The sequence below is a fragment of the Paenibacillus sp. GYB006 genome (assembly GCF_036577645.1).
In the GTDB taxonomy this organism is placed as follows: Bacteria; Bacillota; Bacilli; order Paenibacillales; family Paenibacillaceae; genus Paenibacillus.
Genome location: NZ_JARBDA010000005.1, coordinates 1 through 57,671 on the forward strand (window position 1 = coordinate 1; position 57,671 = coordinate 57,671).

Sequence of the window (57,671 nt, forward strand, 5' to 3'; positions counted from 1 at the left end):
ATACTTCGGGGTGAATACAATGTGGTATTTGCACATCCACTTTGTGTGAGCTAGGCTGTAGCTCTTGTTTGCCATCTAAGACCATTCCTTTCTTTGAGCCTGAACATCTCAATTCTATCGGAATGGTATTAGTGGTCAAACCTTTGATTGTTCCACCCGCATAGCGGGTGGTTTTTTGTTTCGCGCGTTTCACGCACTCAACTGGCTAAAGCCATAAACAAAAAAACTCACCGTTTGCAGCCGGCGAGTTTTTCGTATATACCGTATTTAAAGGGGGGATACGGTTACTATTATAAAAATCCATCCTTAAAATAAAATGATAACAACCTAAAAATAACATTAAAAGTGCACTTTTACCGATGACCACGACGGGATCGAACGACGAAGGTATATAGATCTTTTTCTAATTTCTGTCCATTTTCCAGCTCTACATAAGTTTGATCATGGGATTTAACGACTGCCCGATAAGCAATCAATTTAGGGCCTTTCCAAATGGTAACTGCGGATCGGAAATAAATGGCATTATCAAATTGGAGCGGCTGTCTCATAATATAACCTACCGAATGTAATGAAGAACGTGCTTTCCGTTTCCCACGTCCATGTGCGTCCTCAGGAAGAGCGTGAATTCTTGCAATCTGAGCAAAAGGAATCTTGATTCGTTTGGCACCCACAACCACTAATTGAGCTTCGTCATCCCATTTGAGCAGTATTCCTTGTACAGGGTCTTTATGGCCATCCATTCGATCTACAATAACCCTGCGACCAATCCAGTGTTGCATCATTCACCCTCCTTTCTAACTTTCTGGAATCACCCAATCGATGGGCTTCATTCCTTTTGATTCCAGAAATTGATTCGCTTTTGAAAAAGGTCTGCTTCCTATAAAACCATGCCGAGCGGCAAGCGGGCTAGGATGCGAAGATTCAATCACCAAATGACGAGAACGATCAATAAAGGCTCCTTTTTTCTGAGCGTGATTTCCCCAGAGCATAAACACAGCCGGCTGATTGCGCTCATTTATTTTTTCTATGACAGCATCTGTAAATCGTTCCCATCCAAGACCCTTGTGTGAATTAGGCTGACCTTCTCGTACAGTTAATACATTATTTAATAATAATACCCCTTCTTCTGCCCAATGTGTAAGTGAACCATGAGAAGGAATAGGTATTCCTAGATCTGCATGCAGCTCTTTATATATGTTCCGTAAAGAAGGAGGAATCCTAACCCCTTTTTTGACCGAAAAGCTCAGTCCTTCCGCTTGACCCTGTCCATGATAAGGATCTTGTCCAAGGATAACCACTCGGGTATCCGAATAAGAAGTTAACTTTAATGCATTAAAAATTTCCTCTTTCGGTGGAAATACATGCTCCGTTTTATATTCTACAGTAAGTGCTTTGCGAAGCTCTTGTATATATTCCTTGTTCATCTCATCATGTAAAATAGAATCCCAATCATTATTGAACATGGAGTATCTTCCTTTCGCAGTAAGAATAAATTGCAACTTGTAAAAAAATAAGCTGGTCTCCGCTAAGGAGCCAGCTTATTCATATAAGATGCCGAGGACCGGGATCGAACCGGTACGGTAGTCACCTACCGCAGGATTTTAAGTCCTGTGCGTCTGCCAATTCCGCCACCCCGGCATATATAGCGCTTATCTTGCGCATATACACCGATCTTTTGAGTTATCTAAGTGCTAATGAACTTCAAAAAATCCTGCGAAATTGATTATAACATGCTTATAAATAATATACAACACTTTTTTAAAAAATAATATTAATCGTACTAAACCTACGAATTCGCAGACCTAAAATGATTAGATTAAACGAAAAAAACTTCCTACCGTCAATAGAATCAGAAAGAGAAATGCTATTAGAGGCTGAGCCGCCATAAACAAGTATATTACTTTCCGTTTATCCTTTGTCCGATATATAAAAACATTAATAAGATAGAAGAAAAAGACCACAATAGGCAGCATGACAAGGAATATTGCCAGCAAACCGGCACCAGGACTCTGCACCACCGTATCGAGCCCGCTTATCATGGTAAGAACGGGGTCTAACAGAATAATTGCCATGATATATAAAAGTAAGGTTCCGAATATAAATCGTATCATCGATATTTGTTCATGCGTTCTTTTCAATATAACGTGAAGGAGCAGCATAGTGACAACGGCGTAGTATATGAAAATGAGGCCAAACATCTTCATATCATCACTATTGCCGTTGCCCGAAAAATATAATTCAATGAAAATTCCCATACCACTCTCTCTTTTTATCAGATTTTTAGCTTATCTCTTACGGATTGATCAACCAAACCGTTCTGTTTTATACCATTTGGATTTTCGCTTAAACACTTTATCCAGCAAAATGGAGAAGAATGCTTTAAGGGAAATAATAAGAAATAGCTGTGCATACGTAAAGTAAGAAATACAAGCAAGCACAAAATTCCGTGTGTTACTTTGCCCATAGTCTGTAGCGAGCGCCAAGTTAATTTGAAGGACATACAAATAATACATCAGTGCCCATGCAATCATTAAAAAGATATACACATCAGAGGAGAACTGAAACGGCATGACGACATCCATCCCAAACAAAAATAAGACCTGATACACCACATTAATAACAAAAAGAACATCCGATACAAGGATCGCAAGTAAAAACCAAAAGTAACTGGTTCCATAATATAGTACCTGAACTTTAACCCTCCAGCTGGACGACGGTTTAAAAAGTTCGAGAATATGATCCATCACAACACTGTAATTTCCTTTAGCCCATCGTTCGCGCTGTTTCATGTAAACTCGTAAATCTTCAGGCTCTTGCTGATACGCTTCTGCCTGAGGTGCTAGCGCTATGAGCTGACCTCGTGACAAAATATCAAAAGATATAGCTGTGTCTTCGGTAATTGCGTCTTCATCCCAACCACCGATTTCACGAATCAATTCTGTTTTTATAATAAAATTGGTTCCTGGAATGGTACCGAGCTTAAATAACTCCCACATTCCTGTGTGATAAATTCGCTGCGCAGTGACAAGTTCAAGATTTATACATCTGGACAAAAAATTCTGAGCTCTGTTCCGAGCCTTATTACGACCAAATACTGCTCCATAGGTTTCCGGATCCTCTAACGCTTTATCGACCAAAAAAAGGAGTGCATTGCGCTCTGGAGCCGCATCGGCATCATAGATACAAATCCACTCCCCTGTAGCATGCGAAAGTGCATCGTTTAGAGCTCCCGATTTACCTCCCGTACCCTTTCTCTCCATAATCATAAAGTCCCTTGACTGATAGTCAGGGTTATTTTTAAGCGCATAGAGCTTCTTAGCTGTATTATCTGTACAGTTGTCCGCTATTACAATAAGTTGTATTTTATCTTGCGGATAGTTCATCCTTAAAATATGTTCAACCGTCATGGTGATGACACGCTCCTCATTATGGGCGGGAACCATGACCGTAACTTTTGGAGCCTGTTCTGATATGGAAGGTATGATGAGCTCTTTTTTACTTTGCCTAATTATAAAACGCTGTGCGCCAATCATCATAAGAATCGATATAAAGACCGAAATCCAGATACTAATGATCGCTGGAATGAGCAAAAAGTCACCCACTGATTTTCCTCCGGTTATATTTATTCGTCGTTTTTCTGCGCAAGATCAGCGTATTAATCGTAATAAAGAAAATAGCAACTCCGAAAACGATACTTATAAATATGCACAATGGGACAAACCAACTGTTATAAGACATTTTCATCACCATTCTTTCTTAAAAATTAACAATCAGATATACTCACCTATCAAATCAGTTTCCGCATTCCGTTCCAAAGCAGCGAGTACTGCTTCATAATCTTCATAATCGTTAAATTGATCTTTTGAGAAAACCAGTGCTCCCGAGCGAATAATGAGATTAAGCTCCTTATCTCTTCGGCTGAGAAGTTTAACATCCATGAGCGCATTTTTAATTCGTTCGGTTAGCGATCTTAAGTGCTCTTTCTTTGTAAGAGGGAAGATAACAATAAACCTTCCTTTATCCACATAGAACTTATAATCTTCATATCTTATATGTGTTTGAATTGTATCTGATAGTTCTAAGAGCAGTTCTGCATATCCCCCTGAACCAAGGGTTTCACGAACTAAAGGCAGGAATTCAATCTTAAAGATCGCAATACAAAAATGATATTGATCTGAATATCGATTCGCTAGATTTGTCTGTTTTATGAGCGTATCCCTGAAAGCCTCTGTATTTCCGAGCGATGTATCAAAATCCACCTCTGGATTTCGCAAACGCAGGTCTTCCATTCGCTGGGCTAAGCGTTTCTGCTGTATTAAACCCTCTCGAATAACGGATGCTACTACCATGCTTCCTGGAATCCATAGAAAAGACTGCAAGGTGATCCAATTCATATCTGCTAGAGTCACAAGCCATACAAAATAAGCTACCATAAAGACGAAGACACATACCGCCGTAATGCCTCCCGAAACCAAAAAACCAAGTAACAAAGCAACCAACGACAGACTGCTAATAAGAAGTTCTATTGTTGTAAAACCTTGTTCCTGAGAAACATGCATAAAAATCCCGGCCTGCTGTAATATCAAAAGAAGTGTCAGCAAGGTATATCCAAATGCTGCTTTGTAACGCACGAATAGATTCATCATTTTCCTCAACACCATTTAATATATTTTCATATTAATGCAATTATTACAGACATAAATTTATAAAACAACAAATTTCTACAAGATTATATCATTGCATTTCGCATTTATACAATAAAAGATATTTGGAAACAACATAAAAACGCCCACTACGATCGTGGGCGTTACATAATTTATCGTTTATGCACTTTTACTATTTAAGGAGTTAATTACCAATCCGGACCGCCTTATAGAGTGATCCGTTATGTTCCACAAGGACTACTTCACTTGCGTCCGCTTTTTTAAGTTGGTAAATAGCCGAACCTTTCTTCAAATAATTGCTCTCTCCATCCGCACGATCCAGCTTTTCATACGTTTGGCCTTGTTCTAAATTCCCTACTTCTTCATCTGTGAGTGTGGAAGACACTTCACCAAGTTTTTTTCCTTTTAACTTATCAGGAAGGTTTCCTTCTGTAATAATCTTGAATGTACCTCCATCAGCCCATACAAGAAAAGGGTATGCAGAGATTTGCTCACTCGCTTCATTCTCGGATTCCACACTAGCTAAATCTTCTTTTACAACTTCTTGTTCTACAACTTCTTCTTCTACAACCTCATCTTCTACTTCTTCTGTTTCAGCTGCTTCTTCTACGGCCTTATCGTTCGTTTCTTCCACTTGATTTTTCTGAGGATTTGTCTTATCAGAACTTGAAGTATCCTGCACCTCGTTTGTTCCACAAGCAGCAATCATCAGCATAACACTCAAAACAGCAGTCATTTTAAATAATTTAAAAATATTCATTCTATCTTCCCTTCATGTTGTTCGTTAGTTTAGTTTGTATTACTCGAAATTAAGGGTTCCTACCATTTCATAAGTTATGTAGTTTGGACCCTTGTACTTAAGAAGATTACATTTTGGTTATTATTCCTCTCTGTAACTTTTCTTCTTACTTATTAAATGAATCCACCAAGCCATCCCGCCAACACCAAGAGCTATTATAACCGCCAAGAAAATAATATACCACCCGTGTATATTCATCTTACCTTACCTCCTCTTCATTTCTTATAACCATCTATGTCCTATTCTTAAACTTTCTGCTCTTTTGTAAACTATACGTAAAACATTTATGTTGCATTTTGTTTAGAAACCATAAAAGCCGTTTAATTTAATTTTAAGATTCTTTTTGGATATTTGTAGAAATATTGAACTAGTTCTGTTAGACTATTTGTAGAGACGAAAATAAACTGCATGTGTACAAAGTATCTTTTTTCTGATGCACGAAGACCTGTATTATGTACTTATTACGATCTGCATAGGAGAATAGGCTTATGAACAAAGAAGCGGCGATTGCCATCAAACGAAATCAAGAAATTATAGTGAAAAGTAAAAATGGGGAAACGATCTCGGGCTTTCCGGTTGAAACCGACCACCCTTCTCGTCTTATCCTTCGTACGACATTCGGACCTGTGTGGATCCCATATGAGGAAGTAGAACAGGTCACGAGAATTCTAAGCATAAAAAGGTCTAAAAAATCCTTTCAAACTTGTACTCGCTAATCTAAATGCAATGATTTGAACGAAATTATAGGATAAAGTCGGGAGGTTACTCTTCCGGCTTTATTTATTTATATATCTTAATTTAGATAAATGACTAGGATATCTCTGCATATCCTATAGGTGCTGATGGATATGTTAAGGAGAGGACAGGCAGCAAATAAGGAAAAATTAAGGGAGGGTACGCTCGAAATGACTAATATCCCGAAACTGCTTATCATAGCAGGCATCGCACTCATTGCAGCAGGCGTCATTTGGATGTTTGTAGGTAAATTTATTTCGATTGGACGTCTACCAGGAGATATTCATGTGGAGAAAGGGATTTTCAGCTTCTATTTTCCAGTGGTTACATGTATCGTCATCAGCGTACTTCTTAGTGTTATATCCTGGATTGTTCGTTATTTTATGAAATAATAAATATTCACCTCTAGTATAGTGTCCAGTAGTCGAGCCCATTTCCACGTGTAATCGGCCGAATACTCGGCGCTAGATAGCTGTTTTCCCCTAAGGGTTCCCAACCCTCAATAATAAGAATTCCACGAGCACTCGACTTATCTTTCCATACAATAAACTGTTTTCGTTCCAGTTCCGCAAGTGCCTTACGAATTTGAGACCATGATTTCCCCGTCTTTATTTCTAATTCAGCGACCTCTGGCATTCGGCCACGCTGCCCACTAAAATTAACTAAAATCCGCAATAGTTTACGCTCAAAATCAGGTAACATCCTCTTCAACTCCTTAGGCTGTTCTTGTTGCCGTTCGTACAGGCCGATAAGCCAGCACGTTCTCTTCATTAAAGGTACGAGGTCCACCCGTAAAAAGACATGTCGAATAAATATTCCCATTACGAATTTGATGAATCCCAATATTCCGCTGGGTTACCTTCCCATGGCGATCTAAATATACAATTTCCACTTGTCTGCCAATATATTTACGCGGCATATGTTTCACCTCACCAGAACACTTGTTTGCATTTATTATATAGGAACAAACGTTCCTTTTCAATCTCCTTATTTTCACAAAAAAACACCAGCCCACTCTTCCATTACTGAAGATTAGGCTGGCGTTATTTATTCCTTATGCTTCGGGACTGATTCGTAATAGCTAGTAAATACTAAAGTAGCAGTTAATATAGGATCTGCTATACTACCTGACTCACTTCGGTGCTGAAATGCAAATGAATCCACCTTCATAAGTCTCGGAAGTGATTCTAATTCTTTCATAAAGCTTTCAATCTGTGACAGGGTTCCCTCCAGATCTGCATTCATCTTTATTTCGTGAACACGAGGATACATTGTCTCTTGTTCATTAAGCATAAGATGGAGTTCATTTCCTCCAGTAAGATTGAAATCTATCGCTTTGAGCGTAGCTTCCGACCGTGCAGTAACAGCACGAATATCTAATATTAACTGATCTGCCATGTCATTTTGCGGTAATGCATCCCATTCTGGATCTATGGAATTCTGTCCCTCCACATTTCCTTTCATCTCGTCCAGCTTGTTTTGCAGCAACTGCTTCTCTCCTTCGAGCTGAACCAGTTCCTGACCCTGTTCTTCCAACTTGTCGATGGTCGGTGAAAGACCTAACCAATAAAAAGCAAACACGAGGACAAAACCAAGAAGCAAACCAAGTACGATGACAGATCTATACTTATTTATCCGCTCCATCACCGATCATCTCCTCCTGATTTTCCGACATCGATCCACTTGCTACTGACTCTTCTGATGGTTGTACTTCTCTGTCTAAAGAAACTTGGTATACGGCAGTGTACTGTCCGTTTTCTTGAGCTACATCTGTAAGGTTCGTTTGACGTCTAGCCAGGTTAGCAATCATTGCGTCCTTAATGAAAGACATCTCTCTTAGTGAACTCAGATATTCAGAAGCCTGTTCCATCTGTGGTGTATATAACGTAATTTCCATAGCTGAGCCATATGTATATCCAACATTTCTAAGTAACGCACCCTGCGGCAGATGATGCTCAAGTTCTTTTAGCATGGATACCGGACTATCTCGATACTCCCTTATCTCCTGTATCACTTCTTTACGATCTAATGGACTAAGACCCGATACATTTACTAACCGAAGTTCATCCTCTATACTTTGTCTCTGCTCTTGAAGTGCGGTGATCCGCTGCTCCTGATTGCTTATTTCCCCTTTATTCACGATATAAAAACTTCCTGTAGCTGCTACCCCTATAATCCAGACCCCGACTAAAATCATAGCGATGTAAGGAAAGTAAAGGGCTTCTTTATCTTCTCGCGGAAAGAGGTCAATGTTATAACTTCCAACCGATTTAAGGGCAGCTCCTGCTGCTAATCGATACTCATTATAATCTGCATCCGCAGGCAACTGTGTATCCGTCCGAAGGAATGCTTCTTCTGTAACAAGAATCTCTGGAAGAGAAGTACTCAACTCAAAAGTTAATGTTTGTCTTAATTGATCCTGCCCTGTTACGATAATTTCCTCAATACGCGCTTCGCCATCATGAAGACTGTATTGATAAAAATTAAGCATACGAGCAATTTCAGCGGAAATCTCATCTAGTTTTAAGGAGGATATCTCTCCCCCGTCTCTAGCCAGATCATATAGACTCAAAGTACGCATGAATACCAAGTGACCTTTACGAAACATGTATACATCTAAATAGGAAGCCTCTAGCTGAATGAGCATTGTCTCCCCAAACTCTCTAGTCGTGCCGAACGTAATCAGCCGGGAGAGTGCTGTCCCCGAAATTTCTACGCCAGCCACTTTTAAACCTGCTTCTTCCACCACATCAACATACGTTTGAATCACTTCACGCGGGGTTGCAAAAATAAGAATTTCCGTCTCTTCATCTCCGGTACTCGTTACCATAGAATCATAGACCGGATGTTCAAAAGGCAGATGCAACCCCGTTTCTACTTCTAACTGAATAAATTGTTCTAACTGTTTTCCATTCGTGGTTGGCACAGAGAGTTTACGAATCACCATCTGTGAAGGTGGAACAGACAAGAAAACTTCCGTCCCTTTTAGCTTCTCATTTGTGACTGCTGTTTTTAATTGTGTATATAGGGCGTCACGATCCCGAATTTGATTCTCTTCCATGACACCCGGCTCTAAAGGAAGGAAAAAATGTTTCTCAATGTCCTTTGTTTTCTTCGCAAGACGGACATAGCGAATTCCGGACTGTTCAATGGAAAGACCGGTTAATTTCTGCGTTCTGCCCAGCATAGTTATATCCTCCTAAAAGATAAGTGAAAGGTATCCCTGAATGATCTCGGAACCATAGCCGTAAGAGATTAAGGTCCCAATCATCAGCCATGGACCAAAGGGTATCGGCTGCTTGCGTGATACTCGTCCGATCAGCATCATCCCTCCTCCAATGACCGTTCCTAGTAAACAGGCAATCAGAAAAGCAAGGATCATCTCGGGAACCCCGAGGACGAATCCACATATCGCAAATAATTTTACATCCCCCATCCCCATTCCGCCCCATAGAGCGAATAGCAGGATGATGCCCCCTCCAAGCAAACCGCCAAGTACATGCTCCCACCAAGGCTGAGTAGGAAAAAGTAAAACCCCCAGTAATAGTAACGGCGCAAAGAAAAGTAAAACTTTGTTCGGAATTCTCATATATTTGAGGTCAGATAGACTAACAATGACAGTCAGACTAACAAGCATAAGGCCGATTATCCCCTCAGGTGTAACCCCAAAGCGCAAGACGATCCACAGATAGAGTAAGCCCGTAAGCGCTTCGCCCACTGGATATAAAAGAGATAAGGAATCACCGCAATACCTGCATTTTCCGCGCGAAATGAGAAAACTGAAGACAGGAATAAGATCAACTGCCTGTAGCCTTGTTCCACAATGACCGCAACAAGAAGGCGGTTTGATAATTGATTTTCCGACAGGTACTCGGAGTGCAACTACATTAAAAAAAGAGCCTAATACGAGACCAAGAACTGATACGTATATCGCAATAAAAAGGGTCATGGGAATCGGTTCACTTTCCACATTAAATTTGAAACAGGAACCAGGGATGTTGCCCGTGGTTCCTGTAAGGGTGTTGAGGTTGGTGTTGAGGTTGGTGTTAATTTTTCTATTACTTTTTTTGGTAATAAAAAAGACTTACGACATTTATTTTCATTATGGTGTTGTTTTAACTCCAAGAATTTCAGATGCGCTATAACCATCCGTCTTCCCTTTACCAGGTGGATCTAATTTCACTCCAGTTAAATTACCATGTTCATCAAAGGAAACAACAGTGGAATCTTCTTTCAACTTCGTCTTGCTGCTAGGCAGAACAATATTTTTTTCTATGTAATTTTTACCCTGTAATTCGCTAAGCTTCACTGTTGTTGCTGTTGAAAAATCTCCATTTTTCTCACCAATAACGTACAATCTAGCTGCATCGTAAACTTGTCTAGCCGTTGCAAGATCCCCTTCTTTCTTCGAATTATCAATAACGTTACCGATCAGCGGAATAGCAATAACAGCGATAATAGCCAAAATAACGATAACAGCGAGCAACTCAATCAATGTAAAACCTTTCTCGTCTGCGAGTCTTGCTTTTCTTGCTTTCAATGCTTGTGTTAACATATAAATCCCCTTCCACACTCTTATTATTTGTTATATAAAATCTACATATTTCCGTAGATGCTGAACATCGGCAGCATAATTGACGCTACGATAATACCAACCACACCCGCTAGAAAAGCGATAAGCAAGGGTTCTAGCAAAGACTTCATCCGATCGACTGTATTCTCTACATCCATCTCGTAAAAATCAGCTACCTTCTCCAGCATCTGATCCAGTGACCCTGTCTCTTCCCCAATCGCAATCATCTGCGTAACGAGCGGAGGAAATACCCAAGCTCTCTTTAACGGCTCGGATAAAGGCTTCCCTTGGCGAAGTGAATCTCCTGCGCTGTGAATATATTTTCCGATGACTTTATTCCCTGAGATATCTTCAACGATAGCCAAAGCCTGCAATACAGGCACGGAACTTGCATACAAGGAAGCAAACGTCCTTGTGAACTGAGCAATGGAACCTTTTTGATTCAACTTACCGAATACAGGCACCTTCAGTTTGAGGTAATCCAGTAGATAAGCCCCTCGCTCGGTACGTTTACATACCTGGTAAAGTATAATCATCAGCAGAACGCCCAGTAACCAGAAGTACCACTGACGCTGTATGCTGTTACTGAGCATAAGAACCATCTGTGTAATCACCGGAAGCTCCGCATCCATGGACTCGAACATCGTGACAAACTGAGGAACAATCGCCCACAGTAAATATACAACGGCTGCAATCGCCATAATCCCCACAGTAAGTGGATAGGTGAGCGCAGATTTGATCTTCTCGGTTGTACTGTGCTGTTTCTCGTAATAGAGTGCAAGCCGATCAAGCGTCCCTTCTAAATCACCTGCTTCTTCACCTGCCCGAATCATACTGACAAATAAAGGCGGGAATATGCGCTTATGATCCTGCACGGCTTGAGAAAACGATATCCCTCTCAGCAGACTCGAATTTACATCGAACAATGCTTTTTTCAGCGGTTTGCTCTCCGTCTGTTCTGTAAGAATCTGATTCGCATCAACAATAGATACACCCGCCCGAATCAGAGTGGCGAACTGTCTGCAATAGATAATAAAATGAATCGGTTTTACCGGATTTCCAATGTAGATATCCATTTGTAAAATGGTTTGCTTCGTTTCCTCTAGCGAGAACACCGTCACATCTCGTTTACGAAGTTCTTCCATGGCCGTCTTTTTGTCTGCAGCACCCAGTTTGCCGCGGATCTGTTTCCCACGATTTGTCTTAATTACATATTCAAATTGTTTCATCCAGAACTCACCTCAGCCATATATGACTTTGCACTCGAAGCAAGTACTTGTCCCTCTTTCACTAGATCACGTACAGCCATTTCCATCGTCTGCATGCCAAATGCTTTTGACGTTTGCATCACACTTTTAATCTGATGCGTTTTGTCACTGCGAATGAGATTGGCTACGGCAGGCGTATTAATCATCACTTCAGCAGCACATACTCGGCCTTTCCCCTCCGCTTTTGGAAACAGACGCTGTGATATGACAGCAACGAGAACAGAGGATAACTGGGCGCGAATCTGAGCTTGCTGGTGTCCTGGAAAAGCATCCATAATCCGATCAATCGTCTGCGGTGCATCTGTAGTATGAAGTGTAGAAAGAACCAAATGTCCTGTTTCTGCCGCGGTAACCGCTGCGGTTATTGTCTCTAAATCTCTCATTTCTCCTACTAAAATAACATCAGGATCTTGCCGAAGCGCTGCTCTTAGACCACTCGCAAAACTCATCGTATCCGTTCCTACTTCTCTCTGTTCCACAAGACTTGATCCTTTGGTATGTATGTACTCGATCGGATCTTCCAGCGTAATAATATGCTTGCGTTCATTGCGATTAATATGATCGATAATGGAAGCGAGCGTAGAAGATTTACCACTTCCAGCTCTCCCTGTTACTAGAATGAGACCTTGTGATTTCTCAGCCAACGTGCGCACCACCGAGGGTAAACCAAGTTCATCCAGCCCTTTTACTTGTGAAGAAATGAGACGAGCGGCAATACTAACTTCACCACGCTGTTTATAGACATTGATGCGAAACCGGTGTCCATCTTCGAGAGAATAAGCAAAATCCAGTTCTCCCCGTTCTTGAAATTCTTCATATCCTTTCGTGCCAAGAAGGAATTCTGCCATTCCCCATGCCTCTTCTGAAGAAATAAACTCACCTTCCAGTGGTTTCAGCAATCCATCAATACGCAGGATAGGTGGGGAATCAAGCGATATATGAAGATCAGAGGCACCCGATTCATAAGCAAGTCTGAGCAGATGGATGATACTATGATTGTGCATTTCCCTTGTTCCTCCTAGCTATGTGAAACAGACTCTCGCATAATCTCCTGAATCGTCGTAATTCCGCTTCCTACTTTCATAAGACCGTCCGTCATTAAGTGAACAAGCCCTTTCTGCTGAGCCATGTAGCGCACTTCTTCTACCGATGCGGAGGAAGCAATCAGGGAAGCAAGCGCATCATCAATTTTCAGAACTTCATGAATCGCCACACGCCCACGATAACCGGTGTTATTACAGTATCCACAACCTTTACCGGCATATAATTGATCTGTCTTAATCCCGTGTTTTTGTAAAATAATCGATTCTTGCACAGAAGGAACATACACTTCTCTACATTCCGTACAGATCTTTCGAACAAGGCGCTGAGCGACGACCCCTAGTAAGGAAGAAGCAATAAGATAAGGTTCAGTTCCCATATCTCGAAGCCGCATGATGGTACTTATCGCATCGTTTGTATGAAGCGTTGATAATACAAGATGCCCGGTTAACGAGGCCCTAACTGCAATTTCTGCTGTTTCCGTATCCCGAATTTCACCGACCATAACGACATTTGGATCTTGTCTCAGAATGGAACGAAGACCCGCAGCAAAAGTAAGTCCAACCCCTGAATTCACATTCACCTGATTAATCCCTTCAAGCTGATATTCCACGGGGTCCTCAATAGTAATGATGTTGACGTCTTCTTTGTTCAGATGATTCAAAGCGGAATAAAGAGTCGTTGTCTTCCCGCTGCCTGTCGGTCCCGTAATAAGAAGAATTCCGTATGGACGTTCAATCATCTGCCTGAATAACTCACTATTCATCTCACTAAACCCCAGTTGATCAAGGGATTCTACACCTGATGATTGGTCCAAAAGACGAAGCACAATCTTCTCGCCATGCATCGTCGGAAGTGTGGAAACCCGAATATCGATCATTCGATAATCCAGCTGTATTTTCATCCGCCCGTCTTGGGGTAATCTTCGCTCCGCTATATTAAGCTCTGCCATGATTTTAATTCTTGCCGTAATATATCCTTGCATCTGCTTTGGAACCTGACGTTCTGTTCGCAGTGTCCCATCAATACGGTATCGGATTGCTAAATAATCTTCACTCGGGTCCATATGAATATCCGAGGCTTTTAACTGCACAGCTTGCTGTATCATTTGATTGACGAGTCTGACAATGGGAGAAGCTTCGTCCGTTATCTCTGTTTCTTGAAACTCTTCCTGAGTGGGAAGTTCCACCATCATCTGAGTCATGGAGTCGCGAAGTCCATAATGCCTTGCAATCGCTCGCTGCAAATCATCCCGTGTTGAAATAGCGGGTTCAATTCGAAATCCCGTCGTCATCCGCAAATCTTCAATTGCGAAATAGTCTAGTGGATCGACCATAGCCACCATGAGCTTCCCGCCTTCTTTCATAAAAGGCAGCACTTGATGACGTTTGGCCATACTTTCCGGAATGATCTGAGTAATTGCAGGATCAATATGATATTTAAACAGACTGACATGAGGGATACCTAGCTGGAATTCCAACACTTCGATCAGCTGTTGTTCTGTAATGTAACCATGAGAGATAAGTAAATCCCCAAGTTTCATTTTTAGATCCCGCTGCTTTACAAGCGCTTCTTGTAATTGTTGCTGTGAGATAATTCCGTTCTCGACCAGCAAATCCCCCAGCCTTTTTTTAATAACGGTCATAACAGATCACCTCGAGTACCCTGGCTTTTATGCTGAATAACAATGAAAACAATCAATTTACTGTAGAAACCAAGTCTAATTACTCACTCTACTCCAAATACACTTCTCTATTACACCAAAATAATAATACTTTAAACCTACTAATATATTGATAAGATATGTATTTTGTCCTAGAATGATATATATCATAGTTTGGAAATTTTTACAATGTAGGAGTTCCTGAAACAATGAATTCAGAAACATCATATTTGAGTTTACAACGATTAAGAAATACACATGGGAATGAAGAAATAATGGATTATTCCTATGATGCATCAGTCTTTTTCCAATGAAGAAGGGGAGTTTATGATTATGAAGGAATATATTCAGAAGAATAAAATACTCGGACTATTTATAATAATATTATTTATCGCTTGTTTTTTTACCATGCAAATCAAGGACTTTTTTACTACAGCAGAAGCGAATTCATCCGCCTACAAAATCCGACTGCTCGAAATAACGGATTCTGGTACAACTGACCTATCTTCTCTTCAAAAAGAAAAAATAGGGATCATTGTGGAAACAATGAGCATGAAAAAATTCGTATCTTTACGAAATGAACTTGATGGTTTATACGATGCGATTTATATTGGCTCCGGGGTGTATAGCACCAAACCTGTGCAAGGGAATGACCATAATACAAAAACGGTGATGAACGATATAACCAAATTGAAGGCAAAGGAAATAATAGATAACTATATTAATAGAGGATTATATGTTTTTATACATACGCAGCCCTTTGATGAGCAACAAGGCGGAAAACCAGGGAATCTGTATAACTCTTTTAATACATATCGATCTACGTCCGCTCAGCCTAATGTTATATTTGTAGATAATACCTCCTCCGTACAGTTACTAACAGCACTTAATGATGGCAGTTCACCTTATTTATCAAAACTTAAACAGAGACCTCGGCTACATATCACGAATAAAGACTCCATTATTGATTACGCAGTGAACCCGGGTCACATTTATAACATTGGTGATGAACTGAGTTTTGAGTTTGAAGTGTCAAATCGGCAAGATTTTGCAAAGCGGCCCATAACTGCAAATCTATATGTAACGGTTGATAAGTCTTCAAAACTAAGCAAAGAACAGATCGTAGCAACCACCACATTAAAAACAGGTTCAACCGGGAAAATCACTTACAAACTTCCTAAGACTTATTCTGGTTTGCTCTACTGGAAACTCGAAATTATAGACCAGCTGAATCCCAATCAGCTCAAAGATTATGATACAGGTACCATCCGGTTTCGTGGTAAAAAGACCCAGGTATCCATTCTACAGGTCCTTCCTACCAAAGAATCCGTCCGGACGAGCAGTCTGTTATATACAGAAAATATGAATCAAAGCTTTTTGAAAAATGAAGATTATGAACTGGATATCCAAACGAAAACAATGCCCGAGTTCAACGAGTATATAAAAGCAAATTACAATTCCAAACAAGGGTATGGATTAAACGGAATATATGACATGCTGATCTTTGGATTTGCCGACATCTATAATACAAAAGCAAAAATCAGTTCTTTGGCAGCGGATGGCGTCGTAGAATTTGGTGAAAAGACGAAACAAAGCATTATGTTTACACACGACACGATCTATGCAAGTACAGCGGAGTGGGTAAGCAAATTTCAGAAGATGACGGGACAAATAGAGCCGGAGACAAATTTAGGTCTTAGAGGTCCAGAAAAATCCATTACCGTTGCTGGGGTAAACAGCGGGCTGCTAACAGATTATCCATTCCAACTGGATAAGACAAATAATATAGGTGAGTCATTATACCGCGTAGCTACTACGCATAATCAGTATTTTACACTTGATCTTGAAGATGACTCTGTTGTGCCTTGGTACAATATTTCAGGAGGCAGCCGAGATACAAGTGACAGTTGGAATCATTACTATACCTATTCCAAAGGAAATATCACCTACTCAGGTACAGGACATATTTTCCAGAGTAACCTCTCTGCTCAGTTTCCAGTCTGGGAACAAAAATTGTTTGTAAATACCATGTACCGTGCTTTCGCAGGGGCAAACCATGCTCCTGAAATCACAATTTTATCACCAGAAAATAATAGCAGCAGACCATCGTATCAAAAGGATTTTACAGTTAGTTATACGGTGGACGACTGGGACTTTAAAGATCGAAATATTTTGACCAGTATCCACTTTAAAGCCGATGGCGTTGCCTTACCTAATATGTCGGTTAACAATAAACCCGTTACCACCGGACAGACAATTACACAGACGTTCAAGAACCCGCTCCCCGAGGGAGGTACACTTGAGATCGAAATTACAGCCGTGGATAAACAAGGAGCAAAAGCTGTTCAATCCCTTGTATTAAACTTTGAGAAGAAATCAACTATGCTCGAAACGTCCCGCCATCTTTCTGATCATGTCATTAACAATGAACTTAAGAAAAATGAACCCGTGAGCATTACCTATCAAATTACACCCAAATCCATTCCATACAGTGAAGTGGATGAAGGCTTACAAGGCATAAAGAAGTTAGTTTTATCCAATCTGGAGTATTCAGAAAAGTTCCCTGCTCAGCTGGACATCGATAATACACCCGAAGGTACAATAACGGTTGGGGACATTTCTTCCGGTTACGAGCTTCGTTTACCGCTTGGCAGTGTGTTCTATCAACTCGAAGATCAGAACGGAGTTAAGATGTATGTTCCAAAGAATCAGGAACCCGTAACTTATACCATAACAGTCAGGCCTCTAAGTAAAGGGGTATATTTACTGGATCAGTCCCAGCTGGAATATGATGATCTTCGTGCTGCAGTACAGTTAGAAGAGGAAAATGGGCAACAAAAAAACAGAGAGATATCGGAGCTATTCCCAGACATGGGTCCATTATCTCCACTTGGACTTCCGTCTGATCTTTCCTTGTATGCATTAAATGATGTTCAAAACTCTGGATTTACTTTTCATGGAAGGGTTATTGCAGGCGGAAGCATCACCTTATACAGCTTTAATGTAGGTGAAAAGTTGGGGGCGGGAACGGATGCACCTTCCACCACCTATTCGATTGTTGCCGGAAAGGAATTAAAGTTGGGCGATGGAAAATTTCATGGGAAAGCAGCCTATGGTACTAAGCTGACTACACCTAAGTACCATCTTTCAAAAATTGCCCGCGAACCTAATTTATACGCGGATAATCTCAATCGAAGCCTTCTCTCTTTATCAGAAGAACTTTCACAACTTCCAGCTACAGCTGAGCCTGTGATCACGAATGAAGATAAAGATGGTTGTCAACTCATATTGGATGGGAAAAATGAAGCCGTAAATATTTTTCATGTAACAGAGAAAATGCTAGCTGCATCCAGTTCCACTTGTATTTCTGCTCCTGCTGGCTCTACTGTGATCGTGAATGTGGACGGTGCATCAGCAACCATGAGCGGCGGACTTACACTTAAGAATGTGGATTCGAATCACGTACTGTATAATTTTTATAACGCTTCTTCGGTTACTACAACGGGAATTAAAATATACGGTTCAATTCTGGCCCCAAAAGCCAATTATGATCTAAAAGGTGATGTCATCGGTACCGTAATCGTCCGAAATATGGCACCCGGCGGAGGTTTCTCGATCCAGTCTAGCCCGTTTCAAGGCGACATTGGTCTGCCGCCAACCGAACCAGAAACACCAGAACTACCCGATCCATCAGATCCATCAGTTCCACCAGATCTACCAGAGCCATCAGAGCCATCCGCGCCCACTACACGGGTCACTTCTTTGTTCCCGACCTTGTTATTCAAAGCCGTGGTCAAAGTAGAGAAAATTGAGGCCGAAGGTACAACGATTCTAGTCGATACGGAGCATAAGATCACGCCAACTGTACTTCCAGATGATGCAGATAATAAAATGTTGCAATGGAGAAGTCTCAGCCCTGATATAGCTACCGTATCTGATGAGGGAGTCGTTCGTGGTCTGAAAGGCGGAATCGCCAAACTAGAAGTTTCTGCTATAGACGGAAGCGGGGTTACTTCATTCGTGACGATCAAGGTTATCAACCGAAGTTTAACCATTTTGGGACCTACTACAGCAAAAACACAAGAAACACTCTCCCTCGAAGCTATCTATATCACAGCTAGCGAAAATGTAACCGGGTATCGGTGGGAGGTAAAAAGCGCTGATGGACAGAATAATTCCGATCAGGTTGCCTTGCATCCTAATCTAAATGATCCAAGTAAAATCGATATCTTGGCGATTAAGAAGGGAACTGTCACCGTCGTGGTCACTGCTTTGACAGATCGGGCTCCAAACGGTTCTCTATCAAGCGAACACACGATCACAATTAGCGAGCCGATCAAGGAGATTTTCATAGATGGACCAAGCCAAGTCATGGTTGGAGATCCAATAACCCTCCATGCTGGTACCATTCCCTATAACCCGGATGTAAAGCATTTTATATGGTCCTTAACGGGGGATGGCAAAATATACGCTACGCTAACCCCTTCAGAGGATGGAAGAAGTGCGGTACTTAGGGGAGTTAAATCAAAGGATAAGGTTGAAGTAAAACTCTCACTAAGTGATGACGAAGGATCTCCTCCATTAACTACTGTTAAATGGGTGAGTATTAATCCAAGACTCGAAGGTTTGCATTTATCAGATACGACACTTGATATTGGGGGTTCTGAAAATTTGTTACTGAATAAACTTACACCTTTCCCAGTTGATTTTGATCCCTACCTGCTAAAAGACAGACTCACTTGGTCCAGCAGTGCTCCTTCTGTTGTTTCGATAAATAATATGGGTATTGTCACTGGAATAAAAAAAGGCTTCGCAACGATTACGGTTACTTACAACAGTCCCCAAGCCGGACAGAGTACAGTTACAGCTAATGGCACCGTAAAAGTTAACGCAAAAAGCAGCAAAGATCGATACTAGCCCAAAACAAATAACCCGTGCAGGGAGAGAACCACATTCACACCCTGCACGGGTTGTTTTTTTCACTTAATTACAAATGTATTAATTCAATTTGATTGCCCCCACTTGGACACTCATCTGATTAACCCTTGGAAGGCCCTCCTGCTGCTGCCTGTACACCTCCTCATTATATCTAGCCGAGAATCGAACCAAATCGGTCCCTGGCGTAATTTGAATGACCCCATTTCCAGCAAACGTCTCTCCACGCACTGCATTGACCGTAAGATCTCCTTTGGCAAAGAAGCCGCCGCTTAAAGAAAGGATCGAACCTACCCCATAGAGCTCTGCTGTTGAATCGGTATAGAAAAAAGCCTGTATTACTTCTGTTGTACTTTTAAAAGCATCCAGCCGGTTAATAAGTACTGCGCCTTCTGACATCACTACCCCAGAACCGCTGATCGCAGCATCTTCCACAAGAGTAGCATATCCCTCTCCTCCTGATGGACCTAAAACGTATATAGTAGAATCAAGCTGAACATTACCTCTAATCTGCAATTTTCCCGTAACTAGCATATTGGCCTTAAACATTATAGGCGTGTCCTTATAGTTATTAATTGTTAAATCCCCGTCTACAACAAACCAATTATCACTTTTAGACTCGTATTCAATTCCTGCTAGCTCTACACCATCATAGGTTAGATCGCCGCGGTAGATAAAAGACTTCTCCGGTTTTGTAAAACGCTCAATTTGGCTTTTGTAATAAGCCCAGGCATGCTGATCTTCTGGTTTATCTGATTGTTCAGGAACACCGGGTTTTGTTGGGATTTGATCTGGCGCATCATAAGACATAGGATAGTTTTGTAGAAACTCGCCTAACGTACGATTGTTGATGTGTTTTCGAATAAGTGTTCTGTCAATTGCTGAGTCTTTTAAAGACTCTATAACTTTATCTACAAAAGACTCCCTTACATTCAGCTGTACGAACTTGCGATGATTTCGAACGCGCAACTGCTTCTCGGGGATAATGAATTCACTACCCGATTCTTTCCCAAGCCATTCTTCGGCGCTTTTCGTAGAGTCGTTCAAAGTGTATAAGACTTGTCTAAGTGATTGAATATGCGCTTCTCCATCCAGCTGAAGAGGAGACGAGAATAGCGTATGTACATTCTCAGACTGATAATAGTATTCCGCCTTATCCCCGATCCTCAATTTATTCCCTGCATAAATATTCCCCTGAATATAAGGAGAACCATTAATAGTTAAATCGCTTTCTGAACCTAATGTGTATTTCAGAAAGTCAGGATAGGTATCAAAAATGACTTCTTGCGTGAGTTCACGCTGAACTCCATTTACCTCTGCTTCAACGGTTAACGTCACATTATAGGTCGCTGCCTGTTGTTGATAACTTATTTTTTTATAATCCAGTTGAAGCAGCTTACCCGTTGCATTTGTCAGCTCTGTACTGGTTATAAGGTCTTTATAAGATCCTTTCTCTAAACCAGATAGATAGAGGTCCACCTCGTGTTCTAATTCTTTTTGAGTACCATTTATACTTTTAGTGACAATAGATTGCAGGTTTGAGGTCATACCCGCGATGACTTCTTCCAGTGTTTTTTCGGCAAGATGCAAGCTTTGTACATCATTCTCCCGAGTCTCTGCCCGCTGAGCACCTCCGACTGCGGCACTTAATACAGCAGCCCCAAGGATGGTAAGCAAGAGGGCAATAAACATAACGAGCACAAGCGCAGAACCGTGTTCAGCAGAAGAAGCTTTTACTACCATTTTCTTTACTCGCACTGAAAAGATCCGAGCTATTTTATTAAAATTAAACATGTGCTTGTTCTCCTAAAATCCAAATTTACTCTCTAATTCAAGCGAATAATCACGATCATTCTCCCGTCTTTGCAGTACAAGTTTGATATAGATAAGCCCAGTCTCACAGTAAGCATCGTTCTGACAAAGCCTTTCATCTGCCGTTTTTGCCACAATAATGGACTGATCAAGTGCGGCTTGTATCGAAGTAGCAGCTGTGCTAGATATGTATTCTTCCTCTTCAGCTAAAGCTATTGTAGATGTAAATTCTTCTATCACTAGAGTTCCTTCTCGGATGGCAATTTCTCGGTGTTCCGAATTACCTGCTTGTCCTCTGCTAAGAACGATACCTTCCTTACTATTTTCGATAGATTCTGGAGCAAAGGTATACAGTTCCGTCATAATGGACGACATGATGAGATCACCCTCATCCCGCAGCGCATTCTCGATAGTTATGCGGTTATACTCACGGAATCCAGAGAAAGTAATAACCGAGATCAGTCCAACAAGAATCGTGAAAATGGTAATAGACGCGATTAATTCTACAAGGGTAAAACCCGCATCTTGATGCAGGTTATCTTCTGATTTTTTCATCTGTAATATAACCCTCCACTACGGCTTCGTTTCTATGTCCCCTTGGACCACCAGGCCCAGTAACGGTAACTTTCACTGGCAGTAAATAACCCGCTAATGATTCACCGTCTTGCGCAGAATCCATACCACCGCCGAGCTCCAAACTTTTAAGTCTAGTACCATCCTTTAATTGCTGATGAAGCTTCGACTGATAAGAAATAACAAGCTCATACTGCACATTATTCACCTTCGGATTCAGTACCTCTGGTAGAGTGTGAGCATTCATGAATAAAGAATTATACTTACACTCCGTTACCTGGGTGCAGGAACTCCCTTTTATGATCGGCGATCCCTCTTTATCTGCTTTAAAGTATTCCTCCATCTTCGTAAAATCCTGCTTTTCCAAATAAACCAATGCATTACGCGCTAAATTCACCATGACTGTCTTATTCTGATTCGACTTAGCATAGGAATGTGCATTCATAAAATAGGAGACAACGACTAGAGAAACAATAGATAAAATAATAGTGGCTGCAAGCACTTCCACCAATGTGAATCCCTGCTCTTTCTGAATTTGTGCTTTCAAGGACGAATATCCCTCACGATCTTTAGCAATCTGCTTTCGACTTACAAGAAAATTATGTAGTAAATTTTTCATATTGCTTCATGTTTCTTTATGTATCGACATTTCGGAAAACTGCCGCAGCCATAAAAAGGGCCTCTAGAACTGTTTCGCAGTACTAGATGATTACCACACCACGGGCACGTAAATTCCTTTGCTGGAACATCAATAATTACTTCACTTGGCTCAGGGATCGGTTCTCCCTTGTTCTTCATTACCAGGATCATCTCTATTAACATATCTCGGTTAATTAATTTGACTCGATTCGAATTAGCGAGGTTACGTGCAGCCTCCGTATAATCACTACTCGTTACTACCCATGCCTCTGCAGCCCCGTAATGAGCAATAGCAGCTTGAGCTTCCTGTACCGCTTTAATCCCTACATTATTACTGTAACGCTTAGCTTGGACAACAATCTTGCTTCCCACTTTCTCTAAAATCAGGTCAGCCCCATAATCCCCGGCAGCTTTCGTAACCTGAGTCTTATAGCCCTGAGCAGCAAACAGATGACTTAGATATTTCTCGAACTGAATCCCATTCATCTGATCAATATCCTCTATTCCTGAATGTTTGAGTCGTCTGATTCTCTGATACTTAATATTAATTAAAACAGCAATAAGAATACCTAGAGATATCAGGCTTACCACGATAGATAAATAAACTGATTTTGTCATCGCAAACGTACCAAAACCGGTTACTAAAATCACAAACAGAAAGGTTGACTGAATAAATTCTTCCCTCTTTTTTACTTTACTTTTGCGTCTAGCCATTTTAAAATCCTCCGTCTTTCTTGAATCTAGATATATATTCGATATATAGGTCTAAATTCCTGCTACTAAAGACATATTTCAATAGAATCATTTGCATCGTATAAAAATAAAAAAAGAAGAAATCCTCTTGCATTTCTGCAAGAGGATTTCTTCTTCATAATGGGCCCTGAGGGACTCGAACCCCCGACCAATCGGTTATGAGCCGACCGCTCTAACCAACTGAGCTAAGGGCCCTGATCATTTCAATTACACATCTAGTAATTGTTGTTAATGAAGCGCTGTAGGTACTTCAATTGCGGGGGCAGGATTTGAACCTGCGACCTTCGGGTTATGAGCCCGACGAGCTACCGAGCTGCTCCACCCCGCGTCATTAGTTAATCAAAACAGCGACCTCTAATAATATACACGATGTGCAATAGAAATGTCAAGGCCTTTTTACGGAATAAATCGAACGCCATATTTTCCTTTACGAGATTGATATACTTCAACCTGCTTAGGATCATCATGACCGTAAATCCATCCGTCTTGCTCCATCCGCTTAGCCAGGCACCCTGCCTGGAACTTTGAGACATATAGTCTAGCATAATAGATCCAGTTCAACCGAGTCATCTTCCTTTAACTCTACTCTATTTTAAAGCTGCTTTAGCAGGATACCCTTCTTTCATATGAAATAACCCCTCTCCATAAAAAAAACTCTGAGCAGCAGCCAAATCGCTGTTACTCAGAGCTATAGTTCAAATATTCAAACACCTATTAGTAATAATACATTTCTTGCCCGTCTATGACGGTCCCTTAAAATCTGCAATGGCCATCAACACGATCGCAATCAAGGAAACGAGATAAAAAAGAAATAACACGATCAGTACAACCCACAATAGCCAAACCAGCAATTTCCGAACCCATTTCATGATAAGCATGATAAGTAATCTCTCCTAGATGCTCCCTATTGCAATTTATCTTCAAAAGATGCTTTTGGATCTTTTTGAAGTTTAAGCAACATTTCGTCCCCTTCTTTTTGCCATTCGGCCAGTGCTTCTTTTGGTGTCTTTTTGTTATCCAGTACTTGTTTAAAATATTTCTGTCCTACTTGATCAACTTGCCACAGATTCGGCATTTTTTGATACAGCTGATACTGATTCATATTAACCGGTGGAATTGGTTTTAGTGCATAGAATGCGCCGATATTATAATCCAAGCCTTCTTTAGGCTTAATATAACTCTTCCGAGACACAAGTTCGTAACTGCTTCTGGCTCTTATCTTTGCCCATTCTTCACCGTTTAGAAATTTAATAAATTCCCATGCATCATCTGAATTCTGGGCGCTGCTGTTAATAGCCATTAAATTGCTGAGATAGACATTGCCGCCTACACCAGGTTTCTCTTGATGCACGGGCGGAGTCACGACATCCCATTCAACAGGATTAAATTTTTCGTTCTTCTCTGCATACTTATTGTCATTGATCAGACGGGTTACATAACCATAATCAGCGATAACCATCGCGGCACGGCCTTCCATAAACAAGTTGCCTTGGAATGGATTAAATACCTCAGGTGCCCCTGAGTTATTGTTCATCGCATCTTGCCCCGCCAGAACTTTGTCACGAGCTAGCTTAGAAATAGTAGACCATACTTTTTCCCACGAATCATTATCCACCGTCATCTTCTCTGCCTTTTCGTCATAAGTACGCAATTGAAGAGGGGCTGCATAGGTCTGCGCATCATAGAACGCATCACTTCCCCATTGATTTAAGGATATGCCATAAATTTGGTCTTTCCCTTCTCCACTCGTAACACGGCGCGCTTTGTCAAAAATGTCATCCCACGTGGATCCATCAACCGGCGGTTCTACGCCTGCTTTTTGAAAGATTGCCTTGTTATAAAATAAAGCAGAAGAAGAGAATGTTGGAGTTAACGCATAGAGACTGTTATCACCTATGTCTTTAATTCCATCCAGTACTGTCGGTACAATATCACTTGTATCAAATTTATCTTCAGCAATGAGAGGATCTAACTGCTTGAGCATATTTTCCTGGACCAAAGATCTCATTGTACTTACATCGCCTATAATAACGTCCACTGGATTATCCCCGGTCAGCAGTTTTTTCACGGATTCAAGTTGATCCGGCTGTTCAGGTTGTTCCTTTTGGGTGTAATCATAGTACTGATACTGGTTCTGATCAATGGCAGGTACAATCTCAATCGTTATATTATCGTTTAGCACTTCAAACACGTCCGTATACTGCTGACGGAAGTAAGAATCATCATTACTTCCATATAGCGTCCCCACTCGCAATACCCGCTCTTGTTGCTGAGATGGTTCGGCTGCTGTACAGCCCGCAATTGCCGGCGCCACCAGTGTCATACAAGTAAGTAATGTCACAACAGGACGAGCTAACAAAGACCTCTTTTTCATTAGAAAATCTCCCTCTCTATGGTTACTTCGGCTGCGTAATGACGATGCGCTCCCCATCAAATTCAAGTGTAGCCCGCTCATCAATGGATAGTGCCTCTAAGTATTCTCTTGGTACCTGTAATCTTCCAGCGCGATCAATGATAACAAACGCTTCATGCACTTCTTTACTGCCTGGAACGCGTTCCGTATCGAGACTATCATTTCGTTTCACAAATTCGGTACTCGTCAGTCCATCCCGTATAGCAACAATCCGGTCCACTTTGTTCGCGAGCTCTAGATCATGTGTAACAATGACAATACTAATCCCTAGTTCCCGGTTCATTTTGCGAAAAATATCCATAATACGATCACTCGTCTCGCTGTCTACCGAGCCGGTAGGTTCATCCGCAAGCAGCAGCTTTGGCTTATTAGATAAGGAGATCGCGATCGCGACCCTCTGCTGTTCCCCGCCAGATAGTTGATAAAGCCTTGAATGCATGCGATCTTTAAGACCTACCCACTCCAGCAGCTGTTTGGCATAAGCGCGATCATATTTACCGCCAAGCATCATCGGTGTCTCCACATTCTCGAGCGCTGTCATGTATGGAAGTAAGTTGCGACCGTTATTCTGCCATATAAATCCGACGGTATGACGTTTATATTCGACGAGCTGAGGTTCTGTCATCTTGAGCAGGTCCCAATCACCAACGACAGCAGTTCCTGCAGAAGGGCGATCTAGCCCGCCTAAAATATTTAAAAGCGTAGATTTCCCACTTCCACTGTTCCCAATGATCGCCATCATTTCTCCGTCCTCAACCGTGAGGTTGAGTCCTTGCAGGGCAACCACTTCCACTTCACTTGATTTATAAATTTTGACCAGACCTTCACAGTGGATCATCTTACCGCTCCTCTCCCATTTTGACGGCTTGATGCACCTTCAGTCTCCGGATTTGCCACAGCAGCATTCCTGCACCAATTAGCAGCATTACAAGCGTCACTGCGTACAACTGAAGCGTGTCACTTTGTTCAAAAACAATTCGAAATGGAGGTACTTGCTGTTTCACATTATCTGTAGTCTGGAGGAAAGGTAAAAATAACCGACTTGCGAGTTCACCGATCCCAATTCCGAGTACAATCGATAATCCTGCGGTAAAAATCTGTTCCAGTAACAACATCCCGCTGAGCTGTGCTCGAGGCAGACCCATGGCGCGGAGCACCCCGAACTGAACAACACGGCCAGATAAGTTAAAGAACCAATACAGCACATATCCAATAAGTGAAATCAAGATGGATACCAAGAATCCGAGACTGAGAATTCCAAACACCCCTCCTCTTGAAGGATGTTTACCTTCAGCGACGAGTTCAGTCCGTACATCTTTTACGGATGAGAGCTCGATACCATCCTTGCCAAGTCTCTCAATGAGCGGTGCAACCAGCGCGTCAGGTTCCATTTTGAGCCACACTTCGTATGGAATCATAGGAACTTGATCGTAAATATAATCCAGATTGGTTATAAAAAAGGGCGTCTCATCCGGATACTGAGCCGGCCAGTAGGGCAGTATGCCAAAAACAACAAAATCCATCATCTGTTCCTGCAAGGCAATCGATAGTACATCTCCACTTTCCAGCTGATATTTCTCAGCAAACCCGGACGGAATGATGACTGCTCCCTCATAATGACCCAGCAGATCTAGATATTTATTCGGATGCGCGGGGAACAAATCATTACGGAACCAGGCAACCTCTGCAAAATCAACGTTATCAATGCCCACTACCATGCCTTGCCCTGCCGATTTACCTGATATGACTACATTTCCCTTGGTCTGCAGCACTCTCGCAGCATGTTCTACACCAGGCAGCTGGCGAAAAACTTCAAAAGGAGGTTCTGAATATATTATTTTACTTGGAGCAGGCGAACCCGAACCTCCGCCTCCAGCTCCACCACCAGGGTTTCCCCCGCCACCAGCACCTGTGTTTCCTCCTCCAGTACCTGGTGATCCAGAGCCTCCCCCATTACCTGCATTTCCGCCGGTGCTCGGTAACATCTCTGCGGTTCCTTCCCATACCGTCTGCATCACTACATCCGTTCCATACCGATACAGAGTACGTTCAGTTGAATTCAGGTCAATCGTCCTCGCAGCAGATGCATTATATACACCAAGACCCAAAGTAAGTACGAGCAAGATCATAAGCGGGTAATAAGAAGAAGAGGAGCGAGAAAGCTGTGTTAGCGTAAGGTAGATAGGTACCGGAAAGATTTTACGTCCGATCCAGCTGAAGAACCTGAGAATCCAAGGAAAGATACGTAAGAAGAATAATCCTGCTGCAAAAATGAATAGTGCTGGGACAAAGAATAAAAATGGTTGTACTTGGAGCTGATCTGTGGTCATCCCGGTTTGAAACGTCAGCATCTGCCTTTCATAGAACAGGTAGTAACCGTAACCTGCAAGACCCAGCAATAAAATATCCATATACCAACGCTGCCAGAAAGGTTTTCTATCACTTCTTGCTTGCCTGCGTTTAGCATCAACAATTGTCGACCTTGCATATCCCATCGCGGGAATAACAGAAGCAATAATCGAAGCAAGTACGGCAATGACACCTAGAAGAATAGCATCTTGTGTGATTCCGATTGGGATCGATTTACGATCAACAAAGGACAAAAACCCACTTGCTGAGCCGATGCTTTTCGCCATAAACCAGCCGAGAAAAGGACCCGCAACCATCGCAATTGCTCCTAGGACAATGCCCTCCAGTAAATATAAAATGACGATCTGTCTGGCGGATGCCCCGCGGCTGCGAAGAACGGCGATATCACTTTCCTGCTTTTGCAGAGACTGTCTAGCATTCATCACGATAAAATAAAACACCATTGCAATCATCGGCACCGCTAGTGTAAAAAGCATCGTTTGGAGCTGTAAGCTTTGTTTTCGAAAATTAGCAAGTAAATCTCCAAAAGAAATATCCACTTTTGTGTCCTTTAGCTTCTGATAAAGTTCAATATCAAGACGCTCGAGTGTACTGCTTAAGGAAGGAAGTTGACTTGTTTTAATCTGACTCAGATCAAAAACGTAGTACCATTTTGATGTTTGTATAGGCACATTCTGATCTGCAAGAAGATACGTATCAAATAAGCCAGGGTCTACATAAAATCCATTCATCATTCCTTCAAAACCTTGAACCCAGTATGGATCAGCTGTATCATCCGGGGTAAATGCACCCACAATCTTGACTCGAAGGGTAAGATCTAGACCGCTGTATACGGGATATTCCATAATGTCTCCTACATGCAGATCATTTCGGTACATCCCTTCTTCCAGCATGACGGCTTCAATAAGATCACCCTGAGCCTGATTTCCGGGAAGCACACCTTGATTCATCGTGACATGATTTTTGAGATCATTCATTGACCCGAGTGTCATGGTTCGAATTCGGCTTGCATCTACTTTTTCCGGATCTTCTGGGCTGACTTCTGTACTTCGAATAGATCTGATATTAACATACGTATTGTAATCAAATCCGATCTTTGCAGGAATATCCTGCTGAATGAATCGATCTACATCCTCAAGCGCCCTTAGATCCGTTTTGGTCCCGCCGGGAGCTTGATAACTCATAAGCAATGAACCGGCCGGCATACCGCTGCTCTCATCCTCAAGGGACTCCGCAACAACACGCTTTAGTGCGCCATCAGCATACATCGGAATACTCACCGTGAAGCCAACGGCCACAATAAGACCAATCAAGGTACTTAACGTCAGCCAGCGTGTATTCCACATTTTGCGAGACAATAATCGTAACAAGGGGATACCTTTCATTACCTTCCAACCACCTTCTGCCCTGGTGTAAGCCCTTTGAGAATCTCCACATCGGTGGATGTCTGCTGCCCTGCTTCTACATCCACTTCTCGTTTACTCCCATCTGCTTCTACCACTTGGACATACGTTCTTGAACCAATAGAGCGAAGAGCTGAGATTGGAATCAGTACGGCATCCTCTTTGCGCTTCGTTACAACACTCACCGTGAGCGGCGTACCTCTGTTTAGTCCCTTTGGCCATTTATCCATCTCAACAATAACGTATGTATCTAGCGACTCTTGTACAGGCGGTGTACCCCCACCTCCATTATTTCCTCCATTCGAATCTGAGCCCAGGTTCACCGGCAGCACTTTAATCGTACCCTGATGCACACCAGCTCCATTAATATCCACCTCAGCCTTCATACCTGCAGCAATCACTTCGAGGTCCTGCTTCGCAAAGGTGGCTGCAACGACCAGATTAGCTGTATCCGCAATAGTAGCAATTGGATCGTAAGCCTTTACCGCTGCTCCCTTTTCAACTTCAACGCTAAGTACCGTACCGCTAAAAGGTGCCCCAAGTGTAGACTTACCGACTTGTTCCTCCAGGTCTGAAAGTTCCTGTCTTTGCTCTTCAAAAGTAATGACCGCTTCTTCGTACTCCACAGGATCCATTTCCTCTTTTTTACGAAGGGTCTCTTTCATTTGCACTTCGGATTTGCGAATCTGCAATTTCTTTTGACGAATTTGTTTATTCAGTTCTTCTACATCGAGCACCGCAATTTGCTGTCCTGCCTTTACCTTATCCCCGGGCTTCACATAGAGTTCCTTCACATGCATGCCATCGAGTGTAAAATACGCTTTTTCCTCTCGCTGACTCATCAGCTTGCCAGAACCGGACACTTTCGTCTCAATGGTTTCGGTTCTCACTTCATATTCGGGTTTCTTGGAAATCGTCGGCGGTGTAATCGGCGGCAGAACTTCCTCTTCCGGCTCAGCTGGAAGTAAAGAGCAACCGGTCAACGACAGGCTTAGGGTTCCGATCAAAACATACTGGGTCCATCGTTTACCCGCTCTAGGCAGGTGCTTTTTATGTAATAAATTTGCCGTCCACCATCTCGTAAACATGGTCTGCAACCTCCAAAATCGTAGGATCATGTGTCGTCATACAAATACTAACTTCTTCTGTGGCAATAATTTTCTGGAATACGGCCATAATCTGGGCTCCCATTTTGGAATCCAGCTCAGCAGTTGGTTCATCAGCTAACAGCAGTTTAGGTCGGTGAGCAATTGCTTTGGCAATGGCAACACGCTGCTGTTCCCCGCCTGATAATTCAAATGGCCTGTGTTTCGCTCGTTTTGTAAGACCTACCATTTCTAGACAGTAAGCGACACGCTGGTTCCATTCCCCCTTAGGAACACCTGCCATACGAAGTGACAGCTCTACATTCTCCCAAGCAGACAACAGGGGCATGAGGGCATACGCCTGAAAGATAAAACCAATCTCCTGCCTTCTCATCCGGGTGCGAGCAGCATCTCCTGCTTCATGAAAAGCTCTTCCGTCAAAATAGATCTCTCCGCTTGTCGGTTGGTCCAGTCCTCCAAGCATATTAAGAAGGGTTGTCTTTCCTGAACCTGAGCGACCTTTCAGCATAACAAGCTGCTGCGGCTGCACTTCCATATTAATTCCTTTCAGTACATGAATCGCTCTTCCGCCTGTTTCAAAACTACGATGTACTTCCTGTACCTGCAGCACAGGACCTTTAGGGATTACTTCTTGTTCTGCTTCTTGTAATGCCTCATGTTCTACTTCTTGTAATATCTCTTGTTCTATTTCTTGTTCTGCTCCGGACTCATCTTCTATATCAACCTGCTCCTCTAGAGCTATCCTCTCTGCCACATCCACTGTTGATTTACGTTCTTCTTTGGCTTTTCGAAAGGGTATTCGAATCGTAACTCCCCCCTGCTTCAATAAGGAAATTAATATACTTTACTTACAAATATTTCTATCTCGCATTATAAACGACATAAATGAGGAAGAAGTTACAACCTTTTAAAGATATTTTTATATTCAGGTTTATAAAACACTGTGAATTTGAAGCTATTGCTGATAAAAAGTCAGATTACTACTTTAGTGAAGTTATCTTCACAACAAAAAGAGAGTGTCTCCCCTTTTAAGAGGAACCACTCTCTTTTCTCATACTATATTATATTTTATTCAATTTCATATCTTCATTTGATGAACGAAACCCTTCCGATCCATATACCCTTGATTAAAGTAAACTAGAGATAGGATGAAATGGATTTACCTATACACCAAACGCTGCAGGGTTCTCTCTCCAAGAATGGAGAAGAGCGATATCTCCTTCTGCAATGGCTCCTTCACGAAGAGCTACATCAATGAGAGCAGAATAGTTGGACAAGGTTTGAAGCGCAATTCCTGCTTCCTCAAAGCCATTCACTGCACGGTCTAACTGGTAGCTGAAGATGGCAAGTACAGCCAGAACCTCAGCGCCGGATTGCTGAACTGCTTGCGCAGCTTTGATGGAACTTCCACCTGTTGAGATGAGATCCTCAATAACAATCACTTTTTGACCTTCTTTTACAAGTCCTTCGATTTGATTCTCTTTGCCATGTCCTTTCGCTTTATCGCGAATATAGATCATAGGAAGACCCAGCTTCTGAGCAACAAAAGCTGCATGAGGAATACCTGCTGTTGCTGTACCCGCAATTACTTCTGTTTCCGGATACTGCTCACGGATAATAGTGGCGAAGGATTCAGCAATGAGATCACGGATTTCTGGATAAGACATGGTCAGACGATTGTCGCAATAGATGGGAGACTTAATACCGGAAGTCCAAGTAAATGGATCATTTGGGCGTAAAGCCACAGCCTTAATACTTAGTAGAGCGGATGCTATTTTTTCTGCGATTGTTGTCGTTGTCATGCGTTCATCATCTCCTCAATAATTTGTTCTGCTGCTGCTCTTGGATCAGTTGCTGCTGTAATGGGTCTTCCGACCACAATAAACTGTGTTCCGCCAGCGATAGCTTCTTGCGGTGTAGTTACTCGGGACTGATCACCTGCTGCACTGCCGCGCGGTCTAATTCCCGGGGTTACCGTAATAAAATCTGCCCCGCACGCTTCGTGAATACTTCCTGCTTCGAGAGGAGATGCCACTACACCATGCAGTCCTGCTTCCTTAGCAAGCTGTGCATACCTTACAACAGTATCCTGAACTTGTCCAGGAATACCGATCTCATTATTCATCGTTTGCTGATCTGTGCTCGTCAGCTGAGTCACAGCGATAATAGTAGGCAGCGCTATATTTTCCTCTTCTGCTGCCTGCTTAGCACCTTCTAGTGCGGCACGCATCATAGCAGCTCCGCCTCCAGCATGCACGTTAAACATATCTACACCAAGCCTGGTTACACTGTGGGAACCTCCGCGAACGGTGTTAGGAATATCATGCATTTTCACGTCTAGAAATACAGAATATCCTTTTTCTTTGAGTTCTCTAACAAATTCAGGTCCTGCTGTGTAAAACAGCTGCATCCCTACTTTCATATAGCAGGGAATACCCTTCAGTTTCTCTACCAGCTCTCTTGCTGCATCTGCGTTTGGATAATCCAGAGCAACCATCAAGCGTCCAGCCATTTGTTTATATTCAGGTGTCATGAGCCTACTCCTTCGCTAACGTTATTTCTTCCTTATCCGTGATAAAGGACATCAAGTCCAGCCCAAGCAAGTTATGGGCTGACCGATGTCCTACTGTAAAGTTCACTTGAGTCTATGCGTAATTAGCGGCTAAAAGTCGGCATGGATTCCGAGGAGAAGTTAATCGTCTCCAGCATTTGCAGGAGTGCACGAACAGTATCCAAGGAAGTCATACATACAACACCGTTCTCTACCGCTTCACGGCGGATCCGGAATCCATCACGTTGCGGCGTTTTACCCTTAGTCAGTGTATTAAAGACAAAGTTTGCTTCGCCCGTACGGATCATGTCAAGAATGTTCGGCGTACCTTCGCTAAGCTTATTCACAGTTTGAACAGGGATACCTGCTTCCTCAAGGGCTGCAGCCGTACCGCCTGTAGCGATAATTTTGTAACCCAGCTTAAAGAATCCGCCCAGCAGTGAAACTGCTTCGTCTTTATCCTTGTCAGCTACCGTTGCAATAATTGCACCGGTAGAAGGAATCTTCATTCCTGCACCGATCAAACCTTTATAAAGTGCTTTTGCATACTGAACATCACGGCCCATTACTTCACCCGTTGATTTCATCTCAGGTCCAAGCGTAGGTTCCACTCGGCGGAGTTTCGCAAAAGAGAATACCGGCACTTTTACCGATACATGCTCGCTTTCCGGCCACAGACCGTCTACATAACCTTGATCCGCTAGCTTTTTACCAAGGATGGCTTGTGTTGCTAGGTTAGCCATTGGAATGCCTGTTACTTTACTTAGGAACGGTACTGTTCTAGAAGATCTAGGATTTACTTCAATCACGTACACATCATCTTTGTAGATGACGAACTGGATATTTACAAGTCCAATGGTTTTCAGTTCTTTTGCAATATTGATCGTGATGTTGACCACTTTTTCTTTCAAATGCGGTTCCAGATGCTGCGGAGGGTATACCGCTATTGAGTCACCGGAGTGAACCCCTGCGCGTTCTACATGCTCCATAATCCCTGGAATGAGAACCGTTTCTCCATCACAGATTGCATCAACTTCGACCTCTTTACCAAGCATATAGCGGTCAATCAATACTGGGTGATCAGGATTGATTTTTACTGCTTGTTCCATATAGCTCAGCAGTTCACTGTCAGAGTAGACGATTTCCATTGCACGTCCCCCAAGGACATAAGAAGGACGAACCAGTACAGGGTAGCCAATACTTTGTGCAGTGACTACAGCATCATCTACTGTTGTAACTGTTTTACCGAGTGGCTGTGCAATATCAAGTCTAGATAGAAGCGCTTCGAATTTCTTACGATCTTCTGCTTCATCAATGCTGGCAAGATCTGTACCCAGGATTTTGACTCCTGCCGCTGCTAGCGGTGCAGCCAGATTAATTGCGGTTTGGCCGCCGAACTGTACAATAACACCGATTGGTTTTTCTTGTTCAATTACATTCATTACATCTTCGAAGAACAAAGGCTCAAAGTAGAGACGATCAGATGTATTGAAGTCCGTGGATACTGTCTCAGGGTTATTGTTAATAATAACCGCTTCATATCCAGCATTCTGAATCGCCCATACGGCATGTACGGTAGAGTAGTCGAACTCAATTCCTTGACCAATTCGGATTGGACCGGAACCAAGTACCACGATTTTCTCTTTTGCAGATGGGATGACTTCATTCTCTGTTTCGTAACTAGAGTAGTAGTACGGTGTAGAAGCTTCAAATTCAGCAGCACATGTATCTACCATTTTGTATACAGGGCGCAGCTGCATTCTTTCACGCATCTCGCGAACTTCCTTCTCTGTAGTGAATGCCTCGCCCGGCTGTCCTTCGGCGCGAATCTCGGCAATGGAACGATCTGTGAAGCCCATTCGTTTTGCTTGATAGAGCATTTCTTTGCTTAGCTCTTTTTCGGAACGAATTTGATCTTCAAATTTGATAATTCCTTCGATTTTGTCAAGGAACCACCAGTCAATCTTGGTAAGATCCTGAATCTCTTGTAAAGAGTAACCGCGGCGGAATGCTTCCGCTACAAGGAACATACGCTCATCGTCCGGCTTGATAAGACGTGTTCTCAGAACTTCGTCTTCAAGCTGACCTGCATCTTTCAAATGAATACGGTGTGCTCCGATTTCAAGCGAACGAACTGCTTTGTGAATCGATTCTTCAAAAGTACGGCCAATGGCCATTACTTCGCCCGTTGCTTTCATCTGTGTTCCCAGTTTACGGTTCGCAGATACAAATTTATCAAATGGCCAGCGTGGAATCTTGCTTACGATATAATCCAGCGTCGGCTCGAAGAATGCATACGTTTGACCCGTTACCGGGTTAATAATTTCATCCAGTGTGTAGCCCATTGCAATTTTAGCTGCCATCTTCGCAATTGGATAACCCGTAGCTTTAGATGCCAGAGCGGAAGAGCGGCTTACACGTGGATTTACTTCAATAACATAGTACTGAAAGCTTTGTGGATCCAGGGCAAACTGAACGTTACAACCGCCTTCGATATTGAGCGCGCGGATGATTTTGAGTGATGCCGTACGCAGCATCTGATACTCACGATCCGAGAGTGTTTGGCTCGGTGCCACAACGATGCTGTCTCCCGTATGTACACCAACTGGGTCAAAGTTCTCCATATTACATACAACGATACAGTTGTCATTCGCATCACGCATAACTTCATATTCTACTTCTTTCATACCCGCGATACTTTTCTCGACCAAACATTGTCCGATTGGGCTGTAGCGAAGTCCAGAAGCAACGATCTCACGAAGTTCTTCTTCTGTTGCACAGATTCCGCCGCCTGTTCCACCGAGCGTATATGCAGGACGAACAATAATTGGGTAACCAATCTCATTTGCAAAATCGAGAGCTTCATTAAGCGTCGTTACGATGACACTTTCAGGTACTGGTTGTTCTAGTTCACGCATCAGTTCACGGAATAAGTCACGGTCTTCTGCTTTTTCAATAGAAGTCAGCTGTGTACCCAGAAGTTTTACATTTTCGCTCTCCAGCACTCCAGCGCGCGCCAATTCAACCGCCATGTTAAGACCCGTTTGACCGCCAAGCGTTGGTAGAAGTCCATCGGGACGCTCTTGACGAATGATTTGCGTTACGAAATCAAGCGTAATCGGCTCGATATATACTTTATCTGCCATATTGGTGTCTGTCATGATCGTTGCAGGGTTACTGTTAATGAGAACAACTTCCACGCCTTCTTCTTTAAGCGCTTGACATGCTTGCGTTCCTGCATAATCAAACTCTGCTGCCTGACCGATTACGATCGGACCGGAGCCAATAACAAGGATTTTTTTGAGGTCTGTATTTTTCGGCATGTTAACGTGCTCCCTTCACTGCTGCGGCAAGTACGGCTTGGCGCGCTTTTTTCGGATGGTTAAGTTTGTGTTCACGAATCATATCAATAAAGCGGTCGAACAAGTAGGAACTATCTTCCGGTCCTGGTGCTGCTTCTGGATGATACTGTACTGTAAATGCCGGATATTCTTTATGTTTTAATCCTTCAATGGATTTATCATTGTTGTTAATATGTGTAACAATCAGGTCCGTACCTTTTATCGACTCTTCATTTACGGTATATCCATGATTTTGAGATGTAATATAGCAGCGGCCTGTTTCTAAATCTTTGACCGGATGGTTACCACCGCGGTGACCAAATTTTAGTCTTTCTGTATCCGCACCGGCTGCCAGCGCAAACAACTGGTGACCAAGGCAGATCCCGAAGATTGGATATTCGCCAAGCAATTCGGAGATCATCTCTACCGCATGAGGAACGTCTTTCGGGTCCCCAGGGCCGTTAGACAGCTGAATGCCGTCTGGATTCAGTTTCCGAATTTCATCAGCCGTCGTATCGTGCGGTACGACCACTACGTCACAGCCGCGTTTATTCAATTCACGCAGGATACCTGTTTTCGCGCCATAGTCTACAACTACGATTCGCTCTCCTGTACCTGGGCTGCTGTATACGTGTTTAGTTGATGTGAGCGGCACCTGATTGCGTAGTTCGTCAATCGTCGTATCTTTCATCATTTCCAGAAGTTCTTCAACTGGCTTCGAACCTGTTGTCAAAATCCCTTTCATTGTTCCATGATGGCGAATACGGCGTGTCAACATCCGTGTATCGATATCGCTGATTCCTACAATTCCATACTCTTTCAAAAGATCATCAACGCTGTATTCTGCGCGCCAGTTACTTGGTACCGGTTCATGACGGCGAGTGACAAAGCCATGAACATAAGGACGAATGGATTCAAAATCATCACGTGTGATCCCGTAGTTTCCGATCAGCGGGTAAGTCATGGTTACGATTTGCCCGCAGTAAGAAGGATCAGACAGCACCTCTTGGTAGCCTGTAATTCCTGTATTAAAAACGACTTCACCTGTTGTTTCACCCTCTGCTCCGAAAGATCTTCCGGTGAACAATGTGCCGTCTTCTAGTAACAATCTTGCTTGTGCCTGCATCCAATTTCACTCCTTCATGTTGTCTTGCCTCAATTTTGGTTATTAATAAGCCCGTATTTAAGAGTTCATTAAATCGTTGTTAGTTGTAATATTTCTTTTATTAGCTTAACGCTGGATCAGAATATACCTTTTTCCCGTCTACGAAAGTCATTACCGGCCAGCCAGTAAGTTCCCATCCTGTAAATGGTGTATTACGTCCTTTTGTAGCAAACTCGGTTGGGTCAACAGCGCGCTCAGTAGTAAGGTCAATGACCGTGATATCCGCTGGTGCTCCTTCTTCCAGTCGTCCCGTATCAAGGCGGAATACCCGAGCTGGTTCAGTCGTCATTTTCTCTACCAGGAAGGAAAGACTCCATTTTCCTGTTGCCACAAACTTTGTATAGAGCAGCGGGAATGCTGTTTCAAAACCAACGATACCGAATGGTGCAAGTTCCATTCCTTTTGCTTTTTCTTCTTCGCTGTGCGGTGCGTGATCTGTAACAATAATATCGATTGTGCCATCCTCAAGTCCTTCGATACATGCTTCTACATCACGGCGCGAGCGCAGTGGAGGGTTCATTTTCCAGTTCGCATCCAGACTCGGAATGTCTTCATCTGCCAAAATCAGATGGTGAGGACAAACCTCAGCTGTTACTTTAATTCCGATTTTCTTCGCTTCACGGATCAGTCGAACCGATTGCTCTGTACTCACATGGCAGACATGATAATGTACGCCCGTTGCTTCAGCCAGTAAGATATCACGTCCAACATGAATCGCTTCTGACTCATTCGGAATGCCTTTCAGACCATGTTTCTCGGCAAAAGCGCCTTCTGCTACGCAAGCTCCTTCTACCAAGGAGTTGTCTTCACAGTGAGCAATAACTGGCATATCCATCGCCGCCGCTTTTTTCATAGCATCTTTCATCATTTGTGCACTTTGTACACCAACACCGTCATCGGTAAATCCGATTGCACCCGCTGCTTTGAGTGCATCAAAATCAGTCAGATCGCGACCAAGTTCATTTACGGTAATTGCAGCGTAAGGAAGTACTTTAGCAAGATCCGCTTCTTTTGCTTTATCTAGTACCAGCTGTACTGTTTCGGGATCGTCTGTTACTGGTCTTGTATTCGGCATACAAGCGATTGTGGTAAATCCACCTTTTACAGCAGAACGGCTGCCGGACTCAATTGTTTCTTTATGTTCAAATCCTGGTTCTCTCAAATGTACGTGCATATCAATCAGACCCGGGACTACCAATTTTCCTTCTACATCAATCTCTTCTATGTTTACATCGCTAGGGTTCGTTTCATTATCAAAGGTTAATACAAAACCCTCTTCAGCATCGTGTATACTCAAAATCTTACCTTCGGAAATGAGAATGTTCTTTTGTTCGAGTTCCCCAGCTTTATTCAGTACACTTGCATTTTTAATCATTTGTAACATAGTTATTTCCTCCGCTCCGGTACCGTTTTATCGTAACAACGGACATTATGTTTAAATTGTATGTTTTGACTACTGCAAGGGTTAACAAATGCCCATATTTTCGAATTCTTCTATTATAGAATCAAAGCTCTCTCCATAACTGCCATGCGGATTGGAACCCCATTTGACATTTGCGGGAAAATTCGGGATGCCGGACTTTCTACAACCGCATCGTCAATCTCTACATTCCGGTTAACTGGAGCAGGGTGCATGATGATCGTTTTCGGACTCAGTTTAGCAGCTCGCTCTTCCGTAAGTCCGTAATTTTCGCGATATTCATCCGCTTTCATATCAATTCCTTTATCATGACGCTCTAACTGGACACGCAGCAACATCACAACGTCAGCCTTAAGCGCTTCATCAAGAGTGATATAAGGAGCAAGTGCTTCTAGCTCAGGAGCTTTCATGCTGTCTGGTGCGCAGAAGCTGACTTTCGCTCCGAATTTTTGCAGTGCATATAGATTCGAACGGGCTACTCTACTATGTTTGATGTCTCCGATGATGGCTACGTTCAAGCCGCGAAGTTCACCGAAAGTTTGTCGCATCGTGTAGAGATCAAGAAGTGCTTGAGTTGGATGTTCATTATTTCCGTCCCCTGCATTAATAAGAGGTACTTTTACTTTCTCAGCAAGTACTTGCAACACGCCTTGCGGTTTTAACCGAATAACACCGGCATCGATTCCCATGGATTCGAGTGTGCGTACCGTATCGTAGATCGATTCACCTTTTTCGACGCTTGAGGCTGCTGCCGCGAAGTTCAGCACTTCAGCTCCCAATCTTTTCTCTGCCATTTCGAATGAAAAACGAGTTCGTGTACTGTTCTCAAAAAACATGTTAGCCACGAATTTAGAAGCTAGAATGGGATTCAGCTTCTCAGTCTGTGCATCGAAGTAGGCTGCCCGGTTCAGAATGGATTCGATTTCACTAGCGCTTAGATCTTTTAGACCGAGCAAACTCCGCTCTTTCACACTCTTCGCTGTAACTGTCATCCTTCTTCCCTCCGGTTCTGAATGGTGACTTGATCTACGCCGTCAACTTCTTTCAGAGCTACATCGATTAACTCCGAACGAGAGGAAGGGATATTTTTACCGATAAAATCGGGTCTTACTGGGAGCTCCCGGTGACCACGATCTGCCAGTACAGCAAGCTGTATCATTTGCGGACGTCCACTATCCATCAGTGCGTCCATTGCCGCTCTTATGGTTCGGCCTGTGTATAATACATCATCAAACAAAATTACTTTTTTATTGTGAGTTACTTCTTTTAACTGCTTCTGAATCTCTTCGTTCTTCTTGCTACCCTCAGTACCCCGATCATCCCGGTAAGGAGTAACATCCAGATCGATACAAGGAACTTTCTTTCCTTCAATCTCTTCGATCTTCGCTGCAATTCGTTCAGCGAGGTAAACTCCTCTGGTCCGAATTCCAACAAGAATACAGTCATCAATTCCTTTGTTCTTCTCTAAAATTTCATGTGCAATCCTTGTTAGTGCTCTGCGGATTCCAATCTCATCCATAATGACATGTGCTTCATTACTCATGTGCTTTACGAACCTCCTCTGGATTTCCCTTTTACCAGTGGTCCCGTGAAGAGATAAAAAAAAGACTCCCTGCCGTAAAATCATGGCAAGGAGTCTTATAACCGCGGCAGGCGTACGCCGGGTCATTAAGCTCTAAAGGACATCCGAAACAAAAGCCGCAGCTTTGAACGGGTCCAATCACGTTACCTTGCCAGTCTCACGGGACTGATTTAAAGGTGCTATTCATGTATTTGTCTGAATGTTAACCTCTCAGGATTAACCAATTTCAAACAAATCTTCATTAACATGAATTATGACAGATAGCTTATCCTCTGTCAACACCTTGATTGATAAAAGGGTTTCAGCACAATCATTTATACATTAAACACCGGTCATTATGCAATTTAATCGCTCTTATTTTTATAATTATACGTTAATTATGTATAAATATCCATTCTTTTTTCTTTTCTCAATAAAAAAAGACCTGGCAGCACCAGGTCCTCTACATTTATTTTTGTTCCATATATATTGTCGGTTCTAAAATTTATTAGTGATCGTCTTTCGCCAATCTTTTAAAGAGAAAAGTAATTCCAGTGAACCCCAAGACCATAATCAACGCGACCATTGCAATAAACGCCATTAGTAACGTCCCCCTCTTTATTTTATAACCTTATTGTAGCTTGAAATTATTCCTTTTGTCGTTCTAACCTTGACAATACTGTGAAATGTATCACATGGATCTTTTATGAAGCTGCTGCGGCTCAAGATCACGTAAAAAAAGGACACAACCAGAAGGTTGCATCCTTATTCTTTAACTAAGACTAAAGTGAGACTAAAGAATGACTACGATTAAAATTCAAATTCTACGTCGCTTAAACGGCGTTTGATCTCTTCCATCACACGTCTCTCCTCAGCTTCGCCTTTCGCTTCAAACGTAACGGAAAAACGAACAAAATGACCTGCATCATCCCAAGGTACAGTGGAGATTAACTTCTCGCGGATCAGGAATTGAGAGAAGTCTTCTCCAGTCTCGAAACGACGTCCGCCTTTGATCCCTTTTGGAGCTTCAACATATAAGAAGAAAGAACCTTTCGGCTTTTCCGCTCTGAATCCAAGTTCGTTAAGAGTTTCCACCAGCATATCGTGACGGCGAGAATATTTCTCTGCAATCTTTTCAGTGATTTCCGGATGGGACAATCCATACGCTGCCGCTTTTTGAATCGCTATAAACTGACCCGAATCATTGTTATCCTTTACATCGCTGAATGCTTTTACAATAAGAGGGTTACCGGCAACAAAGCCAATACGCCATCCTGTCATGTTGTAGGATTTGGACAGGGAGTGAAGCTCAACACCCACATCCTTCGCACCGGGTACGGATAAGAAACTCAGCGGTTTGAGACCATCATACGTAAGTGCCGCATAAGGAGCATCATGTACAACGATAACGTTGTATTTCTTAGCCCATTCTACAACCTCAGTAAAAAATTCCGTAGTAGCACTTGCCCCTGTTGGGTTATTCGGATAATTCAAGTAAAGCAATTTCGCTCGGTGAGCAATTTCCTCTGGAATAGACGCTAGATCCGGTAAGAAGTTGTTTTCTTTGGTGAGCTGTACGTTGTACACTTCTCCGCCAAGATATTTGGTGTGAGTTCCGAGAACCGGATATCCAGGTACAGTCAGGATCGCAACATCCCCAGGATTAATAAATACAGATGGGATCATAGCCAGCGCCGGTTTTGAACCAATGGAATGTACGACTTCGGATACAGGATCGATTCCTTCTACCCCAAACACTTCTTCTAAGTATTTAGCGGCAGCTTCCTTAAATTCAGGAATCCCGTTATCCGCGTAACCCCGGTTTTCGGCCTTTGCAGCTTCTTCAGCAAGCTTTGCAACAATCCCTGCGTCTGCCATCTCATCTGGTTCACCAACTCCAAGGTCAATGAGTTCAATATTTGGGAAGTCCTTTTTTGCTGCTTGTTTTGCTCGTTTTATTTTTTCGAATTTATAAATGTTGGTGTCTTTACCATAGTTCGCACCGCCGATTCGATCGGCAAAACTCGTTTGAATGAAAGTTTCTTGATATTTATTAGTACTCATATCGCGTATCTTCATCTCCTTGTGTAACGAATATCTCCATGTATAAATATGAAGGATTCTGTTCGTTAAAACCATGGACTATACATCCGATCATTTGCACTATCATTTCATGCTGAGTGACGCTTATAACACTATATACCCAATATTATACGCTTTAAGCTTTTCATTTAGTTTGCACGAAAGCACCATTAATTATGAATGAAGCACAAAAAAAAGAGCGCCGCTTAAAGCGACACTCTTAATGAACTGATTTTAAACTTAAAGTAAAAATCAACTACCTGCTTCGCAAAGAAGCAAGCACATCTTCCATATCTTGCGGCAGTGGAGCGGTGAACTCCATCTGTTCCCCTGTATCCGGATGTACAAAACCAAGCGTCTGAGCATGAAGTGCCTGGCCATTCATTTTTATCCCTTTATTCCGGCCATACATGGGATCACCAACGAGAGGATGACCAATAAACTTCATGTGTACTCTGATCTGATGCGTACGGCCTGTCTCCAGCTTCAATTCAAGCAGTGTATAGTCGCCAAGACGTTCTAATACAGTAAAATGGGTTATTGCTTCTTTGCTATTGCGATCCGTTACGGTAAACATTTTACGGTCATTTGTGTCGCGCCCAATAGGAGCATCCACGGTTCCCTGATCATGCTGTACATGACCGTGTACCAGTGCAATATAACGACGATTCACACTGTGCTCTTTCAGCTGAGCAGCAAGCGAGGCATGTGCCTTATCATTCTTAGCAGCCATGAGGAGACCCGATGTATCTTTATCAATCCGGTGAACAATTCCCGGACGAAGTTCGCCGTTAATACCAGACAAATCTTTACAATGATACATAAGTGCATTCACCAGAGTTCCTGAAGTATGACCCGGCGCCGGGTGCACAACAAGTCCTCTTTGTTTGTTCACTACAATGACGCTTGCATCTTCATATACCACATTTAGTGGAATATTTTCAGGAATGATTTCTACTGCCGTCGGCTCTGGGACGATAACCGTAATGTTATCTCCTTCACTGAGCTTATAGTTCGATTTTACTTTTGCACCGTTTACGGTAACATGACCGTCTGCAATCCACAATTGAACCTGAGAACGGGAAACGTCATCCATGCTCTCCGTAATATATTTATCAATTCGTTCCTTTGCATAATCAGCAGTGACGGTCCACTCCTGGATGTCTTGAGCCGATTCTTGTTCGGACCGATCTGTCATCTTTATTCCTTCCCTTCTTGTTGACCTTCTTGTTGATCTTCACGTTGCTTTTCTCTTCTTGATTCAAGTAGTGTGTCCAAGATAATAAGAGCTACCCCCACTACAATCGCAGAATCGGCAACGTTAAAAATCGGAAACGTATAGCTTCCAAAATTAAATTTAAAGAAATCAACGACTTCACCCATTAGCAGGCGATCCAAAAAGTTACCAATAGCTCCTGCAAGAACTAGTGATAAAGCCAGTGGGAGCAATTTATCAGGCTGGGATTTAATTTTTTGGATATACCAAACGAGTGCGATTACCACAATAATGGTTACTACAATAAAAAACCAACGCTGATCTTGGAGAATACCGAAAGCCGCTCCCCGGTTACGGTGAGAAGTAATATAGAAAAAGTCTCCGATCACCGAAATTTCTTGGCCCAAATCCATATTGGTTTTGACGAGCCATTTACTTCCTTGATCCACCAGAAAAATAATCAAAGCAATAACGTAATAGATCACCGTGTTTTTGTCACTCCGTTCATTGTCTTTTACCATTCGATGGGTAATGCCTTATTTATTGTAGCACACCCGCTGGAACAGCGTCTATTTGAAGTGATAGAGAGAGTTCACTCCCAATTATGCAAAATACACCTTCTCTAAAACCTTTGCTTTTTGCGCACTCTATACAGACACCAAGACAGTGCAATTTTATTACTACACAAGCAAGTAACAAGTAAAGGAGCATTCATGCCCATGACGCATCTTAGTAAGCAAGAGATGGAAGGTTTGCGCAAGCAGCTTCTTGAGCGAAAACAAGATATTGAACACCGTGACAAAACCAATGATCACTATGGACTTAGCGGCTCCATGCGTTATCAAGCAGGAGAACTTTCCACGATTGATAATCATCCCGGTGATGTAGGTACTGAAATGTTCGAACGAGCAAAAGACATTTCCTTAAACGAACATGATGAATTTATGCTGGAGCGCATCGACTCTGCATTAGCCCTTATGGAAAAAGGCGATTACGGCGTATGCGCCGTATGCAGTAAGCCGATTCCTTACGAACGGCTAGAAGCTGTACCCTATACCATTTATTGTAGAGAACATGCCCCAGAAACCGTCGTTTCTAATGATCGCCCAGTCGAAGAAGAGTTCCTTACCCCTCCATTTGGCAGAACAAGCCTGGATGAAAAGGATACTCAGAATGGTTTTGACGGCGAAGATGCCTGGCAAATCGTTGAAAGCTGGGGAAACTCTAATACTCCTGCTCTAGCTGAAAGCAATAACGTTGATGATTACAATGCGATGTACATTGAAGCATCGGAAGAAATTGATGGATGCGTGGAAGCTTACGAAAGCTTTCTGGCAACCGATATCTATGGAGAAAATGTATATGTTCTAAGAAATAACCAATATCGTAAATACCTTGAGGATGACGAAGGAATGAACATTCTTGCCCCCGATGTTCTTCCGGGTGACGATTAAATCACAGCGTATCCAGCTCTAATTGTCTTTGAACAATACGTACGATATCTGCAATGTAGTCTCCAACGATGGGTAGATTTAACGCTCCCAGCATCTGAAGGAGATATATGATGGTTGCTGCAAAAAAGGTAAAACCAATCGCTATTCCGACTCCTCTTGCCGTACCTGAAAGAATATTAAGCCAAATGAGTCGCGCCGGTCTATATAAGAGCTGTGTATAATCAGCAATTCGTGACTTCTCAAGGCTCGTAGCTAATTTTTGTAACAACCCGTGCATTTCATCAATTTGCTCTTCAAGTTCTTTTATTTCATCTGATGCTTTCTGATTTGTGGTCATCGCTAAGTGGTCTTATCCTTTCCTTTATAGGATTAAAAAAGCGGAAACGAGCCAGGGGAAATGTATTTCCCTCAGGCTCGTTTTTACATATCGTTCTTTATGCTATTATATCCGCTTTAAAACCGAATTAGCCTCTACCTATACATATCTTACGAGATTTTAACACCAATCGTTTTAGATCCCGCTTCTACTTTTTCCATATCTTCCGAAGTACCAAAGGAAACATCGGTTACGAGTACATTTTCACGAAGTACATCTTCAAATGCTTCAATCGCCGCTTTTAGCTCATTATCAACATCAAGCATAAGGTTTACTCGTTTTTCAATTGGAAGATCCAGTTTCTTTCTTGTATCCTGAACGGCACGAACAACCTCGCGAACCAAACCTTCTTGCTCAAGTTCTGGTGTGATTTCCGTGTTCAGCGCAACAGTCAGACCGTAACCCGATGCGGCAGCAAATCCTTCTTTTGCTTTTTTCTCGATCAGAAGTTCCTCGCTAGTAACGTGAAGTTCAGTTCCTTCTGGGGAGACAATGTTGAATTCTCCAGACTCTACAACCGAACGAGTTTCATCTGCGGTCATGCCTTTAAAATGGTTTTGCAGGAAGCCTACATTTTTACCGTATTTTTTACCTGCTACTTTCAAATTCAATTTCAATGAGAAATCAACAAAGCCGCTGTCGCTTGTTTCTACTTCAATTGTTTTCACATTGATCTCATCTTTGATGATCTCTTCATATCCTGGCAGATCGAAATCTTGATGCAGAGATACAATCAGAGCGGACAAAGGCTGACGTGTCTTAATTCCTGTCTCATTACGAACGTTCCGCGCAAGTTCAACAATATTACGTGCTGTCTCCATATCTTGCTCGAGTTTTTCGTCAATGAGAGATTCATTGGCAACCGGATAATCAGCCAAGTGAACGCTGCCTTCACCGCCAAGGTTTCCGTATACATCTTCAGCCAACATTGGTGTAAATGGCGCCATTACTTTGGACAAAGTAAGCAGCACTTCTGTCAGCGTACCATAAGCAGCCAGTTTGTCTTCGCTAAGGCCACTTCCCCAGAAACGATCACGGGAACGGCGGATATACCAGTTACTCAGCTCATCAACGAATACTTCGATCGATTTCGCAGCATTCAGGAAGTCATTCACTTCAAGTCCTTTACGAACTTTGGCAATGAGCGAGTTCAGACGTGACAGCACCCAGCGATCCAGCTTGTTCTCAGAGCCGTTAAACGGATGCTCTTTTGGATCATATCCATCAATATCAGCATACAGCGCAAGGAACGCATGTGTATTTACAATCGTGTCAATCACTTTTGATTTTGCTTCGCCTACGATCCCTTTGGAGAAACGTTTGCTGTTCCAAGGCGCACTGTCTGCAAGTAGTGCCCAGCGGAATGCATCTGTACCATATTCATTAATGATCTCCCATGGATCAATTACATTTCCTTTCGATTTGGACATTTTTTGTCCATTCTCATCCAGGATATGACCTGTTGCCATAACTGCTTTATAAGGAGCTTTGCCAGTAAATAAAGTGGATACCGCAAGCAAGCTGTAGAACCAACCACGAGTCTGGTCAATCCCTTCACAGATCATGTCTGCAGGATACTGCTGTTCAAATGTTTCCTTATTCTCAAAAGGATAGTGATGCTGTGCAAATGGCATCGAACCACTGTCAAACCATACATCAATCACTTCGGAAGTTCTTTCCATTACCCCATTTTCACAGTGTGTACAGTGTACTTTCACTTCATCTACATATGGCTTATGAAGTTCAAGATCCTCACTCACTTCGCCTACCGCATGTTTACGAAGTTCCTCATGGCTATGCGGTGAAAATTGTCCATCGCAGTCCTGACATACCCATACGTTCAGTGGAGTACCCCAGTAGCGGTTACGGCTGATATTCCAGTCAACGAGATCTTCAAGGAACTTACCGAAACGTCCTTCACGAACATGACCAGGATACCATTCTACTGTATTGTTATTGGCAATCAGCTGATCTTTCACAGCTGTTGTTTCGATAAACCAGCTGTCCATAGCATAGTAGAGAAGCGGTGATTTACAACGCCAGCAGAACGGATAGCTGTGTTCGATTTTTTCTTTGCTGTAAAGCGTGCCTTGTTCGGACAGATACTTCACGATATCAAGGTCACAATCTTTTACAAAACGTCCTGCAAAGTCAGTAACTTCTTCTGTATACTTCCCTGCGGAATTAACTACACTTACAAAGCTGATTCCATTCTCACGACAAGTTTTATAGTCATCTTCCCCGTGAGCAGGAGCCATATGAACGATACCTGTACCGCTTGCATCTGTTACAAAGCTTGCTCCAACTACAATGTTTGCTTTTTCTGCTTTGATGTAATTAAACGGCGGTGTATAAGTAAGACCCACAAGCTCCGAACCTTTCAGTGTAGAAAGAACTTCATAATCGCCTTTCATCACTTTTTCTACCAAGTTCTTCGCCACGATGTATGTGCCGTCTTCTTGTTTCACTCGTGCATATTCCATGTCTGGATTTACAGCAAGTGCCACGTGAGCAGGAAGCGTCCAAGGTGTTGTCGTCCAAGCCAGAATATATTCATCACGATCATCCAGTTTGAATTTGGCTGTTGCACTCAGATCCTTAACGTCTTCGTATCCTTGAGCTACTTCATGAGAACTAAGCGTTGTCTGACAGCAAGGACAGTATGGGCTAACACGATGTCCGCGATAAAGAAGCCCTTTGTCATGGATCGTTGCAAGAATATTCCACACACTTTCGATGTATTTGTTATCAAGTGTAACGTAAGGATGATCCAAATCCGTCCAGTACCCGATTGCCTCGGTTAGTTCACGCCATTTGTGCTCATATTCAAACACACTAGCTTTACACTTCTTGATAAAAGCTTCTACGCCGTAGTTTTCAATCTCATGTTTTCCGTTGATGCCAAGCTGCTTCTCTACACCAAGCTCTACGGGAAGGCCGTGAGTATCCCATCCTGCTTTACGGACCACACGGTAGCCGTTCATCGTTTGATAGCGACCTACAAAGTCTTTAATAACGCGGCCAAGTACGTGCCCGATATGCGGAGCACCATTCGCTGTAGGAGGTCCTTCATAGAGAACGTAATTGGGCCTACCTTCACGATTCTCAATTGATTTTTTAAATGTATCTTCTGCATTCCATTTACTGAGGATGCGCTGCTCGCGAGCGCGAGCTTTTTCTTTGACATCGACTCGTTTCATCTTCAAACTCCCTTTCTTTATAGCGCATTACTATATTTAGAAAAATAAAAAAAGCCTCATCCCAAAAGGGACGAGACTGTTCTCGCGTTACCACCCTAGTTCCATCTCCAGCCTGCTCGCTTTAATCAAATTCATGATCATCACGATGAGCATAGAGACAGCTCTTTAATCCTTATGAAACTTCCATAAGGAGCCGATATAACGTTCGGCTTACGGTATCAGCTTATTCGTATCCGCAAGTACCATCGTAATATGCAGATCCTTTCGGCTTCACTTCTCCGGGAGGATATTCGGTCATGACCTGTTCATTGGCTTGCACCAACCGCCAACTCTCTGTGAACAATCTTCACAACGTACTGATTCCCATCATCAAAAATAAAATATGAAATTCATATAAGAATATTTATAGCCTCTTTTATAAAAAAAGTCAACCGGATCAATAGCCTGCAAATAGTTCATGATCCGCTCATATCTTTATCATATCCAAATAAATGAAATATTAATAAATTTCTTTCATTTCACGTTCATGCTCACGAAGCTCAAATTCTCGGTTCTCCAACGCTTCCCATCCATCCTGTGTCAATAATTCAAGCTGAGCTTCCACAAGCGTACGGAAACGCGCTCGATAGATCGAAGCCTGTTTCTTCAGCTCTTCTACTTCCATCGAAATCTTGCGTGACTTCGACAAAGCTTCGTTTATGATGCGGTCTGCATTCTTCTCCGCTTCCTTCACGATCAGCTGCGCTTCTTTCTTCGAATTATTCTTCACTTCATCTGCAGCTTCTTGAGCAACGATAATAGTCTTACTCAGCGTCTCCTCAATGTTTGAGAAATGATCCAGCTTCTCCTGCACGGACAGCAGCTGGTTATTAAGTTCCTTATTCTCGCGGATCACAGCCTCATAATCTTTGATGACTTGATCCAGGAATTCGTTAACCTCATCCTCATCATACCCACGAATTCTGCGAGAGAACTCTTTATTATGTATGTCCAGCGGTGTAAGCGGCATACTGTCCACCTCCTATAAAATTAACCTCCGAAAAAGGAGATTTATGAAACAAAAAAAATAATGGTGAACCTTCTGCCACCATAGGGAGCAGAAGACTTACGGAATAATGTAATATTCACCACCTGTATATCAACATGTAGTTTATATCGGCAACTTCATACGTTGTCATAATGCCTAGACGTATACTTTTCGACAAGAAGAGCAGAATTCCTGCAACATACTTAGACAAATTTGCCGACTTTGACACGATAACGTCCTTTTTTAGTAACCCCATCTATTTCCACAACTTTAAAACGTCCTAACCCTTGAACAGATACTACGTCTCCTGCCCGAAGAGCTTTCGACGGATCTTCTGTTACTCGGAAGTTCACTTTACAGCGACCTGCCTTGATGGGCGTAAGAATTTTGCTGCGGCTAAGCCTGTACACATCACTTGCGATCCCGTCGAGACGCAAAGAAGCTACCGTCAGATCCATCATCTGAAGTGATACATCACTCGTCCGAAGCTGATCGATCGGCAGAATATCGGTAAATACATTCACACGGTGAACCTGATGCAGATGTATTGATAAATAATCTGCAACTTCTTTGGCTACTACCGTATGGCATCCATCATCAAGCACATGAATGTCTCCAATCTTACCCCTTTTCAGGCCAAGACTCAAGAGTGCACCCATATAATCCCCATGTTCGAGTTGTAGTAATTTTTGGTCGGCTGAAGTAATGGACAGCACAGCTAGTTCCATGCTCTCTTCTTCCAAGTAAGCATAATCCGGTGCTACCAGTGCACGTTTACGTTCAGCCGTTTCTGAACCCCCATCCAGATGTACCTGCACATCACTTCGGCGATTCATAAGTGTTTCCAAAATATAAGCCTGGCGAGGATCGAGAAAGTCCGTCAGTTTCATCTCATGAAACTGTCCCGCACGTTCGACCCACTCCCAGGCTTTGTCTACAAAATCCCGTTCATCGGGGTGAAAATGATCGTAAACTTCTGTTTTCATTTCAAGATCACCCTGCTTTGCATATCATACTTACCTAAAGGCATTCGTATAATCTACGTCAATATACTGCTTAGAATAGCAATGAGTCCCATTGCTGCATAACGCAGAGCAAAAAGCGCAATGATTGGAGAGATATCAATCATACCGAAGATTGGCGGTATAAAACGCCGGAAAGGCGCAAGATATGGCTCTACAAATTTGCCTATTATTTCTCCAAACTTACTCTCACGTGCATTAGGCAACCAAGACATTAAGATATAAATAAGAATCAGCCAGTAGTAAATATCTACTATAGCTGTGATTGCTTGAACTACAATCTCCAAAAACAATTCACCTCATTCTGCCGTAATCTGCGTCGCTCTCACTTTCAGCCAAAATCTCCGCGATTGTTCCTTGAATCTCCACCGTATCTGGTGTGCACAAGAAAATATTCCCGCCTATTTTGGAAATGCCCCCACCCAGTGCATATACCGTTCCGCTTAAGAAATCGATAATCCGCAAAGCTTGATCTTTGCGAACACGCTGAAGATTGATCACAACGGTGCGATGAGCACGAATATGATCCGCAATCTCTTGAGCTTCATCATAACTGCGTGGTTCGTAGAGAACGACTTTTACATTTTTTTGGGAATGGATACTCACCACATTATTTCCCTTCTGATTTCTACGTTTATCGAAGTTCGGGGTTTCAACTTCTTGTTCCTGTTCATCATTACGTGTATTATTTACTTGTTCACGCTCAATAATCTCTTCTTCTTCCTGCAACCCAAAAAAATTCATGAATTTATTCATTACACTCATCTCCTTAGTCCTCCTCTTTTCCTACAAGAACACTTCCCAGCCTTACCCAGGTAGCCCCTTCTTCAACAGCAACTTCATAATCATTCGACATTCCCATCGACAAATGGGTCAGCGGCTGATTCGTTAAAGCTTGTCTGTTCAAATCATCCCTTAGTTCACGAAGTCCGCGAAATACAGGGCGAGTACGTTCTGCATCTTCCTCAAAAGGAGCCATTGTCATTAATCCGGTAATATGAACATGAGGAAATTCACGAATTTGCTTGAGTAAAGGTACGACTTCTTCCGGCTCAAGACCATATTTTGATTCTTCTCCAGATATATTCACCTGAAGCATGCACTCTACTTGCAGATCACTCTGACCTGCCTTTTTCTCAATCTCTTTTGCAAGAGAAAGACGATCAAGTGAATGAATGTATGCGAATTTGCCAATAACATCTTTAACCTTATTGGTCTGCAAATGTCCTATGAAATGCCATATACCTCTATCGTGCAGTGCATTCCATTTGTCTTCAGCGTTTTGCCAGCGGTTCTCACCAATATGTATAAGTCCGTGATCCAGCACTTTACTGGTCATCGCAGTCGATACATATTTTGTAACGGCAATTACACCGACCTCTTCTCTATTTCGTCCGCTTCTTTTGCATGCGGCCGTTATACGCTCATCAACATGCTGAATTCTCTCCTCCAGTTGCAAGGAGGTCACCTCTCTTCCAATCCGATCCAGCTTGCCATACGACCCGTAATCCCGTTTTCCTTACGATAACTGAAGAACAATTCAGGATGGCAGCTTGTACACCATGAAGTAATTTCGATATGTTCCGGCAATATTCCTGCTTTTATCATAATGTGTCGATTCACTTCTTTCAAGTCAAGCATACTTTTTCCATCTGAAATCGGTTTATGGCAAGCTTCATAAGTACAACCTTTATGTTTGTCATTACCCTCTGAAACCTCATACCAAACCTTCACCTTATTCATCACATAGTCGTCTACCTCATAACAGCAGCTCCCTATAGACGGGCCAATTGCGGTTCTAATGTCATGACGATTACACCCATAATCCTCTTCCATTCGTGTAATCATTCGCTCCGCAATCCCGGCAACGGTGCCTTTCCAGCCCGCATGAGCAAGTCCAACAACTTCTTTCACCGGATCGAAGAAATACAAAGGTACACAATCGGCATAAAAGGAAGTTAACAGAATACCTCTTACGTTAGTAAGTAGTCCGTCCGTTTCCTGAAAAGCCGATTCGCGATCTAGAAAACCTCTGCCTTTATCTCGCTCGGTTACAATCGCAACCTCATTCTTATGCACTTGTTCTCCGCAAGTCCATGATTCTGGCTTCATACCGATTTCTTTAGCGATCCGCGTTCGGTTCTCGATAACATCCTGCGGATCATCCCCCACATGAAAAGCACAATTCAAACTGCTGTAAGGCGCTTTCCCTACTCCGCCCAAGCGGCTTGTATAACCAACTTTGAGTCCTATATCTGCCTCATAGCTTTTCCAAGGTTCTATTTCAAACAATCCCGGGCTCCCAGCAGCAGAATGATTCAAGCTGGGAGAATCTGAGGATGTTGTCTTTTTGAATACAAACGGTTCCATGAAAGTAAAATTCACCTCATCTTTTTTTACAGTGTAACAAAAATACAGCTAAATTGCTCATCCACCTTCGCTTAGAGGAAAGACTCCACCTTTTTCCACTCTTTTTTCAAAACCCGCGCCGCTGCTCCTCCCGGCTTCGTTCCCATCGTTCTGAGCTTGGCTGCTCTCCATCGCCCGGATGCTCCTTGATCTCATCCATCTTAACAAGCACCACATCTGATCCGATTTTGACAATATTACGCCATGGAATGATTAGGTCTGCTCCACCGCCGAATAACCCCATAAACCGGCTGTAACTCGGGACAACAATCGCATCAATTCGCCCATTCCTAAGGTCAAGTTCCAGATCACTAATCTGGCCAAGCCTTTTTCCATCGATAATGTTGATCACGTCTTTGGTTTGAAAATCCGAAATTTTCATCGCTCTTACCGTTAAATCTCCTGAACTCATCCCTTATCACATCCCGCTTTATGTGCTTATAATTTACTATATGATTCATTCGCCCAAAATGTACATATTTTTAAGATCGTTGCAACAAGCTTTAAAAACTCTTGTAAAAAAAGATAAAACCTTTATTTCTGCCTAAGGCAAAAATAAAGGTTTAGGAATTTAGTTCAGTATGCAATTTAACTAAATACATTGCATTTTCCTTGTACTGCAACAACCTTACGTCTTCACATGTTTCTGCATTTGCTGGATCGCTGACTTTTCAAGACGAGACACTTGAGCCTGAGAAATACCGATCTCATCTGCTACTTCCATTTGCGTTTTTCCTTCAAAGAAGCGCATAGACAATATCATTTTTTCCCGCTGACCCAGCCTGAGCATCGCTTCTCTAAGAGCAATTTCTTCAATCCAGGTCACATCCTTATTCCTGTCGTCACTGATCTGATCCATTACATAGATCGGATCACCACCGTCATGGTAGATCGGTTCGAACAAGGATACCGGATCTTGAATCGCATCTAGCGCAAACACGACATCTTCTTTGGGCACACCCAGCACCTCAGATATCTCGGAAACAGTAGGTTCCCTCGAATTGAGATTGGTTAGTGCATCCCTGACTTGCAGTGCTTTGTATGCGATGTCTCTCAGAGATCTTGATACACGAATCGGATTGTTATCACGAAGGTATCTGCGAATCTCACCGATAATCATCGGTACGGCATACGTGGAGAATTTTACATTTTGAGACAAATCAAAGTTATCGATGGCTTTCATCAAACCAATACAACCGACCTGAAACAAATCGTCAACGAATTCTCCCCGGTTATTGAAACGTTGAATGACACTGAGTACTAATCGCAGATTGCCATTCACCAATTTCTCTCTAGCTGAGCGCTCATTATTTTGCTGTAGATTTGTAAATAACTCACGCATCTCTACGTTGGTTAGGACCGGCAGTTTCGCGGTATCCACGCCACAAATCTCGACTTTATTACGAGTCATCGTGATTTACCTCCCAAGGAGAAACATTAATGTACATTATCTCCCTGAGCGGTGTTTTTATTCCAAAAATAAAACCTTACCAGTTATAACCAAGACTTGATTTTACACCATTTTATTGAATTCCTTACGCAGCCGCTTAATGATTCTTTTTTCGAGCCGAGAAATATAAGACTGGGAAATGCCCAGCATGTCCGCAACATCTTTTTGTGTTTTTTCTTCCCCGTCTTGAAGTCCGAACCTTAGTTCCATGATCATGCGCTCTCGATCTGTCAGCTTGTCTAATGCTTTGTGCAACAGTTTCCGATCTACCTGCTCTTCAATATTTCGGTAAATCGTATCATTCTCGGTACCCAGTACATCGGAAAGCAGCAGCTCATTTCCATCCCAGTCGATATTCAGCGGCTCATCAAAAGACACTTCTGACCGGATCTTACTGTTACGCCGCAAGTACATCAATATTTCATTCTCAATACACCGGGAAGCATAGGTCGCCAGCTTAATTTTTTTCTCTGGGTCAAATGTGTTCACTGCCTTGATTAGACCAATTGCCCCAATAGAGATTAAATCTTCAATGTTAATGCCGGTATTCTCAAATTTGCGAGCAATGTATACGACAAGCCGGATGTTTCTTTCAATCAGCATCGCCCGGATCGCAGGGTCGCCTGTCTGCAATTTTTGCAGTAAAAATTCTTCCTCTTCCCTTGTCAGCGGCGGGGGCAGTGCTTCACTTCCACCAATATAATAAATCTCTTCGCTTTTTAGCCCAAACAAAAATAAAAATCTGTAATATTGCAGCTGTACGGCAAGTTTCCATTTGACGAGCATGTACACTTCCTCCTATACCACGTTCAGCGGCTTTTCTGTTTGACCGGCCGTTGTTTTGACTACAGCAGGTTCTTGCACATATTCCGGGTGAATGATGGCCTGATACTTCCCTTCCGAGGATAACTTCCCTCCATCGAGTCCAATCAAGGTACGTCTTGGTGTATAGCAAGTCCCGTTCATCATTACTTTTACCGAGTCTGGTTTAAGTGCAAGCATAAACGATGTTCCTTTGTTAATTCCCCGGTAAGGTATAAGCCTGAGACGATCCTGCCAGATGAACTCCTCTTCGAGCTCCATAATTAACGTGTCTGCCGAAACTTCTGAGATTCTTCCTTTCCAAGAAGGGGGTAGATAGGATTCCCACAACGAAGCTTCCATCACGGTAACCGGTGTCCGTGTGAGTGGATCCGTAAGCTGATTCCCTGTATCCACAAGCCCCGTACAAGTTACTTCCACTCCTCCTATCTCAACAATAATGTCTCCGAAAAAAACAGACATCTGTTCCGTCTTTCTTTTGCTTGACTGCACTCCTTTAAAAACAAGCAGAACCGCAAAAAAAGTAATAAATACAAACCAAAAGCCAACCTGGAGTTCAAAAGAGACTCCGCCTGTCGTCGTAAATAAAATACCATTAAATAAATCAGCTGAACTCTGCAGCATATAATGAACGCCAAGCACGCCGCCCGCTGCCACAAAATTAACTACATAAAACGTCCCTATTGTTTTTGTAAATGCTTGTAAACTATGAAATCCAAATGCGGTCCAGATCATAAACAGGGATAATGTGAATTTAATTAAGAACGTGTACAAAAAAGTAAGTTCCGGAACAAACATCATTACTACATACAAAGCCCCGATGATCGAAGAAATGATCATTCTCCACCATTTTGGCTTTTTCTTCTGCATCCAAGCGGTAAGGAACAGCAGCACCCAGTCAATAAGCAGGTTCGTTAGAAAAATCAAGTCGATATATACAACCAGGTCCTCTCACCTGCCTTACATAAATCATGAATACATTCAGTATAAGGAGAAGATATCTCAAAGTCTGTCTAAACGTGGGAAGTGATTTGTACTATTTTTGTCGTAAAAAGAAAATAAAAAAAACTGTAGACAAACTAGTTTTAGGCTAGTTTGTCTACAGTCTGCCAGCAGTCCATTGGACTGCAGTTCGTTATGCATAAAAAGACGATTATTCGTTATGATTGCTGCCATTATTTCTCGAGCGATTACGTAAGAAAGTCGGAATATCAAGTTGATCCGAACCCGGCCCATTACTGAACGGTTTCAGGTTGTTGTTTGATGGACGGCTCTCTTGCGGTTCAGTAGATTGAACCGGTTTGCGAGTAGACTGCGGGATAGGATCCGGCTTACTCTCGAATCCTGTCGCGATAACCGTAACTTTGATTTCCTCTTTCAGGTTCTCGTCAATGATCGCACCAAAGATCATATTCACTTCCAGATCGGAAGCAGAAGTAACAATCTCGGCTGCTTCATTTACCTCATACAAGGACAGGTTAGAACCACCTGTAATGTTCATGATAACACCGCGAGCTCCTTCAATCGAAGTCTCCAGAAGCGGACTCATAATTGCTTTGCGTGCAGCTTCTGCAGCCCGATTCTCTCCCGTAGCCATACCGATACCCATAAGTGCAGAACCGCGTTCTGTCATAATGGTTTTTACATCGGCAAAGTCAAGGTTGATAAGACCCGGAACTTGGATCAAGTCAGAGATACCTTGTACTGCTTGGCGAAGAACATTATCTGCTTCGCGGAAAGCTTCAAGCATTGGAGTCTTTTTGTCTACAATCTCAAGCAAACGATCATTTGGAATCACAATCAGTGTATCTACTTTTTCTTTGAGAGC

At 42.6% G+C, this 57,671-nt stretch carries 53 protein-coding genes, 3 tRNA genes, 1 pseudogene and 1 other annotated feature (1 of these 58 running past the window's edge); of the genes and pseudogenes, 4 read left to right on the forward strand and 53 right to left on the reverse strand.

The features are described from left to right. The 8 genes and pseudogenes from PV403_RS13420 to PV403_RS13455 all read right to left on the reverse strand — a co-directional run. Positions 1 to 75: pseudogene (locus PV403_RS13420) on the reverse strand (IS200/IS605 family transposase); the annotation flags it as partial. Between the two features lie 278 nt (positions 76 to 353). Next, entirely contained in the window at positions 354 to 779 is a 426-nt protein-coding gene (locus PV403_RS13425) for a hypothetical protein (protein WP_213529932.1), read from the reverse strand. 15 nt (positions 780 to 794) lie between these two features. Beyond that, positions 795 to 1,463, reverse strand: a complete 669-nt coding sequence (locus PV403_RS13430; protein ID WP_332085004.1) for a uracil-DNA glycosylase — start codon at positions 1,461 to 1,463, stop codon at positions 795 to 797. Positions 1,464 to 1,552: 89 nt separating this feature from the next. After that, positions 1,553 to 1,638, reverse strand: a tRNA-Leu gene (locus tag PV403_RS13435). Between the two features lie 173 nt (positions 1,639 to 1,811). Next, on the reverse strand, positions 1,812 to 2,255 hold the full coding sequence (locus tag PV403_RS13440) for a hypothetical protein (RefSeq protein WP_332085005.1): 444 nt from the start codon (positions 2,253 to 2,255) through the stop codon (positions 1,812 to 1,814). A 48-nt stretch (positions 2,256 to 2,303) separates the two neighbouring features. Next, complete coding sequence (locus tag PV403_RS13445) at positions 2,304 to 3,602, reverse strand: glycosyltransferase family 2 protein (RefSeq protein WP_332085006.1); 1,299 nt, start codon at positions 3,600 to 3,602, stop codon at positions 2,304 to 2,306. A 168-nt stretch (positions 3,603 to 3,770) separates the two neighbouring features. Beyond that, positions 3,771 to 4,646, reverse strand: a complete 876-nt coding sequence (locus tag PV403_RS13450; RefSeq protein WP_332085007.1) for a GGDEF domain-containing protein — start codon at positions 4,644 to 4,646, stop codon at positions 3,771 to 3,773. A gap of 202 nt (positions 4,647 to 4,848) precedes the next feature. Further along, the gene (locus PV403_RS13455) at positions 4,849 to 5,424 is read right to left on the reverse strand and encodes a hypothetical protein (protein WP_332085008.1); all 576 of its coding nucleotides are present in this window, start codon (positions 5,422 to 5,424) and stop codon (positions 4,849 to 4,851) included. A gap of 527 nt (positions 5,425 to 5,951) precedes the next feature. Between PV403_RS13455 and PV403_RS13460 the strand changes: the two genes are divergently transcribed. Next, positions 5,952 to 6,179, forward strand: a complete 228-nt coding sequence (locus tag PV403_RS13460) for a hypothetical protein (RefSeq protein WP_160034287.1) — start codon at positions 5,952 to 5,954, stop codon at positions 6,177 to 6,179. Positions 6,180 to 6,368: 189 nt separating this feature from the next. Then, positions 6,369 to 6,590, forward strand: a complete 222-nt coding sequence (locus tag PV403_RS13465) for a DUF2905 domain-containing protein (RefSeq protein WP_332085009.1) — start codon at positions 6,369 to 6,371, stop codon at positions 6,588 to 6,590. Positions 6,591 to 6,603: 13 nt separating this feature from the next. On the opposite strand, the gene PV403_RS13470 is transcribed toward PV403_RS13465, so the two are convergent. The 9 genes from PV403_RS13470 to PV403_RS13510 all read right to left on the reverse strand — a co-directional run bounded on the left by PV403_RS13470 (position 6,604) and on the right by PV403_RS13510 (position 14,725). After that, positions 6,604 to 6,900, reverse strand: a complete 297-nt coding sequence (locus tag PV403_RS13470) for a hypothetical protein (protein WP_332085010.1) — start codon at positions 6,898 to 6,900, stop codon at positions 6,604 to 6,606. Positions 6,901 to 6,913: 13 nt separating this feature from the next. Then, positions 6,914 to 7,117: a hypothetical protein gene (locus PV403_RS13475; protein WP_332085011.1), complete on the reverse strand. Its 204-nt coding sequence runs from the start codon at positions 7,115 to 7,117 to the stop codon at positions 6,914 to 6,916. 128 nt (positions 7,118 to 7,245) lie between these two features. After that, on the reverse strand, positions 7,246 to 7,842 hold the full coding sequence (pilO, locus tag PV403_RS13480; protein ID WP_332085147.1) for a type 4a pilus biogenesis protein PilO: 597 nt from the start codon (positions 7,840 to 7,842) through the stop codon (positions 7,246 to 7,248). Then, on the reverse strand, positions 7,826 to 9,385 hold the full coding sequence (gene pilM / locus PV403_RS13485; RefSeq protein ID WP_332085012.1) for a pilus assembly protein PilM: 1,560 nt from the start codon (positions 9,383 to 9,385) through the stop codon (positions 7,826 to 7,828). The genes pilO and pilM overlap by 17 nt, the downstream gene beginning before the upstream one ends. Positions 9,386 to 9,397: 12 nt before the next feature. Further along, positions 9,398 to 10,147 carry a prepilin peptidase gene (locus PV403_RS13490; protein WP_332085013.1) on the reverse strand — a complete coding sequence of 250 codons (750 nt, stop codon included), beginning with the start codon at positions 10,145 to 10,147 and terminating at the stop codon, positions 9,398 to 9,400. Between the two features lie 153 nt (positions 10,148 to 10,300). Then, positions 10,301 to 10,753 carry a prepilin-type N-terminal cleavage/methylation domain-containing protein gene (locus PV403_RS13495; RefSeq protein WP_332085014.1) on the reverse strand — a complete coding sequence of 151 codons (453 nt, stop codon included), beginning with the start codon at positions 10,751 to 10,753 and terminating at the stop codon, positions 10,301 to 10,303. 41 nt (positions 10,754 to 10,794) lie between these two features. Further along, a complete protein-coding gene (locus PV403_RS13500; RefSeq protein ID WP_332085015.1) occupies positions 10,795 to 12,000 on the reverse strand; it encodes a type II secretion system F family protein in 1,206 nt (401 codons plus the stop codon). Further along, positions 11,997 to 13,043: a type IV pilus twitching motility protein PilT gene (locus tag PV403_RS13505; protein WP_332085016.1), complete on the reverse strand. Its 1,047-nt coding sequence runs from the start codon at positions 13,041 to 13,043 to the stop codon at positions 11,997 to 11,999. Before PV403_RS13505 ends, PV403_RS13500 begins: the two co-directional genes overlap by 4 nt. 14 nt (positions 13,044 to 13,057) lie before the next feature. Further along, positions 13,058 to 14,725, reverse strand: a complete 1,668-nt coding sequence (locus PV403_RS13510) for a GspE/PulE family protein (RefSeq protein WP_332085017.1) — start codon at positions 14,723 to 14,725, stop codon at positions 13,058 to 13,060. A 351-nt stretch (positions 14,726 to 15,076) separates the two neighbouring features. Here PV403_RS13510 and PV403_RS13515 point away from each other — a divergent pair, with 351 nt between their 5' ends. Continuing rightward, positions 15,077 to 19,660: a DUF5057 domain-containing protein gene (locus tag PV403_RS13515; protein ID WP_332085018.1), complete on the forward strand. Its 4,584-nt coding sequence runs from the start codon at positions 15,077 to 15,079 to the stop codon at positions 19,658 to 19,660. 81 nt (positions 19,661 to 19,741) lie between these two features. On the opposite strand, the gene PV403_RS13520 is transcribed toward PV403_RS13515, so the two are convergent. The 23 genes from PV403_RS13520 to lspA all read right to left on the reverse strand — a co-directional run bounded on the left by PV403_RS13520 (position 19,742) and on the right by lspA (position 44,568). After that, a complete protein-coding gene (locus tag PV403_RS13520; protein ID WP_332085019.1) occupies positions 19,742 to 21,472 on the reverse strand; it encodes a hypothetical protein in 1,731 nt (576 codons plus the stop codon). A gap of 12 nt (positions 21,473 to 21,484) precedes the next feature. Continuing rightward, the gene (locus PV403_RS13525) at positions 21,485 to 22,045 is read right to left on the reverse strand and encodes a type II secretion system protein (protein WP_213529965.1); all 561 of its coding nucleotides are present in this window, start codon (positions 22,043 to 22,045) and stop codon (positions 21,485 to 21,487) included. Continuing rightward, positions 22,026 to 22,682: a type IV pilus modification PilV family protein gene (locus tag PV403_RS13530; protein WP_213529967.1), complete on the reverse strand. Its 657-nt coding sequence runs from the start codon at positions 22,680 to 22,682 to the stop codon at positions 22,026 to 22,028. Before PV403_RS13530 ends, PV403_RS13525 begins: the two co-directional genes overlap by 20 nt. After that, complete coding sequence (locus PV403_RS13535) at positions 22,679 to 23,416, reverse strand: restriction endonuclease (RefSeq protein WP_213529969.1); 738 nt, start codon at positions 23,414 to 23,416, stop codon at positions 22,679 to 22,681. The genes PV403_RS13530 and PV403_RS13535 overlap by 4 nt, the downstream gene beginning before the upstream one ends. 160 nt (positions 23,417 to 23,576) lie before the next feature. Beyond that, positions 23,577 to 23,650: transfer RNA gene (locus tag PV403_RS13540), tRNA-Ile, on the reverse strand. A gap of 59 nt (positions 23,651 to 23,709) precedes the next feature. Further along, positions 23,710 to 23,783: transfer RNA gene (locus PV403_RS13545), tRNA-Met, on the reverse strand. Between the two features lie 68 nt (positions 23,784 to 23,851). Continuing rightward, entirely contained in the window at positions 23,852 to 24,016 is a 165-nt protein-coding gene (locus PV403_RS13550; RefSeq protein WP_191798927.1) for a hypothetical protein, read from the reverse strand. 179 nt (positions 24,017 to 24,195) lie between these two features. Further along, positions 24,196 to 24,333, reverse strand: coding sequence for a hypothetical protein (locus PV403_RS13555; protein WP_213529973.1), 138 nt, complete (start codon positions 24,331 to 24,333; stop codon positions 24,196 to 24,198). 26 nt (positions 24,334 to 24,359) lie between these two features. After that, the gene (locus PV403_RS13560) at positions 24,360 to 25,829 is read right to left on the reverse strand and encodes an extracellular solute-binding protein (RefSeq protein ID WP_213529975.1); all 1,470 of its coding nucleotides are present in this window, start codon (positions 25,827 to 25,829) and stop codon (positions 24,360 to 24,362) included. A gap of 22 nt (positions 25,830 to 25,851) precedes the next feature. Next, positions 25,852 to 26,706, reverse strand: coding sequence for an ABC transporter ATP-binding protein (locus tag PV403_RS13565; RefSeq protein ID WP_332085020.1), 855 nt, complete (start codon positions 26,704 to 26,706; stop codon positions 25,852 to 25,854). Between the two features lies 1 nt (position 26,707). Next, entirely contained in the window at positions 26,708 to 29,623 is a 2,916-nt protein-coding gene (locus PV403_RS13570; protein ID WP_332085021.1) for an ABC transporter permease, read from the reverse strand. After that, positions 29,623 to 30,729 carry an efflux RND transporter periplasmic adaptor subunit gene (locus PV403_RS13575; RefSeq protein WP_332085022.1) on the reverse strand — a complete coding sequence of 369 codons (1,107 nt, stop codon included), beginning with the start codon at positions 30,727 to 30,729 and terminating at the stop codon, positions 29,623 to 29,625. The genes PV403_RS13570 and PV403_RS13575 overlap by 1 nt, the downstream gene beginning before the upstream one ends. Continuing rightward, positions 30,692 to 31,423 carry an ABC transporter ATP-binding protein gene (locus PV403_RS13580; protein ID WP_249716858.1) on the reverse strand — a complete coding sequence of 244 codons (732 nt, stop codon included), beginning with the start codon at positions 31,421 to 31,423 and terminating at the stop codon, positions 30,692 to 30,694. Before PV403_RS13580 ends, PV403_RS13575 begins: the two co-directional genes overlap by 38 nt. A gap of 487 nt (positions 31,424 to 31,910) precedes the next feature. After that, entirely contained in the window at positions 31,911 to 32,549 is a 639-nt protein-coding gene (gene pyrE, locus PV403_RS13585) for an orotate phosphoribosyltransferase (protein ID WP_332085024.1), read from the reverse strand. Beyond that, positions 32,546 to 33,280: an orotidine-5'-phosphate decarboxylase gene (gene pyrF / locus PV403_RS13590; RefSeq protein ID WP_332085025.1), complete on the reverse strand. Its 735-nt coding sequence runs from the start codon at positions 33,278 to 33,280 to the stop codon at positions 32,546 to 32,548. The genes pyrE and pyrF overlap by 4 nt, the downstream gene beginning before the upstream one ends. 122 nt (positions 33,281 to 33,402) lie before the next feature. Beyond that, positions 33,403 to 36,621: a carbamoyl-phosphate synthase large subunit gene (gene carB, locus PV403_RS13595; protein ID WP_332085026.1), complete on the reverse strand. Its 3,219-nt coding sequence runs from the start codon at positions 36,619 to 36,621 to the stop codon at positions 33,403 to 33,405. Position 36,622: 1 nt separating this feature from the next. After that, on the reverse strand, positions 36,623 to 37,765 hold the full coding sequence (gene carA / locus PV403_RS13600; RefSeq protein ID WP_213529983.1) for a glutamine-hydrolyzing carbamoyl-phosphate synthase small subunit: 1,143 nt from the start codon (positions 37,763 to 37,765) through the stop codon (positions 36,623 to 36,625). Positions 37,766 to 37,865: 100 nt separating this feature from the next. Further along, the gene (locus PV403_RS13605; protein WP_332085027.1) at positions 37,866 to 39,188 is read right to left on the reverse strand and encodes a dihydroorotase; all 1,323 of its coding nucleotides are present in this window, start codon (positions 39,186 to 39,188) and stop codon (positions 37,866 to 37,868) included. 113 nt (positions 39,189 to 39,301) lie between these two features. Then, on the reverse strand, positions 39,302 to 40,216 hold the full coding sequence (locus tag PV403_RS13610) for an aspartate carbamoyltransferase catalytic subunit (RefSeq protein WP_332085028.1): 915 nt from the start codon (positions 40,214 to 40,216) through the stop codon (positions 39,302 to 39,304). Beyond that, on the reverse strand, positions 40,213 to 40,767 hold the full coding sequence (gene pyrR / locus PV403_RS13615) for a bifunctional pyr operon transcriptional regulator/uracil phosphoribosyltransferase PyrR (protein ID WP_160034257.1): 555 nt from the start codon (positions 40,765 to 40,767) through the stop codon (positions 40,213 to 40,215). Before pyrR ends, PV403_RS13610 begins: the two co-directional genes overlap by 4 nt. Before the next feature lie 828 nt (positions 40,768 to 41,595). Continuing rightward, entirely contained in the window at positions 41,596 to 42,849 is a 1,254-nt protein-coding gene (locus tag PV403_RS13620; RefSeq protein ID WP_332085030.1) for an LL-diaminopimelate aminotransferase, read from the reverse strand. 274 nt (positions 42,850 to 43,123) lie between these two features. Beyond that, positions 43,124 to 44,065 carry an RluA family pseudouridine synthase gene (locus PV403_RS13625; protein WP_213529989.1) on the reverse strand — a complete coding sequence of 314 codons (942 nt, stop codon included), beginning with the start codon at positions 44,063 to 44,065 and terminating at the stop codon, positions 43,124 to 43,126. Between the two features lie 2 nt (positions 44,066 to 44,067). Beyond that, entirely contained in the window at positions 44,068 to 44,568 is a 501-nt protein-coding gene (lspA, locus tag PV403_RS13630) for a signal peptidase II (protein ID WP_213530274.1), read from the reverse strand. A gap of 234 nt (positions 44,569 to 44,802) precedes the next feature. Here lspA and PV403_RS13635 point away from each other — a divergent pair, with 234 nt between their 5' ends. After that, positions 44,803 to 45,537, forward strand: a complete 735-nt coding sequence (locus PV403_RS13635) for a TraR/DksA C4-type zinc finger protein (RefSeq protein ID WP_213529991.1) — start codon at positions 44,803 to 44,805, stop codon at positions 45,535 to 45,537. 1 nt (position 45,538) lies between these two features. On the opposite strand, the gene PV403_RS13640 is transcribed toward PV403_RS13635, so the two are convergent. The 13 genes from PV403_RS13640 to ftsZ all read right to left on the reverse strand — a co-directional run. Continuing rightward, entirely contained in the window at positions 45,539 to 45,814 is a 276-nt protein-coding gene (locus PV403_RS13640) for a DUF5665 domain-containing protein (RefSeq protein WP_332085148.1), read from the reverse strand. 209 nt (positions 45,815 to 46,023) lie between these two features. Continuing rightward, positions 46,024 to 49,113 (reverse strand): isoleucine--tRNA ligase, encoded by a 3,090-nt coding sequence (ileS, locus tag PV403_RS13645; RefSeq protein ID WP_332085032.1) that lies wholly within the window; start codon positions 49,111 to 49,113, stop codon positions 46,024 to 46,026. A 63-nt stretch (positions 49,114 to 49,176) separates the two neighbouring features. Beyond that, positions 49,177 to 49,492 (reverse strand) — a binding site (T-box leader). A 120-nt stretch (positions 49,493 to 49,612) separates the two neighbouring features. Further along, on the reverse strand, positions 49,613 to 50,122 hold the full coding sequence (locus PV403_RS13650; protein WP_213529995.1) for a DivIVA domain-containing protein: 510 nt from the start codon (positions 50,120 to 50,122) through the stop codon (positions 49,613 to 49,615). A gap of 221 nt (positions 50,123 to 50,343) precedes the next feature. Then, positions 50,344 to 51,126: a YlmH family RNA-binding protein gene (locus tag PV403_RS13655; protein WP_332085033.1), complete on the reverse strand. Its 783-nt coding sequence runs from the start codon at positions 51,124 to 51,126 to the stop codon at positions 50,344 to 50,346. A 53-nt stretch (positions 51,127 to 51,179) separates the two neighbouring features. Next, on the reverse strand, positions 51,180 to 51,455 hold the full coding sequence (locus tag PV403_RS13660) for a YggT family protein (protein WP_213529999.1): 276 nt from the start codon (positions 51,453 to 51,455) through the stop codon (positions 51,180 to 51,182). A gap of 1 nt (position 51,456) precedes the next feature. Then, the gene (locus PV403_RS13665) at positions 51,457 to 51,927 is read right to left on the reverse strand and encodes a cell division protein SepF (RefSeq protein WP_213530000.1); all 471 of its coding nucleotides are present in this window, start codon (positions 51,925 to 51,927) and stop codon (positions 51,457 to 51,459) included. A 4-nt stretch (positions 51,928 to 51,931) separates the two neighbouring features. Then, complete coding sequence (locus PV403_RS13670) at positions 51,932 to 52,621, reverse strand: YggS family pyridoxal phosphate-dependent enzyme (protein ID WP_332085034.1); 690 nt, start codon at positions 52,619 to 52,621, stop codon at positions 51,932 to 51,934. A gap of 5 nt (positions 52,622 to 52,626) precedes the next feature. Next, on the reverse strand, positions 52,627 to 53,532 hold the full coding sequence (pgeF, locus tag PV403_RS13675) for a peptidoglycan editing factor PgeF (protein ID WP_332085035.1): 906 nt from the start codon (positions 53,530 to 53,532) through the stop codon (positions 52,627 to 52,629). 106 nt (positions 53,533 to 53,638) lie between these two features. Further along, positions 53,639 to 53,983, reverse strand: a complete 345-nt coding sequence (locus tag PV403_RS13680; protein WP_213530006.1) for a YlmC/YmxH family sporulation protein — start codon at positions 53,981 to 53,983, stop codon at positions 53,639 to 53,641. A gap of 216 nt (positions 53,984 to 54,199) precedes the next feature. Further along, positions 54,200 to 54,982, reverse strand: coding sequence for an RNA polymerase sporulation sigma factor SigG (sigG, locus tag PV403_RS13685; RefSeq protein WP_160034231.1), 783 nt, complete (start codon positions 54,980 to 54,982; stop codon positions 54,200 to 54,202). A 102-nt stretch (positions 54,983 to 55,084) separates the two neighbouring features. Further along, positions 55,085 to 55,807 carry an RNA polymerase sporulation sigma factor SigE gene (sigE, locus tag PV403_RS13690; RefSeq protein ID WP_160034229.1) on the reverse strand — a complete coding sequence of 241 codons (723 nt, stop codon included), beginning with the start codon at positions 55,805 to 55,807 and terminating at the stop codon, positions 55,085 to 55,087. A gap of 12 nt (positions 55,808 to 55,819) precedes the next feature. Further along, a complete protein-coding gene (gene spoIIGA, locus PV403_RS13695) occupies positions 55,820 to 56,788 on the reverse strand; it encodes a sigma-E processing peptidase SpoIIGA (protein ID WP_332085149.1) in 969 nt (322 codons plus the stop codon). Between the two features lie 208 nt (positions 56,789 to 56,996). Further along, positions 56,997 to 57,671, reverse strand: partial view of a cell division protein FtsZ gene (gene ftsZ, locus PV403_RS13700; RefSeq protein WP_213530008.1) — the 3' portion only. 456 nt of this gene lie beyond the right edge of the window; the window shows 675 of its 1,131 coding nt (coding positions 457-1,131); the start codon falls outside the window, past its right edge; it ends in the stop codon at positions 56,997 to 56,999.

Bases quoted from the DNA above. Each gene is read 5' to 3' on its own strand.
- PV403_RS13425 (WP_213529932.1), bottom strand. From the start codon at position 779: ATGCAACACTGGATTGGTCGCAGGGTTATTGTAGATCGAATGGATGGC.
- PV403_RS13430 (WP_332085004.1), bottom strand. From the start codon at position 1,463: ATGTTCAATAATGATTGGGATTCTATTTTACATGATGAGATGAACAAG.
- PV403_RS13440 (WP_332085005.1), bottom strand. From the start codon at position 2,255: ATGGGAATTTTCATTGAATTATATTTTTCGGGCAACGGCAATAGTGAT.
- PV403_RS13450 (WP_332085007.1), bottom strand. From the start codon at position 4,646: ATGATGAATCTATTCGTGCGTTACAAAGCAGCATTTGGATATACCTTG.
- PV403_RS13455 (WP_332085008.1), bottom strand. From the start codon at position 5,424: ATGAATATTTTTAAATTATTTAAAATGACTGCTGTTTTGAGTGTTATG.
- PV403_RS13460 (WP_160034287.1), top strand. From the start codon at position 5,952: ATGAACAAAGAAGCGGCGATTGCCATCAAACGAAATCAAGAAATTATA.
- PV403_RS13465 (WP_332085009.1), top strand. From the start codon at position 6,369: ATGACTAATATCCCGAAACTGCTTATCATAGCAGGCATCGCACTCATT.
- PV403_RS13470 (WP_332085010.1), bottom strand. From the start codon at position 6,900: ATGTTACCTGATTTTGAGCGTAAACTATTGCGGATTTTAGTTAATTTT.
- PV403_RS13475 (WP_332085011.1), bottom strand. From the start codon at position 7,117: ATGCCGCGTAAATATATTGGCAGACAAGTGGAAATTGTATATTTAGAT.
- pilO (WP_332085147.1), bottom strand. From the start codon at position 7,842: ATGGAGCGGATAAATAAGTATAGATCTGTCATCGTACTTGGTTTGCTT.
- pilM (WP_332085012.1), bottom strand. From the start codon at position 9,385: ATGCTGGGCAGAACGCAGAAATTAACCGGTCTTTCCATTGAACAGTCC.
- PV403_RS13490 (WP_332085013.1), bottom strand. From the start codon at position 10,147: ATGACCCTTTTTATTGCGATATACGTATCAGTTCTTGGTCTCGTATTA.
- PV403_RS13495 (WP_332085014.1), bottom strand. From the start codon at position 10,753: ATGTTAACACAAGCATTGAAAGCAAGAAAAGCAAGACTCGCAGACGAG.
- PV403_RS13500 (WP_332085015.1), bottom strand. From the start codon at position 12,000: ATGAAACAATTTGAATATGTAATTAAGACAAATCGTGGGAAACAGATC.
- PV403_RS13505 (WP_332085016.1), bottom strand. From the start codon at position 13,043: ATGCACAATCATAGTATCATCCATCTGCTCAGACTTGCTTATGAATCG.
- PV403_RS13510 (WP_332085017.1), bottom strand. From the start codon at position 14,725: ATGACCGTTATTAAAAAAAGGCTGGGGGATTTGCTGGTCGAGAACGGA.
- PV403_RS13515 (WP_332085018.1), top strand. From the start codon at position 15,077: ATGAAGGAATATATTCAGAAGAATAAAATACTCGGACTATTTATAATA.
- PV403_RS13520 (WP_332085019.1), bottom strand. From the start codon at position 21,472: ATGTTTAATTTTAATAAAATAGCTCGGATCTTTTCAGTGCGAGTAAAG.
- PV403_RS13525 (WP_213529965.1), bottom strand. From the start codon at position 22,045: ATGAAAAAATCAGAAGATAACCTGCATCAAGATGCGGGTTTTACCCTT.
- PV403_RS13530 (WP_213529967.1), bottom strand. From the start codon at position 22,682: ATGAAAAATTTACTACATAATTTTCTTGTAAGTCGAAAGCAGATTGCT.
- PV403_RS13535 (WP_213529969.1), bottom strand. From the start codon at position 23,416: ATGGCTAGACGCAAAAGTAAAGTAAAAAAGAGGGAAGAATTTATTCAG.
- PV403_RS13555 (WP_213529973.1), bottom strand. From the start codon at position 24,333: ATGCTTATCATGAAATGGGTTCGGAAATTGCTGGTTTGGCTATTGTGG.
- PV403_RS13560 (WP_213529975.1), bottom strand. From the start codon at position 25,829: ATGAAAAAGAGGTCTTTGTTAGCTCGTCCTGTTGTGACATTACTTACT.
- PV403_RS13565 (WP_332085020.1), bottom strand. From the start codon at position 26,706: ATGATCCACTGTGAAGGTCTGGTCAAAATTTATAAATCAAGTGAAGTG.
- PV403_RS13570 (WP_332085021.1), bottom strand. From the start codon at position 29,623: ATGAAAGGTATCCCCTTGTTACGATTATTGTCTCGCAAAATGTGGAAT.
- PV403_RS13575 (WP_332085022.1), bottom strand. From the start codon at position 30,729: ATGTTTACGAGATGGTGGACGGCAAATTTATTACATAAAAAGCACCTG.
- pyrE (WP_332085024.1), bottom strand. From the start codon at position 32,549: ATGACAACGACAACAATCGCAGAAAAAATAGCATCCGCTCTACTAAGT.
- pyrF (WP_332085025.1), bottom strand. From the start codon at position 33,280: ATGACACCTGAATATAAACAAATGGCTGGACGCTTGATGGTTGCTCTG.
- carB (WP_332085026.1), bottom strand. From the start codon at position 36,621: ATGCCGAAAAATACAGACCTCAAAAAAATCCTTGTTATTGGCTCCGGT.
- carA (WP_213529983.1), bottom strand. From the start codon at position 37,765: ATGCAGGCACAAGCAAGATTGTTACTAGAAGACGGCACATTGTTCACC.
- PV403_RS13605 (WP_332085027.1), bottom strand. From the start codon at position 39,188: ATGTTACAAATGATTAAAAATGCAAGTGTACTGAATAAAGCTGGGGAA.
- PV403_RS13610 (WP_332085028.1), bottom strand. From the start codon at position 40,216: ATGACAGTTACAGCGAAGAGTGTGAAAGAGCGGAGTTTGCTCGGTCTA.
- pyrR (WP_160034257.1), bottom strand. From the start codon at position 40,767: ATGAGTAATGAAGCACATGTCATTATGGATGAGATTGGAATCCGCAGA.
- PV403_RS13620 (WP_332085030.1), bottom strand. From the start codon at position 42,849: ATGAGTACTAATAAATATCAAGAAACTTTCATTCAAACGAGTTTTGCC.
- PV403_RS13625 (WP_213529989.1), bottom strand. From the start codon at position 44,065: ATGACAGATCGGTCCGAACAAGAATCGGCTCAAGACATCCAGGAGTGG.
- PV403_RS13635 (WP_213529991.1), top strand. From the start codon at position 44,803: ATGACGCATCTTAGTAAGCAAGAGATGGAAGGTTTGCGCAAGCAGCTT.
- PV403_RS13640 (WP_332085148.1), bottom strand. From the start codon at position 45,814: ATGCACGGGTTGTTACAAAAATTAGCTACGAGCCTTGAGAAGTCACGA.
- ileS (WP_332085032.1), bottom strand. From the start codon at position 49,113: ATGAAACGAGTCGATGTCAAAGAAAAAGCTCGCGCTCGCGAGCAGCGC.
- PV403_RS13650 (WP_213529995.1), bottom strand. From the start codon at position 50,122: ATGCCGCTTACACCGCTGGACATACATAATAAAGAGTTCTCTCGCAGA.
- PV403_RS13655 (WP_332085033.1), bottom strand. From the start codon at position 51,126: ATGAAAACAGAAGTTTACGATCATTTTCACCCCGATGAACGGGATTTT.
- PV403_RS13665 (WP_213530000.1), bottom strand. From the start codon at position 51,927: ATGAGTGTAATGAATAAATTCATGAATTTTTTTGGGTTGCAGGAAGAA.
- pgeF (WP_332085035.1), bottom strand. From the start codon at position 53,532: ATGGAACCGTTTGTATTCAAAAAGACAACATCCTCAGATTCTCCCAGC.
- PV403_RS13680 (WP_213530006.1), bottom strand. From the start codon at position 53,983: ATGAGTTCAGGAGATTTAACGGTAAGAGCGATGAAAATTTCGGATTTT.
- sigG (WP_160034231.1), bottom strand. From the start codon at position 54,982: ATGACTCGTAATAAAGTCGAGATTTGTGGCGTGGATACCGCGAAACTG.
- sigE (WP_160034229.1), bottom strand. From the start codon at position 55,807: ATGCTCGTCAAATGGAAACTTGCCGTACAGCTGCAATATTACAGATTT.